The organism is Desulfonatronovibrio magnus, from assembly GCF_000934755.1.
GTDB lineage: Bacteria > Desulfobacterota > Desulfovibrionia > Desulfovibrionales > Desulfonatronovibrionaceae > Desulfonatronovibrio > Desulfonatronovibrio magnus.
Genome location: NZ_KN882178.1, coordinates 34,818 through 92,488, shown reverse-complemented (window position 1 = coordinate 92,488; position 57,671 = coordinate 34,818). Strand labels below are relative to the sequence as shown.

Below are 57,671 nucleotides of genomic sequence, written 5' to 3'. Positions count from 1 at the left end.
AATACCTCAGTGCAGCTTTTCAGTTGATGCAAAATAGATTTGGGACAGTACCGCAGCCCGGGACTGTCCCCAATTGTTAGAAAAAGGACAGCCCTTTAATGCAGAGGCGGATTCCGCCCCTTTTTTTAATATCCTTCATGATGCAGGCAGGGTCCACTTATCAAGACAGTTACTTGTCGGTTCGGTCCGGGTTTAGACGCTGATAACTGACTATTGCCTCCTGCACAGCCTGAGCAGCGAGAAAAGCGCAATGAATTTTGTCATCAGGCAGTCCACCCTCTAAAACTTCTACAATATCATCTCCTGCAAGTGACGCTGCTTCATCAATATTTTTACCTATGATCAATTCGCATGCCACAGAGCCACATACCATGCTTGGCCCACAGCCATCACTAAAAAACAGGGCTTCCTGCACTTTATCATTCTCAAATTTAAGAAAGATCTCCACACTGTCACCACAGCCACCTGTAACCCGAAACGTGGCGTGTGGATCATCCATCTTTCCCATATAGGCAGGTTCCTTCCAGCGCTTGAATACTTCAGGACCGTATTCTTCCAGGGTCTGCTCATAAATTTTATTCTGAATCTCATCCAAGGCAGCGTCTATACTTTGCAAAGAGTGACCATTCATATTTTTTCCTTATATATTAATTGAAAACAGTATTTGACTGTCCGGTGTATTGACTATTTGTATCTGTTTAGCGCTTTGGATGTGGCATGGGGACTGGCTCTTCCGGGACCCACTTGTCCCAAAAATAATTCATTTCGAGCACAAATTGATGCTCAAGTGGGTCCCGGAGTGCCTGTCCCCTGCATTCCTTAAAAGCGCTAAACAGATACGACTATTTCACAAAATCTTCCACACGCCGGTGCCCTTCTTAACTCTTGCCCACACCCTTCTCCAACTTCAGCCTTCCCCCTTCCCCCTTCAGCCTTCAGCCTTCAGCCTTCCCCAAGTGAAGCTTAGACTCCAGAAAGGGGTCAATATTCACAATTATTGTCCGAACATTTCCATCCATAAGCACCCTGCCCTGACCAAGACCTTTGACCTTTCTGACATCTTTAACACTGGCCAGGTATACTTCAGCCCGGTCATCATTTTTCCTGTAACTGGATAAAGCTGCCAGAGTGGCAGCCTCTTTTAGACATGATTCAGGGACTTCCTGCAGGCCATGATCCCTTTTAATAATGACATGGGCTCCAGGTCCGCCCTGAACATGCATCCATAAATCATGGGCAGCAGCTCCATAACTGAGAAGTTTATGTCCTGACTCACTGTTCTTTGCCCGAATGATTATAAAACCGTTTGTTGATCTGAACTTTTTTACTGCAATGCCGGTCAGTTTTTTGTCTAAGCGGGTCAAATGTTTAGATTTTGGACCTCTGGAAAAAACAGTTAAGTCAGGTAAGGGAGCAGATTGAAGGTTATCAAGTTGCTCACGAAGTTCTTTTTCTCTTTTGCTAACAAAGTCAAGTCCGCGTTTGCCCTTGGCCGCCCTTTTGAAATATTTTTCCATATTTTCTTTTATGGACAGGGCAGAATTCAGCATAATCTTTTCTTCATGACCCTGCCAGTCAGGCAAATCAATACTTTCTGTTTTCTGATGAGCATCCAGCCTGTAAAGATTATTTTTGATCAATTCACCCAGTCTTGCCTCATCCACCATATTCATGAGTCTCTGCCTGTCTTTTAAAACTTTGTTAAGATTTTTATCTAACCTCTTCTGCTGTCGAGATAAATCTTTACGTCTAACAGACACATTTCCAGTAAGCTCATATACCTTAGGCAGACAATAAAACTGAGCTGCTTCTATAGCGCTTCCAAAACTCTTATATTGTTTAGCACCAGGAGGCTTGAAACAGCTTAGATAATGACCCCCTGTTTCTTTATAAATGACATAAAATTCTCTAACTTGCCCCTGGGAAAGAGTATCCAAAAGGACCTGACCGTCATGCGCGTTCATCTGTTCAAGGGAATTGCGCAAAACAGGAGTAAGGTGGGGGTGCGTTTTCCAGATATCTTTATTGGACAGAATATCATCAAGGTCAGGCCATGGAGGATCATGCACAAGCGGTCCAAGATCAGAAACGATACTGACGCCTTTAATCGTATCCAGAACTAAGTGTTCCTGCATACCCGACATTGATATAGCCATTTTTCGAAGAGGCCATGCATTAATCAGGTCTAAAATCCTTCTGTTTTTCAAACGTTTGCGCAGCCACATTACTTCAGCAGAAGGATTGGAGGGGTTTGGAGGTTTGTCTTTGGAAAGAAAAAAGCCTCCCCCTTTGGGAAGGCAGTAAAATACTAAATTGCGCGCACTACCAAATGAAAAAGTCCATACACCCGGGCACGGAGAAAAGACCTTGTTCAGTGACAAGCCTTTAATTAGCTCAAAAAGTTCGGCTGCTGCATATCTGAAAAAATTAGCTTCCATATATAACTGTCCATCAGATTTGTTCAGATCAACACAAGGCAATTTGAGATCTGCAAGCGCATAGCAGTACAGATACACTGCCAGGTGAAGCGCATGATCGATGCTGATTACGTAGAAGCGCCTGACCTTAAGGACCCGAGACCGAACCTGCAAGTAACTTTACGAGTCTGTCACTTTTCTGGAAATTGGGACAGTCCCAGCGAGGTACTATACAAAAGATTGATACTTTACTGGTTCATGGAAGAACGCTCCTTATCCCCCAACTTCCAGCCTTCAGCCTCCAAACTCCAACCTTCAGCCTTCAGCCTCCAGCCTCCAGCCTTCAGCCTTCAGCCTTCAGCCTTCAGCCTCCAGCCTACAAACTCCAACCTTCAGCCTGAAAAATGTTGAATACACGAAGTGTCGGCGAAGCCATTCAACAGGGGTGAACGGGCGGTTAAATATCTTTTTTGGGGATGCGGGTAAAACCCGCATTAGACACTAACCCTTTAATCATTTTGCAGAGATTCCTGTTTTTCCTGTTTGCTTTTACATTTGATGCACAGGGTAGTCACAGGTCTGGCCTTTAACCGAGGAATGGAAATGTCTTCATCACATTCTTCACAAATGCCGAAGCGGCCATCTTCGATTCTGTCCAAAGCCTGTTCAATCTTTTGAATAAGTTTTCTATCTCTGTCTCTAAGTCGCAAAATAAAAGCCCTGTCTGACTCAGCAGAAGCTCTGTCTGCAGGATCAGCATGCATCTCCCTGTCTTCTGTCATGTCTTCTAATGTGCTTTCTCCTTTTTGCTGGATGTCTGCCAGCATCTGCCTGAGCAAATTTCTAAAATATTCAATATCAGAGTTTTCCATGTTGCTCCTCCTCAAGTACGTTCAAAGTTCATTGTACACAGCCGCAATTCTGCGACTTGCAACCAGGATGAGATCTCAAGTTCAACTGCTTCAATAAAATATTATACATTATAGCAAAACCGTGAATTTGTAAAGATATTCCGGTCAAGTTTTGCTTGTGCCAATTAATGCAAAATTGTAGGCTGTAATTTTGGCTGCAGACATATGGGCCTGTATTTAAAAACTGTCTTCAACTCACTTACAAGTAACTTCAAAAAAACTGGACCCCGGATCAAGTCCGGGGTGACGGTTAAAGCAAGCTATTACTCTTTATCGTCATTCCGGCGAAAGCCGGAATCCAGGCTTTTCCTTGTTCCCAGGCTCCAGCCTGGGAACACCTCTTTTTTTGTGGCTCCAGCCACATTTTAAGAAGCGGCTGGAGCCGCAAGAGAAAACGTCCCCAGGCCGGAGCCTGGAAACGAGGGGTATAAGTTACTCGCACGTTCGGTCCCGAGCCGCCCCGGTGAGATGCTTCTAAGCTTTATAAAGTATTTATGATCATTACTCAATCCAGAATAATCCAGACACTTATTGATGAAGGCTTGCGCTGCAATGATGCGCGCATACTCAACACTATATCAGGGTCACATATGGTGGCGATTACTTCTGAAAACGGAACAGGACTTTGTTCACTTTTACCTGAAAAAATTTCAGGAGACACTGCTCCCAGGCACAATGAGCATGGTTCGGTCCACACCATACTTCAGAACCTTAAGCGCCAAAACACCATAAGTGCTTCATGGGGTCTTGCAGCACTTAATAGTCTGCTGAATCCCAATGCCCCTGGCAAGGACATAAAAGCTCAGGAAGTCATCAAAGATATCGGCCGCAATAAAAATATTGCAATAATCGGCCATTTTCCATTTGTGGAAAAAATTGATAGTTGTTTCAACAATCTCTGGGTTCTGGAAAAATCTCCAAGGCCCATGGATTTTCATGAATACCGAAAGGCTGACCTTCTTCCCCTGGCAGATGTAATTGCCATCACTGCAACTACCCTGCTTAACGGCAGCCTGGGTGAAATTCTAAACCTGGCTCGCAAGGATTGCGTAAAAATTCTCCTTGGGCCAAGCACTCCTTTAAGCTCATGCTTGCTGGATATGGGAATTGACATTCTTGGTGGAGCAATTGTCCAGGATGACATGAATGTATACCGGGGCATTCAGCAAAATCTGCCATTTAGAAAGCTTCAGGGTGTTGGTTATAACCTGATGAGTCACAAGTTTTCTTTTTGAACTGAATTTTCTCCTTGACACTTCTGTTGGTCTGCCTTATCAAACCTTTTCTCTAAGCGCGGGAGTAACTCAGTGGTAGAGTGCAACCTTGCCAAGGTTGAAGTCGCGGGTTCAAATCCCGTCTCCCGCTCCAGAGATAAGGCGGCATAGCCAAGTGGTAAGGCAGCGGTCTGCAAAACCGCCATTCTCCGGTTCAAATCCGGATGCCGCCTCCAATTTCCTGCGGGAGTAACTCAGTGGTAGAGTGCAACCTTGCCAAGGTTGAAGTCGCGGGTTCAAATCCCGTCTCCCGCTCCAGACATCAAATCATGTACACCTCAATCCATCATACAGTAGCCCTTCAGGCAATCAGCCTGAATAAACTGCGTAAATCTGGTATTACTATATAAGCATAATAATTTACCATGGATTTTTGTTGTGCCTGTACCGTAAACTTTCTATGCAAGCAGCATAGAGCTCAATTCACCAGCACCAGTTTTTTTTCGCCGTTGCTTCCTTCTTAACGGCCAGGGTAGTTAACCAAAATTAAGGAGAAGCATAAATTGCAAGCCTCTGAAGTACTCGCTGAAAACAACCTCCAGGCCTTGCTTGATAAGGCCTCACAATTTTTTGAAGTTGATTTTGAAAATGTGCGAGTAGGTGAACATACCTTGCAGATTCTGCAAATCACTGACATTGAAAAATATGTGGATATGCTGGCGGAAGAGTCAAAAGAAAAAATAGAACTTCCTTTCTGGGCCAAAATCTGGCCGGCTTCCATTCTTTTAAGTTATTACATCACTTCATTAGATACTAATGAGGAAAAAAAAATTATTGAACTGGGCAGCGGCATTGGAATTGCTGGCCTTTTTGCTGCAGCTATGGGTTTTAAAGTTATTCTGTCTGATAATAACCCAATGGCACTTCTTTTCGCCAAAATAAACATCCTGAAGAATAACCTGTCATCCGCGGCTGAGGTAATGCCGGTGGACTTTACTGCTGATCGCCTCGGACAGACATTCGACTATATCATTGGTTCGGAAATTTTTTACAAAGAGAGTGCTTACAGAGGTCTGGTAAAATTTCTGCTGGCACATTTAGATAATAAACAAGACTCAGAAGTTGTCCTGGCTGCAGATTATCGCAGACAGGCTAAAAAATTTTTTCAGGTTGCTACAAAAGAATTTCATATTGATCAGAAAAATATTGGTTACAAAGGCACTGATCAAAATGCAGATAACGAAAAATTTCTTTGCGCCATATACCGTATGAAAGCCAGAAAAAAATGATTTCCATCGGAAAATCCCTAAAAAACTACACCCAGGACGCTGATAAGTCTGTCAGCCCACAACATACAGTGGATACAGCAACAAAAGCCTTTTCCAGGCATGGCGGCTCAATATTGTCGGAACTTCGCCGCATTGATACAGGCAGACTGGAAATTCCGGTTTACTTGAGTATATCCGGGGTAAAAGCCAGAGAAACTATGCCCACCCGCAAACAGATGGGCAAAGGATCAACTCCTGTTCAGGCCAAGGCTTCCGCCCTCATGGAACTTGCAGAACGCTTTTCTTATTTCAGCTTTGTCCAGAATCAGGCCAATTTTCATTCCATGCCCTGGAACCAGGCACAAAAAACCTTCAATGATTCATTGATTCCCTTAGATGAAATTATTAAGTCTACTGGAGATGACATCTCCACTGAACTTGCCTCAAAAGTGCTGTCCCTGGTGCAATGGCAATTCACTCCTGCTACCCTTATCCATAAAGAACAGGAAGTGCAGATACCTTTCAACTGGTTCAAAAAGTTAAATGAATTTAACGGATGCAGTGCCGGAAATACCCATGAAGAGTCCATTTTACAGGGAGCCTGTGAGCTTGTGGAAAGGCATTGTTGTGCTGTTATCGATTCAAGTCAAAAGATTACACCCACCATTGATCAGGATACAGTAAATGATCCGGTCCTGAGTGATCTCATTAACAGGTTTCGCGATAAAAAAATCAAATTGATCCTTAAGGACTTTACTCTTGATATGCCCGTCCCTACTGTTGCGGCATTGGCTTATGATCCTGCAACTTTTCCAGGTTTGAGTGAAATTGTTTTTACTGCAGGCACAGCCACCTCTCCAGAAAAAGCAGCCATCCGTGCACTGACTGAGGTAGCCCAGCTCGCAGGAGATTTTGAAAGCGCAGGCAATTATGAAGCTTCAGGGCTTTCCAAGTTCTCCAGCCTGGATCAGATTGCCTGGATTCAAGAGGGTCCCTTGAAAAGTATCTCATCTCTGCCCAATATCGCTAACCAGGATATGGGCCAGGAACTCAAGGATCTGTGCCAGGCCCTTGAGACCCTTGGATTCAATCTTTACTCACTATCCACTCACAATGACAAACTGAATATCCCTGCCCACTACAACTTTATTCCAGGCTTTAAGTTCAGGGAAAGAACCATTAATGCCGGTATAGGGCTCATAACCGGGCGGATACTTGCTGAAGAAACTGAGCCTGCAACAGCCATTTACGGGTTGGAGCAATTATCAGAACTTTTACCTGGAACTTTTTACCAGCCTTTTTTCCAGGGATTGCTGAACATCCGCCTTGGAGATCATGAACAGGCTGTGTCAAAGTTCACAGAAGCACTGCCCCTTCAGCCTGACAATGAATCAATAGCGTTATGCGCCTTTTATGCGGCTTACGCATTGACGCTCAGGCAAAAGTGGACAGACGCTTTTCCGTATCTTAATCAGGCAATAGCTTGTGACTCTTTGGTCAAGGAATACTTCAATCTCAGAGGAGTTGCTTTTTACAAGCAACAAAGATATGAAAACGCCATTAACGACTTCTTGAAAGCCATTGAACTTGACAGCGGCTCTGCCATGGATCTGGCCAACCTGGGCTTATGTTACTTAGAAACCGGAAAAAAACAAGCTGCTCGGGAGACTCTTTCCAAGGCTTTAGAGCTGGATCCTGATTTAAAATTCGCAAGAAAAAAGCTTGATGAAATGACTTTGTGAAGATAATATCATTTTTTGAACACAAAGGCATTGACAATTAAGTGTTATGAATTTTACATTAAATTTGTTTAGGTAAGTAGGTAGAATCTTAATCAAGATATCTTCATGATTCAAATGCAGTTTGCGTTTGACGCTGACATGGTCAGCGCTTTGTTTTGTTAAAAATCTATTAAGGAGGTAATTAGCATGGCAGTTGTGGAATTTCAGGGGAAACAATTTGAGGTAGATGAAGATGGTTTCCTGCAAAGGTTTGAGGACTGGAGCCCTGAGTGGGTGGACTATGTTAAAGAAAGTGAAGGAATCAAGGAACTGACCGATGAACATAACAAAGTAATCGAATTTCTGCAGGATTACTACAAAAAGAACGGTATTGCCCCTATGGTTCGCATCCTGTCCAAAGTAACCGGATTCAAGCTCAAACACATTTATGAGCTTTTTCCATCTGGTCCTGGTAAAGGAGCATGTAAGATGGCAGGGCTTCCCAAGCCTACCGGTTGTGTATAATCACAGTCAGGATTTTTTTAAAGCGGGCCCGCCAGGGTCCGCTTTTTTTTGTGAAGAATATCAGTTACCAAAACCTTTTTTGCGCAAATAAGCTGATTTCTTTTTTTCAAAACTTAAAACCGTCCTCACAGCAGCCCAGCCAAGAGAAAAAATGGATATTACGATCAAACCGATATTGAAAACATCTATTCTCTGACTGAAGAAAGTAAGGGCCCATTCAGATTCTGTCCGCATACCGAGATAAACCACTCCCGGTATTACCGCTGCAGAAATTAGAAGCACAATGACCAAGGTCCAGAGAAATGATCTGAACATCAACAATACAAAAAAAAGCCCGTCTCCCACTGTAGTAATGAATGCAATGCGTTTCTCCAGCACTGCCACATTCTCTGCACCAAGCTTAATATATTCCTGAATCTGCCTGAAACCACTGGCTTTGCCGGGGTCTGTCTTTCCTGCTTTCTTCAGATTGTTGGCACATGACGTGTAAACCCTGTTGAATTTTCCCATGAAAATCCTCATAAGAGGAAACCATGAAACCTTGTTTTTTATACGCTTCAATCTTTCCCAAAGAGCTTTGGTTTCTTTTTTGACCCTCAAAACCTCCTGTTCAATCATATGTGAAATGTCATTGGAAAGCTCGCGCACCCCTTTGATAATTTTTATTCTTGCAGCATAATTATCTATACCAGAAAATTGACGAAGAAATTCTAAACGTTGCAAAAATCTGCGCCCTGCGGGATGATCCGACCCGAACCAGTTGTTTATCTTGTTTTCCAGTTTGGGAAAAAAATCCTCAGCTTCCTGGCTTTCCTTAAGCGAAGACTGCCAGAAAGAGTGCAGCCCAGACATAAAGTGGGCATGTCCTTTAAACAGCTCAGGATCAATAATGACATGAGTAAAATAAACGGGATCATCTCTGATCAGCTTGCCCATATGAGCCAGTGCCTGATCTATATGACCAGCTTTGACCATGCACACTCCCTGACGATATCTGGCTTCATTCATCCCTGGGGCTGCCTTGAGAGCGTCCTGATAAAGACTTTGAGCCGCGCCAAGATCATTTTGAACCTCTTTCATCCTGGCCTTAAGATAAGTATGCCAGGCCTTTTGCAAAGGAGTATAGCTCAGGGCTATGGCCTCATCAAAATAAGTAACGGCCTCCTTCTCGTTTTCTTTTTCCAGCGCAATAAAGCCCAAAAGATTTTTGGGCTGAAAATCTCTTGAATACCTGACAAAAATCTTTTTGGCACTTGCCTCGGCTACACCAATCTGTCTCATTCTAAAATTTTCCAAAGCGCTCCAGACCGGGTTTTCTTCAAGGTTACTTAATTGACGCAGGGCTTCAGGCCAGTCCCTGCCCCTGCTTCGCCACACCATCCTGATGGTCCTGTGCTGAGCAGGATAATTAATTACCAGAATAGCCCTCATAATTAGTCCAACAGACGAGGTTTTGCGCAAAATTTCCTCCGGGTTCACACCGGATTCTATCTCCCTGCCCAGCTGCTCCAGAGCTTCTGAAAGATCTGCGAGGTTGAGCTTTGCCAATTGGTCCCAGACCTGATCCAAAGTAAACATGTTGCGCGAAGGACAAGTTTGCAGCTTATGCAGTCTCAGGCCACAATAAAAGCAGTGGTCATGATTTCCCTTTGTTAGAGATTCGGGCATGAAAACATCAATGCGTTGTTCGATATCACCGATAAGATTGATATCAATTTTTAGCCCTACAAAGGCATTGATGCTTTTTTCTCGCGATATGTTCTCATCAACGATTTCAAAACCATGACCAAGCTGAAATACATGCTTTAAAGGAATATACAATGTATCCGGACTGGCCTGCGCCCAGTCTAAACCAAGTTTATCCGGACTCCAGAAAGTTTTTTTGTTTTTTTTCAATTCAAGACATACAAGGTGACAGGCAATAATCTTACCTGGCTTTAACTCCTGAAATACTGACAAAACCAGAATCACCCAGCTTTTTAACTGCCTTATTCCCTCTATTTCAATACTTAAATACTCTCCCTTATCATCGACTGAAAATCCGTCTCTATGTGCATCACTGATAAGTTGCTTTTTCTGCTGTTCCCAGTTTTTTGTTGATCCAGCAACTGAAGAAGCGGCAGCAGGCTTGACAATAAAGAGCCAGTTAAGTTCAGTTGTAAAGGATGACGACTCTCCTACTTTTAAAATAAACCATTGGCCTGAGTAAGGCATAAATGATGAAGTTGGAGCCTCAAACTTGAGACCATAATAACCAAGCGCTGCCTCCTTCAGACGAACATGCATCCAAACTTCAAACTCTACAAGACGGCCGACGTTAATTTCATAAATCTTGTCATCCACAACCAGCGAATGCTCGAGTCCACTGGTAATAAATATCTTGACCGGGAATACCAGTAAGGATAATTTAATGCCTTCCTGACAGAACCACTTGTAAATCTGAGCACAGGCAAACAAAACTTCTCGGGAGTTAAAAACCCACAAAGCCTGTCTGCCTGACTGAGCTACCTGCCATCCGCCATAACTGCGCAATGTTTCTGGTATTGAGTCAGGCAGTTCATGCTCCCAGATTATCCATACTCCATAGCCCTGACTTATGAGCTGAGGATGTGGTATCTGAGGGAGCTGAGACAAAAGTGAAGAAAGTTTATACATTTTTTAAGGCAACCACATTAACAGGTTAAAGATAATTGGTAACAGTTTAGACCATTTTAAGGAAAGCATGGCACAGACAAAGGGCTTAGCTGTTACGATTTTTTTTTACCAGAGGATTTTACTTATGGATATTTCAAAAGCAATAAGTGAATTAAAAAAAGAGCCAGGGTTCACAGATAATGTCGGCATGCTTCTGGTGCACAACGGAGTAGTCAGGTCCTGGTCCAGAAAAGATCGTTCCAGCGTCTCTAAAATTGAAGTTATACCGAACTTTAACAAAATTGAGGAGATCAGACAACAATTTGAAAAAAGGACAGGAATTTTCCGAATCGTTGTTCATGCCAACCAGGGTGTTCTCAAGCCTGGAGATGACCTGCTGTTCATCATAGTTGCCGGAGACATCAGGGAAAATGTCAAACCGGTGCTCTCAGATATTCTGGATACCCTTAAAAAAGATGCCATAACCAAAAAGGAGATGCCCTGATCTCAAGGTCAATACTGAACATCCCTTGACCGGGCTCAATCTTACGCGTCTACCTGTCATTCATCTACAGGAAGCATGCGGATGGCCGCTACACTCAAACAGATGACAGCACCCAGCAGCATGAACCCGGTGCCGAACATATCTTTGTCTCCAAAATAGCCTAGTACAGTGGGAATAACTCCACCTCCCACAAGGACTGCTGTGGGAATAATAAGAGAAATGGCAATGGGACGCATGCCAGCTGAAAAGCTTTTGGACAGGGCCGCAAAACCGGCAGGAAAATAGCAACTGGCCATGGTTGGCTGGATAATTACTGCTGCTATTAACAGGCTGCCGCCCAGAACTCCCAGGCCCATGGTGCACAGACCGGTCAAGCCCATAAAAATAAACAAGGATCGCCGAACACCGAGTGTATCAACCATATATCCGGCCCAGAATACAAGAAATATTCCTGAAATTCTGGAAATGGACAGCAGATAGTTTACCCAGTCTGGATTGATACTGGTAGATGTTATCAGATACATGGGGGTCTGAGCAAAGACCCCCTGGGTAGAACCTACAGCAAGGCTGAAAAATACCAGCAAAGCCCAGAAAGCCGGTTTCCTTGCCACCTGTTTGTAAGTTGAGGGGTTGGGTTTTTCTGTCTTTTCTTCCCCGCAGCGGCATATCCTGACAAACATTACAAATGCCAGAAACGCATACAAACCCACCAGCACAAGCATCCAGCGCCACCCAAGCCCTGTCCTTATGAATAGCTCAGCGAGAAGTGGAGCAGTTACAAAGCTCAGATTGGGTGCTATCTCATGAATCGCAATGGCTTTACCCCAGTGAGCAGGCACTACCATGGAAGTCAGCAGAGCAAAGCCTGAAGGAAAATACAACCCTCCAAACAGACCAGTAACCAGCAGGCATGCTCTTAACTGAAGAATTGACACACTCAAGGCTGCTATGCATAAGGCTGCGCCAACGCCAAGAGCTGAAATAATAACTACTGTTCTGTGGTTTATTTGTGACGAAATAAAGGCTGAACCAAAAAGTCCAATGCTGTAGCCAAGGGAAAGCAGCAGAAATAGCTCACCGGACTGGGCAATGCTCAGATCAAAATCCTGCCTTATATATACGAGAAAAGGTGAAAGAATTATCCTGGTCAGAAAGTTCAGAAAAAAAAGACCAGTCAGGCTGAGCAGGGGTGGGATAAAAGTTTTGAAGTCCGAAGGTGCAGTCATATCCCAATGGCATCCAGCAAGAGGTTATCTCTGTGAATGGCTTCAGGATACAGGCATTCACCAGTTAAGTTTTTAATTTCACTGGATTTTTTACCTTTGATCAGCTGCAGATCGCTTGCCTTGTAATTGGTCAGCCCAACTGCTGATATTCTTATTTCCCCCTGTTCAACAATTTTTACCAGAGCGCCCTTGCCAAAATCTCCCTGGATATCTACAATTCCTGCAGGTAAAAGACTCTTGCCTTTCTCAAAAACCGCTCTGGCCGCCCCCTTGTCAATACTAATTGTACCTTCCGGCTCAAGGTTATAGGCAAACCAGAACTTGCGGCTGGAAATAACTTTATCACAAGGCATGATCCAGGTTCCGATATCTTGCCCGTCAAAAGCCTTTTCTAAGCAGAAACGATCCCTGCCTGCAAGAATCAGGGTGGGAACACCTATTTGTGCAGCCTTGCGGGCAGCAAGAAGCTTGCTGTACATTCCACCACTGCCTGAGCTTGACTTGCCCCGGCACATATTTTCTATAGGCAACCCCTTAATGTCTTCGATACAAGACAGTTTTTCTGCGTCTGGATTTTCAAGGGGATTGTCCATGAAGACTCCATCTGCCGAGGTGAGGTTAATAAACAGATCAGCCTCCACCAGATTAAGAATAAGCGCTGCCAGGGCATCGTTATCCCCAAATTTAAGCTCCTGTACCGCTACAGTATCATTTTCATTGATGATGGGGATAGCCCGCCAGCTCAAAAGCTGAAGCATTGTATTGCGGGCATTGATAAAGCGCTCTCTGCTGTTAAGGTCATCCCTCGTCAAAAGTATCTGGGCGGTAATTTTTTTATATCTCCCAAAAACCTCGTCATAGGCATGCATCAACCTGCTCTGACCTATAGCTGAAGTAGCCTGCTTGAATACAAGATCGCTTTTGGCCTTACAGGATGACAGCAGTTTGCGCCCAGCTGCAACCGCTCCTGATGAAACCAGAATGACATCAACTCCCCGGTCATGCAGCAGGGAAATTTGATCCGCCAGTCTGGTCACAACCCTCATATCTAAGCCATCCTCTGACGTAAGCACGGCACTGCCCACCTTTATGACCACGCGCCCTGCATTTTCCAATACCTTGGATCTGTTTTTGTTCATAAAATTGAAGTTACGTAAAATCTTGAGAGTTATAAAACTTAGCCCATATGACCTGCATTAACTCGTCTATCCCTGTGCCATTAAGGGCTGAAATAAAAAAGACACAATCACCATGAACTGAGATGCCGGACTTGATTATATCCATTTCCTGTTCATTAACAAGATCAATTTTATTTACGACCAGGATTTGTTCTTTACTGGCCAGTGCTGTAGAAAACCTTGCCAGCTCTCGGTTTATCAGGTCAAAACCTTCCATGGGAAACTCAGGGTTAAGATCATCTACGCTGAGCAGATGCACCAGAAACCTGGTTCTTTCCACATGCTTTAGAAACCTGTCTCCAAGCCCGTGACCTTCATGGGCTCCCTCAATCAACCCCGGAATATCAGCCATAACCATTCTTGTGCCTCGATCATCATCTAATACACCAAGGTTGGGGGTGAGGGTGGTGAATGGATATGCTCCGATTTTGGGTCTTGCTGCTGAAACCCGGGTCAGAAAAGTTGACTTGCCTGCATTGGGCAGACCTATAACCCCTGCATCGGCTATCACTTTTAATTCTAAACGAATTCTGAGTTCCCGGCCTTCCTGGCCTGGCTGCGCAAATCTTGGGGCACGCATTGTTGATGACTTGAAATGAGCATTACCCTTGCCGCCTGTTCCTCCCTGAGCAATGCAATATTGCTGACCATCCTGCACAAGATCTGCCAACAGCTCTTTGCGATCATCATGTATCTCATATACCTGAGTACCGGGCGGCACCTTGACTATAAGATCCTGGCCATGTCCTCCAAAACGTTGCCTGCCCATGCCGGGACGTCCATTCTGAGCCTCATAGACGCGCTTATGTTTAAAATCGTACAAAGTAAGCAACTTGTCATCAGCCTGGAAATAGACATCTCCGCCACGGCCTCCATCTCCACCGTCCGGCCCTCCCCTGGGAATAAACTTTTCCCTTCTAAAGGACACGCAACCATTACCACCCTTGCCTGAACGTACGGTTATTTCAGCCTCATCCACAAATCTCATACTGCACTCTAACCCTTTGCTAAAAAAAATAGCCGCCTGGCTGACCAGGCGGCTATTTAAAGAATTATAAAAAATATAAAAAACGGCTAAGCAGCAGGAATTATACTGACCCTGGTTTTAATCCGTTTCTTGCGGGTATACTTTTCATATTTGACATGTCCATCAATGAGGGCAAACAATGTATAATCCTTACCCATGCCCACATTCTCTCCTGGATGAACCTTAGTGCCAAGCTGTCTGATCAAGATATTTCCAGCTCTTACAGACTGACCACCGTATTTCTTAACGCCTCTTCTCTGCCCTTGACTGTCTCTTCCATTTCTGGAACTACCACCAGCTTTTTTATGAGCCATAACTTAAAACCTCCCCGGACTATGCCTCAATGGTCTTTACCCACAACCTGGTAAAGTCCTGACGATGTCCCTGTTTTTTGCTGTAACCTTTGCGTCTTTTCTTCTTGAAGACTATGATTTTCTTGTCTCTTTCATGACTTAGAACGTCACAAACAACTTTCGCACCCTCAATAAACGGCTGACCAAACTTGACCTCAGTCTGATCGCCCGCTGCCAGAATTCTGTCAATTATTACTTCAGATCCAGCTTCATCAGCCATTTTGGCTACCTTGAGCTGCTGTCCTTCCCTGACTCGAAATTGTTTCCCACCGCTTTCTATAATTGCAAACATTTTTTTACCTCCCAAAATGCAAAAGAAGATGCATACACTTCATCATGGACTTTCGTCAAGAACAAACCTTGCAAAATTTCCTGAAACTTGGTGCTTAGCACTTACCGTTTCAGGCCTGTAGAAAAAACAGGAAATTGTTATCAGTTAATTGTTGAAAAACAAAAGGCTGAATTCACTGCCTTACCCTGATAACAAATAACAAATAACTGATAACGCGCAGCCCGCTTCAGACCGCTCTGGCCAGAACAACTACTCTGACTTCAGCTGCTCCTGACCCTAACAAGGTTTTGCTGCATTCCTCCAGTGTTGATCCAGTAGTCATAATATCGTCCACCAGAAGGATTTTTTTTTCTTTAATTGTATCCGGGCAGGCATGGAAAACATTCTTAATGTTTTCCAGACGCTCTTTCCTGCTCATAAGGCTTTGAGCAGGTGTATGCCTGATTTTTATTAAAGCCTGCCTGCACACCGGCAGGTTGATTTTTTTTCCAAGAATTCGGCAAAGTTCAAAACTCTGGTTAAACCCTCTGTGTTTCAGCCTCAGATCATGCAGAGGTACAGGTATGATCAAATCCATGAATTCATAAGGATGTCGGGCCGCAGCTGCGGATAGAAGGTTGCCCAATACCTGCCCCAGACCAAGGTCAGCGCTGAATTTATATCTGAGTATGATATCCTTGAGCAGTCCCTGATACACAGAATAAAAAGAAAGGGCAGACCATGAAAATGGAGATGTTCTGCACCTTGTACACAGGTAGGTGGCATCATCTTCCAAAGCATAAACATTCCCGCACATGGCACAAAAACCACCAAGTCTCTGAGCAAGATTATTCTGGCAGCCATCGCATAAAATTATTCCTGGACCAAACTCCTCAAGTACTACAGAACAAATAGCACATCTTCGCCCAACAAGAGCTTCTGAAAACTTGAAAATTTTATGAAAATTAAACATTGGTGTAATACGAAATTTCAAAGGAATACAGTATATTACCTGGTATTATCCCCCTTCCATATACTGCCCGGCAAAACGGCTGATTTGTGTCCGACCCGCCTCATCCCTGACAAGGTCGTCCTTCAAGTCAATTCCACGCAGACAAAGATCATAAACCTCATAGTAAAAAGGCTCGAGAAAATACTTGAGTGTCAGCAGACTCCCTGAAAAAAGCAGATCCCCTTTTTTACGTCCGGCCAGCAGCACACACAAAGCTTTTCTGTCAAACCTTGATGATTTTGTTTTCATCCACCGCTCGTAATAACTCTGGGAGCGGTCTATAAGCGCTTTAAACCCGGCCGGGAGATGATAAAAGAATATGGGGGAACATAAACATAACAAACCGGCATGATCAATTTTGCGCAAAACTGTTCTGCAGTCATCAGAGGAATCCAGAATACAGGCAAAATCCTGTCTAAGGGCACATTGGTGACAGCCGATACATGGACGAACCTTGTAGTCACGCAAAAACAACAGCTCTGATTCCAGTTCCAGGTCTTCAGCCAGCTTATGCAGGATTCGGGCTGCATAATCGCTATTGCCATCTTTTCTAGGGCTGCAGCCAAGAACAAGGACATCAGTCTTTGACATAGATATTCTTCCTGCGAACAAAATCAGCCTCAAGGTGATCGTTTTTTTCAATAATACTTAGTTTCCATTCTGGATGAATATGCAAAACATTTTCTAATTGTTGCCGGGCATCCTTCAAAGCCAGAATTTTGATATTGTCACCTTTGGAAAAACGGAGGTGCCAACCTACCTCCAGCCCCAAACCTCAACATTTGCTGCGCAGATCAAGCCATACTGCTTCTTTGTTCATTTCTTCTCCATTGAGGGTCATTTTTAGTTAAAATATAAAAAAATAATCTCAAGCCTGCTCATATATCTTTGTATAATCTTCAACCATTCTTGATACATTAAAATTGTCAAGAGCAACCTGTCTTGCCCTGCGAGCCATGGCCTTTGCCTGAGCAGGATGCTTGAGCAGTTTTGCAGCCTGACTTGCTAATTCCTCATAGTCTCCCGGCCTGACAAGAATCCCAGTCTGATCATGCCTGATCTGTTCGCTAATGCCACCCACAGCAAATGCCACTACCGGCAACTTGCTCATCATTGCTTCCAGCACCACAAGGGGATGGTTGTCAGCCATAGATGGATAAACCAGAACATCTGCCTGCTGCATTATGCCACGAACAGCTTCATTGGGCAGGTAGGGAAGTTCTAAAACATCTCCGGACTTATTGGCTTGCCGGTTGCCGATAAAAAGAGCTCTGGCTTCTGGCACTTTCTTCTTAATCCTGCTCCAGATGCTCAACCACTTGTCACCACTTTTATAACCGGCGTCAGTACCGCCATGCGCCACAAAAAGAACAATTCGTCCACAAAAGTTATGCAGAACATTCATGGCCTGCTCTTCTGTAACATCCGGTTTAACGCCATTGGGAACAATATGAACAGTCTGCCCTGGAAAGGCCTGCCGGGCCATCTTTCCCAGCCATTCTGAAGGACTGATCAATACTGGATTAATAGTTGCCACTAAATGGCGAATATCCTCACATGTTCTGCTGGAACCATGGTAGCCTCTGTGACACTCCGGACAGCCATGTTTCCATTTTGTACATTCCAGGGGATAAGTACATCCACCCGTTAAAAGGGTGACATCATGCAGGGTAATGTACGGCCTGATATTATTTTTATGACATTTCTCAAGGGTTGCAGCCCAGCTCAAGGTCGAATGAATGTGGAGAAGGTCCGAATCTGTAAAAGTCGGACCTGTTTTTGCGCCGATCCTGGCATCTATTTCACCTTGAAGACGACTGTCCCAGCCTTTTTGTACCAGTCCCTGATTGATCAGTTCGGCAATCTTGGCTGTACCGCCCTGATTAATGAAAATAGTATGCTGCTGAACCCGTATGTCAGATAATTTTTGATTCATGAAAAAACGGGTTATGCAGCTTTTCATCCAGCACCCTGCTTTCAGGACCGTGTCCGGAATAAATTACTGTATTGTCGGGCAAAGTGAATATTTTGTTACTGGCTGATTCCTTCAGGGTCTGGGCATTACCACCAGGAAAATCAGTTCTCCCCACAGACCTGTAAAAAATCAGATCACCAACAAATACCGCGTCTACATCAGGAAAATAAAAAGACACACTGCCAGGTGTATGCCCTGGAGTCCACAAAATACGGCAATTCACGCCGAGAAATTCTTTATCACCCTCCTGCAGATCCTGAAAAGAAAATGACGGTGTTTTGGGGAAGCCCATAAAACCTCCTCCCCCAACTTCTGTATCAAGGAGATATCTGTCTTTTTCAGGCGCAGAGACTGGAGCATTTGTCTCAGAAACCAGGGCAGCATTGCCTTGAATATGATCAAAATGCAGATGAGTGTTAAGAATATGCACAAGCTTTAATCCATTCTCATGCAAGTAGGCAACAAGAGACAAGGGATCCCCCCCGGGATCTATGGCAATGGCTTCAGCTTTATTATGCAGCAGGTAACAGTTTGTTTCCAAAGCTCCTAAACAAAATTTTCTAATCTCAATCATAAATATTCCTTAAATTCCTATTTTTTTACATATCATTCTAAATGGGGATATCCAGTTATATGTCGGCTTGACTAAGTTCATCCAGGGTGAGATCCTCATCATACAAGGGGCTCAATCATCAGTTCAGACAACTCTTTTCTCCTGGAGGATCCCGGAGCAGCAGGATGACCCAAGGCCACAACCGCCATTAATTCAAGCTCTTCCGGGTCAGTACCCAATACTTTGTGCACCTGCGGCTCCTGATTAATAATCTCTCCCAGCCAGACACCTCCGAGACCCAGGGCATGAATGGCTAAGAGCATATTTTCTACACAGGCACCTGCACCCTGACAATCCTTTTCATGATGATACTTGGCATTTTTACTTAAAAACACCGCAATCAATACCTGACAGCCCCTAACAATATGTGCGTACTTGGTATATTTCTCCAACTCCGCCTTCCTCTTATCATCTGGCATGATTACCAGAAATCGCCAGGGTTGATTGTTTAAACCACTTGGCGCCCACCGGCCGGCCTCAAGAACCTTGACTATGTCTTCATGCGCAACTAACTGGTCAGTAAATTTCCTGACACTTCTTCTGCTGCGAATCAGATCAAGCATATCCATAATTCTCCTCCATTTTTATCATTGCTGAATACATGTCGCTGTAATGCTATGATAAACAGCTATTATTTTAAGTTTTCAGGAACGACCAACGCTTCCCATGCAAAAAACTGGACAGTCATTCAGGCTTTATATATAAATAACAGTTAAACCATTTTCAGTAACTTCATAGAAAATTCGTAATAGTTTAGCCTTTTTCTAAGGAAAGCAGGGGACAGGCACCCCAGCCCTTGTTTTTTGTTGATGTAAAACACAGACTTAATAAAACAAGGGCTGGGAGAGCAAGTCCCCCTCCGGGCTGTATGCCTCCGGGCAGGAAGCCGTGCCACATGCAAATGGCTAAACTGTTACGAAAATTCCCCTCTTATCCGTTTATTATATGTAACGGGAACCGGAATGAGGATGAAGCTAAAAATAGTCACATGTTATGAGCTAAACCTATATAGCTTAATAACCCAATTTTCAACAGCAAAGCAAGCATTTGACATTTTTTGAAAACATCTTTTTGTTGGATTTATTAAAACTGCTGTAACAGTTTAGACCTTCGCATGCGTTACGGGGTCTGGATCTTCAGATACCCACCTGTCTCATGAATGTGAGGTTTTCAAAAAATATTAAATTCTTCCGCAACAAACCAGTCACATAAAAGAGACTATCATCACTATGCAAACAGTTCTCGACAAAAGCGATCTCATCAGGTTTGAATCCACTCTAAAAAACTCCCTTTCACAGCTGTTTACTTTTTCAACCTACAGCCTGTATTTTCCCCGTGAAATACCCGAAGCCATGCAGAACGGTTCCGATACTGTGCCTGTCATTGAAAAAGACAGGATCCTCCTTCCTCTTGTCATGCATGGGGATGTGCTGGGTATTTTCCTTGCCAAGGGTACAAAAAACCAGGAATTAAAAGTGCTCAAACCTTATCTGTCCACCATTACCGGTATTACTCTTGAAAAACTTGTTCTGCGCAAGCAATGCGTCAATGACTCCTTGACCGGTCTCTACAATAATGACTACTTTTGCTCCCTTGTGGAAAAAGAAGTTCAGGCTGTATTGGCCAGCATTACCCCTGGACCGGGAGCATCCATGGATAATGGGCCAGACCGCCACAGTGCTTCTTTTTGTGTAATGATCTTTAATATTGACTACTTCAGACGCATCAACAGCACGTATGGCTTTGCCTTTGGTGATAAAATTCTGCAGAAGCTTGCCAAGAAAATATCAAGCTTAATACCCGAGCAAGCTATTTCAGCCAGACTTGGAAATGACACTTTTGCAGTTTTCTGGCCCCAGACTTCTCAAAAAAAATGTATTGATCTTACAGATACAATCCGCTGCAAGGTGGGAGAACTGATATTTGAATACGATGTTTCCGGAGAGAAGTTAAACATTTCCCTGAGTGCAGGTTCATCTTTTTTTCCTCAGGATATCAGAGGAGCTCAATTTAGAAAAAGCCCGTATGAACTGAGCAGGATAATTATTCACAAGGCCACTCAGGCCATGGAAATGGCTAAGGAAAATGGCAGAAACCGGGCTTATTCCTTTGGAAAACTGCTGTCCAATGGTGGCTCAGTTATCGAAAACCTCCCTTTAGACAGACTGGTTGTCAATCTGGGCAGACATGTAGATGCTGCAGAAGGTCAGAAATTCATGGTCTGGTCAGGGAAGTTCAATGGCCACTCCAAAGTCCAGCCTGAATCGGGCAAGTCATCCATGGGGCATTACCCGCCAATCCACAAGGGCGAAATAACCATTTTGGAAGTTCAGGACAGAATTTCCATAGCTGAATTGCTATACCTGAATGATCCTACCTGGAAAATTGAGCCTGGTGACAAGCTTAGTCTGCTGCAGGATAAAGACAGTCTCCTGGAAAAAGAAGGCATAAGCGGACACGATGACCCTCAAAAGGATATCCTTACCGGACTTTATTCATATAGAAACTTCATTTCCCTGTGGACCAGGCAACGTAACGATGCGGAACAGTTTTCCATGTTCATGCTTAAAATTCAGGACATGTACAATAATGAACCTGAAAATGGCATTGAAGGAGAAAAACTCATCCAGACCATTGTCTATTCCATGAAAAGTATCTTTTCCCAGGATCTGCTCGGAGGAAGGTACAGTGCAACATGCCTGATATTTTATCTGTCCCGTCATACCCCTGACCAGGCAAAAGATGCCTTGACAGAATTTTGCACTAAAATGCGTGATGAGCATGAAATTACACTGCAAGCAGGTATTTCTTTTTTTCCCTGCTTAAGCTATTCTAAAATGGATACACTGGAAAACTGCCGCAAAGCCCTGGCCCACGCCGCATTGACCCAGTTTCCCCATATTGCAGTTTTTAACAGCCTTACCCTCACAGTCAGTGCAGACCAGTTATTCACCCAGGGCGATAATTTCGCAGCCATGGAAGAGTATAAACTGGCCCTGAATGCCGACGAATCCAATATTCTGGCCCGCAACTCCCTTGCAATATGCTATGCAAGGCTGGGTAAAATGGATCTGGCCAGAAAACACTTTTTGGAGATAACAGCGCTTGACGACTCCAATCTCATGGCAATTTATAATTTCGCATGTGTGTGTCTTAAGCAGATGGATATAAAAGAAGCGCAAGCAGCCTTTGAAAAATGTCTGCTAATTGATGACGAGCACGCTTTCAGCCTGTTCAGGCTTGGCCAGATTGCTGAAAACTCTGGTCAGCTGGATGTAGCGGACGAGTTCTATAACAAGGCCAGAAACACCCCTGAAGGCGAACCCCTGGCCCCAAGACATCTGGCAAGGCTGGCCTGGAAAAAGGAAGACAAGGAAAAGGCAAGAGAATTATTGCATCAGGCTCTGATCAACAATCCAAGAGATGCTTTTTCTCTGAACCTTATGGCCAGAATCTACTTAGAAAGCGGAGACGATCCTCAAATTGCTGAATCCCTGACAAGACAGAGTGTTGTCTTAAGACCCGATGTATCTAATTTCTGGCTGGACCTTGCTGAAACCCTCAAGGCCCAGGATAAGCATGATCAGGCCGCCAGGGCCAAGGCCAGAGCATACGGTTGACCCTTTACGCATTAGAAAGTGAGGCAAATCTAAAGGTTGATGTAACACCGCTCTGGCATATTTAGAGCACAGCACGGTGTAATACCATCCCTCATTAAGGTATGGTTGGCGGATATTTTTTTTAGCATATCAGCATATCTTACGGGGGAGACCAGGTATCTCACCAATTTTATTAACTTTATTTATTTCAACCAGGAACCAGAAACTTTGAACTCTCAAGTAAAACTATATGCAAGAAGAAAAAACTCATCAGATTAAAATTCAAGTCCAGCCTTCAGACATCGATGAACTGGGGCATGTGAACAATATCATCTACCTGCGCTGGGTTCAGGACGTAGCCGTTGCCCACTGGCAAGCCCTGACTACACCTGAAGAACAGAAAAAAACAATGTGGGTGGTGTTAAGACATGAAATTGATTACAAATCACCTGCAATGCAGGATGAAGAAATTATTGTCAAAACCTGGATAGGAAAAGCTAAACGGCTGAGCTTTGAGCGTAATACAGAGATAATACGTGCTCACGATGAAAAATTACTGGCCAGAGCCAGAACATTGTGGTGTCCGGTCAACCCTGAAACAGGCAGACCACAAAGATTGGAACCAAAGATACGTGATCTTTTTTCTTCCTCACCAGATCAGGAGCATAGTTCCCATCATTGATGGAAGCGCTTCACCAGGCGACCCCGGGCCAAAACTTTGAGTAACTTATACCATCGTTCCAAGGCTCCCGCCTGAGAACAAAAAAAACTGGATTCCGGCTTTCGCCGGAATGACGATAAAGAGTAATAGTTTGCTTTAATCGTCACCCCGGACTCGATCGGCGGTCCATTTTTTTGTAGCTTTCAAGTAACTACAATCGTTTTGCTAATAAAATCAGAGTATTATGGTTTTACAGTACAGATTGCTTCGGTCGCTTAGGCTCACTTGTGGGTGACAGGTTTTGAGCAACTACATTCCTGACAGCTCAGGTGTCATTGCGAGCGAGTCTTTGAGCGCGGCAATCTCTAACGCGCTAAGACTGATTTTTATTTACTCACACGTTCGGTCCCGGTCCCCCCGGGTGAAGAGCTTACAAGCAACTACAATCGTTTTGCTAATAAAATCAGATGTTTACAGTTTTCACATTTTTACGTTTTTTGCTTATGATTGATGCACATTTGCCAGAAAAGTTCCGTCAAAGATGAGAGCTTTACGCCTGGCACAGCTTCCTGTCCGGAGGCTTACAGCCCGGAGGGGGACTGTCCCTCGCTGTGAAAATTCTATCATTAAAGCAAATTTCTGCCAGGAACCAATGGAGTATCAATGGAGTATCAATCTTTTTTATAGTACCTCGCGGGGACTGTCCCAATTTTCAAATATGGGACCGTTCTTCAAGGTGGAGGCGGCTTCCAGCCGCCTGGAATTAAATAGCCTGCAGGATGCAGGCTCCACTTTAAAGACAGTTACTCGCAGGTTCGGTCCCGGGCCGCCCCAGGGGAACAAATATGTGACAGTTCTTCAAGGTGGAGGCGGCTTCCAGCCGCCTGGAATTAAATAGCCTGCAGGATGCAGGCTCCACTTTAAAGACAGTTACCCGCAAGTTCGGTCTCGGCCCCACCGGGTGAAGAGCTACTAAGTAAGTCTAAGCTATTACTCATCTTTCAGGAAGATTGTTAAACCTGTCACCCGGACTGGCCACAACCTGTTCAAACCAGCCCTGATTAACTTCCACAGCAAAAGCAGCCATACCTTGAGAGTAGTGCAGTTCCCTGCTCATTGGTTCCATATCCTCTATATTAAGAATCACTCCGCTTTCATCAAGAAATGTCACAGACAGTGGAATATAGGTGTTATGCATCCACATGGCAGTAGTCCGAGGTGGCTCAAAAACAAAAAGCATGCCATGATTCCAGGGAAGTTCTGTGCGGTACATGAGCCCTTGTCCAGTGTAAGCCTGAGTGGCGACCTCTACGGTTAGATCATGCCCATTGATGCTGATGGTTGTCCTTGGCAGACAGTCTGGAGTAAAGAGCATGAAAGGCTTGTCCGCGTGAACAGGAAGCACAAAGACAGTCAGCCCCAGGAGCAAACAGGCAAAATAGAAAGTATATTTCAGTCTATAATGAATGCCCATTAAAGTCATCCTCGCAAAAATTCGGCATCAATCTCAGGCAAAGATGGATTAATACACATTCCTGATCCTATTTCAAACCCGGCCCTGGTAGTCAGCCTGGGTACAATACGCAGGTACCAGTGAAGTTGGGGTTCGTTATTTTTATACCGAGTGCATGAGTTGAGTGCAAAGTTATAATCTGGGTTATTAAGGCGATTACTCATCTTTTTCATGACAACTTCAAGACATTCAGCAAGACTTACTTTTTCCACTTCAGAAATATCATTGAAATCTGCACTGTGCTTTTTGGGAACGATCCACAGCTCGCAAGGCACTTCAGCTGCAAAAGGAACAAAAATTACAAAATTTTGATTTTGAAAGATCACCCTTTTAGCCTCGTTTATCTCAAACTCAATTATGTCACACATGGCGCAACGACCATACTCATCAAAATAACGCTGCTCCTCTCGCTCTCTTTCCCTGATAAATCTGGGAACAACAGCCGACGCAACTACCTGAGAGTGGGGGTGATACAGGGAAGCGCCTGCTGATTCGCCATAATTTTTAAAAAGCATGATAAGCATAATATTTGGATCCTGAGCCAACATGGAGTAGCAGTGGTGGTAACTTTCCACGACCACCACCAAGTCTTCCCGGTCCATAATGGATAACTGAAGATCATGTCTGGGAGATTCAAGTATGACCAGATGGGAACCATAGCCATTTCCGCTTAAGTATGGTCCGCTTAAGTTTCTACTGTGTCTGCCGTTAACGGTCAGGGCTGGATACTTATTGTACACAGCCCTGGTCGCCCAGGTTGCCTTGTCCTTACTCCTGACCTCATACGCAATCTTAGAGAGCTTTTGCTCATTTCCGGGACAAAAGGGGCACTCAGAGTCATACTCCTGCAAATTTGACGGCTTGAGATCACGTACAAAGTCCATTGGGCGTCTGCGCCTGGAAGGCGAAAAAATCACCCACTCTCCAGTCAGCCTGTTCTGTCTGAATTGACTATCCATATTTTCTTGCTTGAAAGTTCAATGTTTTTGGTTCTTCGTTCTTGGTTCGTCGTTCTTCGTTCTTCGTTCCTGGTTGTAAGCACCTCACCAGGGTGACCGGGTCCGAACCTGGGAGTAACTTTAAGAGTCTGCCACTTTTTTGGAAATTGGGACAGTCCCCGCGAGGTACTATAAAAAAGATTGATGCTGCATTGGTTCCTGGAAGAAATATGCTTCAGTGGAAAAATTTACACAGCGAGGGACAGCCTCCCTCCGGGCTGTAAGCCTCCGGGCAGGAAGCTGTGCCAGGCGCAAAATTCCCATCTTTGACGGAACTTTTCTGGCAATTGAGAATCAATCATATGTAAAAATGTGAAACCTGTAACCGGCTGATTTAATTTCCAAAAATCGCTACCAGGCTCCAGCATGGGAGCGATAAAAAATCCAATCCCTTCACCCTTCTCCTCCCCCCTTCAGCCTTCAGCCTTCAGCCTCCCCCCTTTAACCTTCAGCCTTCAGCCTTATATCTTCAGCCTTCAGTCTTCAGCCTCCCCCCTTCAGCCTCCCCCCTTCAGCCTTATACCTAATGCCTTTCATTGAGAAAGACTGCGCATCTTAAGTGAGTAAAACATTTCAAGATAACGTCTTGACTCTTCTCTTTCAAGGTTGGACACATATTTCCAGAATCCGTAAATTCTGGAAAAAGAAAGAAGTTTCTGAGCATAAAGTCTCCAATTATATTCTTCATCAACCCTTTTAATACCACTGCCGGAAATTTCCTCCCAGTATGACGTTTCCTGCCGGCACTTTTCGAAAAAGGCCACCAGCATTTCTGAAACTTTTTCCCCATGGGTTGGATCAATATGAAAACCTGAAACCTCATGCTCAATAATTTCTAATGGTCCGCCAAAAATAGTTGCAAATGTCGGCAGCCCTGAACTCATGGCCTCTACCACAGTCAGCCCGAAGGCTTCAAATAGAGCCGGCTGTACAAAAACTCCTCTGGAATCAGCCACATATCTGTAGAGCTCACCTGTGAGGTTCTTGTCTAACCTTGATCCGAGCCAGCGCACCTGACTTCCCAGCCCATATTCATCAAAAAGGCCATGCATTTCGTCAATGCAGGCACGCTCTTCTTCATCCTTGGATTCATCCTTGTTTATGTAGCCAGCCACCACCACTAAATTGGCCAGTTCCCGTAATTTCTCATTTTGAGCGTACCAGCGCACTAAGCTGGGCAGGTTCTTGATCTTGTCCAACCTGGCCATGGTAAAAATGACTGGTTTATCCCGATCCTTTAGACTTCCCCTGGCAAAATCGCTTTCAGAGCCGTAAATAAATTCTTCCAGCTCCTCGTGCAGTTCTGTCAGCCTCCTGTCTTTATCATAGTAAGGAAAATATACGTTTTCATCAGCGCCTGGAGAAACAACATTAAATTTGGGATCGAAAACATCAATCCCCTTGAGCACCCTGTAAAGTTCAGGCATGGTAAACGACTGATATGTTTCATACTGGCCAACACTTTCTTCAGTGCCTGCAATCTCCTGATATGTGCTGGTAATGATGAAATCCGCAGTATTCATGGAAATCAGATCTGCAGTGAATTGACTGGAAAATCTATACTGAGTTTCATTGTGCTTCCAGTACTGGGAAGAGAAAAGGTATTTGGATTTTTCTAATGCATGGGCAATATTGCACTGGGTAATCTTAAGCTTTTTGGACATGAGAGATGCCACAAGGTTGCCATCGGAATAATTGCCTATTATGAGATCCGGTCTGCCAGCCAGTTCTCCCTGGACCTCATTGGTGGCATCTAAGGCAAATCTCTCCAGAAATGGCCATACATGAAACCTGGAAATCCAGTGCTGGACAATTTCTCCGTTGGGATAGCGAAAAGGCACGCGCAGAATCTTGGCATTTCGAGTCCCCACAATATCTTCCAGACGCTGGTTACAGGTAGTTTCACCACTTTCAGGAATCAGCCTGGATAAAACAATAATTTGAGGTTCTATATCCAGTCCCTGCTCCTTAATTTGCACATACATCTCTTTTTCCAGAGCACGGACCTGATCAAGAATATAAACTATCTGTCCGCCGGTATCAGGCATGCCCAACACATTGGACTGTCCGAAATATCCGTGCGGAGAAACAATAACCAGCTTAAAAAGCATGGGAATCCTGCTTAAAAATTTTGCCAGGATTGTGGGGGTTGGAGCTTCCAGGATTTCCAACAGCAGCTCAAGATTTTCAATGATGATATCGTTCTTCCTTCCCCATCCTGGTTCAAATCCCAAAACTTTCAAATCTCTGGCAACATCATCCCAGGTGACATTCTTCCCCTTTTTCTTCAGAAATCTCACTGCCTTGCGCAGTGAGGTCCTGAGTTCTGCAGGTGAATCAATTCTATCGTTAAGCATCAGGGTACACCCCTCGCACTGATGCAGCCTTAAAAAATCATAAAGTCTCTCGTGACCCATTTTGTTGGGCTGAAAAAAACGCCCTGACAGATGCCTGTTTAAAAATTCCACGCCTTTTCCTATGTAGGAAGAGTCTTTGAGCCGAGGAAAATCGCGGTTAAATGGTTCAAGATCGATCTCCAGCAGAAAATCATCAGTAGACGCGCTGTTATTTACCTGCATTTCTTCGAAGCGCAGGTAGTCCTGAACCTCGATTTCATCAAAAAGAACATCATCTACATGAAAACGAAAATACTGCCATGTACCAACCTGGGGTCTGACAGAAAGATAGACCCAGGGGTTGGATATGCAGGCCACCTGAGTACTTCTGAAAATGTCAAAAACCAACTCTTCCTGACAGGCCTCGTTTTCATCATCCTTAAAAAAATCTTCAATGATATCTTGTAGTTCAGAACGAAGCAAAAATACCTTTTCTTTTTTTATCAGCTCACGCAAAAAAAGATAGGCTGCTTTCCTGATCTCAGGAGAATCCAAGTCCACCTGGCCACTTTTAATCAACATTATTTTCCTCCAAAAATCCGTAATAGTTCATGCCCTCAATAATTCCAGCTGCATATTTGTCTGTAGCAAAGTAAATGGTCGGGGTTTCAGGAAGATTCTTGAGCTCAGAGCTGTAGTTGCCCACAACAACACTCAAGGTGCTTCCAGAAAGCATTTCCCGATCATTACCGGAATCACCCGAAACCAGGACATTCTTAAAATCAACTCCCCATTTCATGCATATATACCTGATGGCCAGCCCCTTTGAAGCCCTGAGCGGCAGAAAGTCAAGAAATTTGCCGTGAGAATGGATTATCTTTGCATGCAGATCATTACGACGCATAAGTTTGCGAATCTGACGAATACCTGAAAACTCAGAAGGATCAAAATTATAGCTGAGCTTGAACTGACGCTGGTTTTCATCGGCCTGCAGCTCAACCCCGGATATTTCTTTCATCACTTCCCTGATTTTTTCAGGCCTCCAGCGATAATTTATGTGTTTACTCCATCCATGATCTCGCAGAATATTGGGACCGTAATATATCTCACTGCCCACTGCGCAAATGAGAATTTCCGGCAATGGGACCTTTTCCTGCTCAAGAATATTTATGGTGCTTTCTAATGTTCTGCCTGTAGCAACCCCGAACACAAGCTTCTCCCTATGCTTGTGCATATATTTTAAAAGTTTTTTTAGAGCTTTTCTGTCACCAAGCAGAGTATTGTCTATATCAGTGATAAAAACTTTTTCTGAAACCGGAAGCTTGCTCTTGATGATGGGCAGTCTGGGCTTGGGTTCAACCACTGGAGATATCATGCTGGATATTTCTCTAATATAGCGCACAGCATGGGTATCCCATGAATAATGAGACTTTACGCCTTTAATACCTGAAGTGGAAGCTGCCCTCCATTTCTGCTTGTCTTCAATAAATTGTTCTATGGCTTTACCCATTGCTTCAGCATCAACAGGGTCTATGAGAATGCCATTATGACAGTTGGCCACAATATCCCTTGGTCCGCCATCATCAGTAGCCACAAGAGGAAGACCGCTCGCCGCAGCCTCAATCAGGGTCAAACCAAAAGGCTCGGTCAGAGCTGGATTAACAAACACCCCCTTGGTCCTGGCAGCCAGACGATAAAGTTCAGGTACGTCATCAGCCATGTGAGTTTTGGGATAAGCTGCAATGCCATAGAGATCATACTTGTCGATATCAAGTAAAATATTAACCAGAACCTTTTTGGAGCCACTGTCCATTTTTCTGATATCATTCCTGTTACCTGCAATGATCACGAGGTTGGCTTCATCCCTGAGCTTCTGGCTTTGGGCAAAAGCATGGATTAGAGTGTTTATGTTTTTACGTTCATCTGGACGCGACAAAGCAAGAACCACAGGCTTATTGGGCTTTTCAAGAAACCTGTCCAGATCATGTGCAATGGCAGGCCTTTTTTGACCCCTTTTGTACGGAAAAAACCTGTCCAAATCCACTCCCGGAGGTATTACTCTCATCCTTTTGGGGTGGTAGTTGTCATACTCTTTATATTGATCCTCCCGCTCCTGATTAGTACTGGTCACTATAAGAGATGCATTGCCCAGGGCCATCTCTTCTGCTTCAATTCTCGCGGACATATTATATCTTGATTCAATAGACTCAGCAGAACGCCCTTTGTCTAAGAGTTTCTGTTTTTTGATCATGCCAAGAGAATGACCGGTAAAAACAAGAGGTACGCCGAGATGCTGGGCCAGTCTGGCTCCTGCCAGTCCGGCATCAGCATAGTGCCCATGAATAAGATCAGGAACCATTCTCACCCTTCTGAAATATTGCAGAACTCTGTCGGTAAATTCGTCAAGGTACGGCCACAAAACTTCTTTGCGCAAATACCTTTTTGGGCCAAAGGGAACCCTGATGATATTGGCTTTATCACTGATCTTTTCAATGGTTTTGCCATAACTCTCATCTACCTTGGGATCAATAATGCTTCTCGTAATAAGATCTACTCTCTTGATTTCAGGTCGTTTACCAAGTGCTCTGGCAAGTTCTACAACGTATTTTACCTGTCCTCCGGTATCTGAATCACGACCAAGCTCCATGTCCTGCCCGCGAACAAGGCCGTGAATGCTCAAGTGCACAAGATACAGGTCTTTCTTATTTTTTTTCTTCACCATTTTATAACCTCCAAATTTCCCTGACTTCTTCATACAACTCCCTGTCATTAGGCACAGCTCCAGCATTGGCGCACATCCTGGCTGCAAAATATACTGCCCTGTGCAGTATATCACTCCACTCCCAACCCTTAATGATGCCAAGCAGGGCAACTGAAGAAAAAGCATCACCTGCCCCTACACTGTCCTTGAAATCAGATACTTCAGGAGAAGGAGCAAACATCTGTTCAGAGTTATGAGGCAAAAGCATAGCACCGCGGGAACCCAATGTAACAATGAGACACTTAAAACCTCGCTTGCGACTGAGTTTCAGGGCCAGGTCTTCAAGGGGGAGTCCTTCATCAAACCCTTCTATATCGCACACCTTCTTGAGCTCATCTTCATTAACCTTGAGATACGAACACCAGTCAAGGATATCTCTGAGCAGATCATTATTCCACCATGGATCACGCAAATTGACATCGCAAAAAACAGCTGTATTTTCCATCCTGGCCAAGTCATACAGGGTGGAACGGGATACAGAATTACGCACTGCCAGGGTTCCATGATACAGAATCTTTCGGTTACTGCTGGAAATAAGACCATCCCCGAGAGGCTCAATAAAGTCGTAGGCAACATTGTTTTTTATTTCATACGAAGGTTCATGATTTTCAATGCTGACCTTGACCACACCGGTCATTCGCTGTTCATCACGCTGCAGACCGGATATAGACACTGATCGGTTATCCATCATACGGACAACCTCCCGGCCGGGATCATCATTTCCAATTTTTGATACAAAAAGAGGGTTCTGCCCAAACTCGCTCAAATGACAGGCTACATTGAATGGTGCCCCACCAATGACTCTTTTGTTACCAGGGAAAACATCAAAAAGAACCTCACCAAATACAATGGCTGAATCAAATTTTTTTATGCTCATAGTTATCTTCTTGCCAGTTCATTGTTCAAAATTCAGGTTGAAAAATTTACGTAGCAGTTTAGCCTGTTTTAAAGAAAGCACTTGGTAATCTGTGAAAAATATTATGGTGTCAACCGTCTGTCTTGTCCCGCTTTTAAATAATCATTTCATTATACTGTAAAATCTTTTTTTTTACAAGTTTACCCATTTAGTTATTCAGAAGCGCCTCATCCTGGCGGATGGGGACCGAACCTGTGAGTAACTTTCTTAAAGGGTGGAGCCTGCATCCTGCAGGCTATTAAATACCAGGCGGCTGGAAGCCGCCTCCACATTGAGGAACAGTCCCATATCTGGAAATTGGGACAGTCCCCGCGAGGTACTATAAAAAAGATTGATGCTGCATTGGTTCCTGGAAGTAATTTGCTTCAATGGAAAAATTTACACAGCGAGGGACAGTCCCTTTGCCTGGCGCAAAGCTCCCGTCTTTGACGGTACTTTGCTGGCAAATGTGCATCAATCAAAGCAAAAATCGTAAAAATGTGAAAACTGTACACATCCGATTTTATTAGCAAAACAATTGTAGTTACTTGTAAGCGCCTCATCCTGGCGGATGGGGACCGAACCTGTGAGTAACTTTCTTAAAGGGTGGAGCCTGCATCCTGCAGGCTATTAAATACCAGGCGGCTGGAAGCCGCCTCCACATTGAGGAACAGTCCCATATCTGGAAATTGGGACAGTCCCCGCGAGGTACTATAAAAAAGATTGATGCTGCATTGGTTCCTGGTAGAAATTTGCTTTAATGAAAAAATTTACACAGCGAGGGACAGTCCCCCTCCGGGCTGTAAGCCTCCGGGCAGGAAGCTGTGCCAGGCGCAAAGTTCCCATCTTTGACGGAACTTTTTCCTCTCGTTCCCAGGCTCCAGCCTGGGGACGTTTAGTTCTTGCGGCTCCGGCCGCTTCTTCAAAAAGTGGCTGGAGCCGCAAAAAAAGAGGTGTCCCCAGGCTGAAGCCTGAGAACAAGAGCAAATATACTGAAATTTTTAAGTATTTGATTTTATTATCAAAAAGATTCTAACTACTTGTAAACTGTCAATGCATAGCTAAATTGTTGACCAAGCAGTGTTGTCAAAGTATGTACAGACTTTCCAGGCAAATCATTAAAAGGTCAACACATGGCCATTTCTGCAACAAACGGCTATGGGCTGAATATTATAACATAATATCAATCATCAAGCTTTAATAACGAGATTTTCATGTACAACAATTTACGTTTTATTCCCGAATTTTCAATTGATGAGCTGGAGTCAATTCAGCTCAAAGGCCTCCAATGGACTCTCAACCATGCTTACAAGGGATGCATGGCATACAGAGATAAACTTGACCAGGCCGGTTTTTCACCTGGTGACTTCAAGACCCTGTCAGATATTGTAAAACTCCCCTTTACCGATGTTGAAGATTTGCGTTTAGGATATCCCTTGCCTCTTTTAAGCGTTCCACAAGAGGATATTGTAAGAATCCATGCATCTTCCGGAACAACCGGCAAGCGCAAAATTCTGGCATACACACAAAATGATATCAACACATGGAAAAACATGATGGCCAGATGCTTTGAACTGGCTGATCTGACTCCCATGGACCGAGTGCAGATAGCAGTAGGTTATGGTCTGTGGACTGCCGGAGCCGGATTCCAGCTTGGATGCGAACATTTCGGGGCAATGGCCCTGCCATTGGGACCCGGCAACCTTGATTTTCAGCTGCAATTTCTTACTGACCTCAAACCAACCTGCATTTGCTCTACTGCTTCCATGGCCCTGCTTCTCAGCGAGCAGGTTGTTAAGATGGGGCTTGAAGACCAGATTGCTTTGAAAAAGATTATTTTCGGGGCCGAACCACACACTCCCAAAATGCGCCAGACCATTGAGAAAACTCTCAACCTTGAGCACAGCTTTGATATCCCCGGCATGACTGAAGTATACGGACCCGGCACTGGCCTTGAATGTCTGAAGCATCAAGGCATGCATTACTGGGCTGATATCTTTATACTGGAAATCATTGATCCTTTGACACTTCAGCCGGTACCTGCCGGTGAAACTGGAGAAATGGTCATCACTACCCTGTGCAAGGAAGGAGTTCCATTGATCCGCTACAGAACCAGAGATCTTTGCAGGATCCTGACGGAATCCTGCCCATGCGGCATCAAAATGCCCCGGCATGATCGCATCCTGGGACGCTCCGACGACATGATAATTTTCCGCGGAGTTAATATCTATCCGGGACAAATAGCTGAAATTCTTGAAGAATTCAACGATATAAGTTCAGAGTATCAGATTAATCTGAACAGGCAGAAGGGGCTGGACTTCATGAAAATCAGTGTGGAAAGGAAGGTCAATGCTTCTTCAGATAATGATGAAAAATTAGCACAACGTATTTCTGCGAGGATCCGGTCAAAAATCATGGTTAGAACTGAGATCGTTCTTGCTGATCCAGGTAAGCTGCCCAGATCAATGGGCAAATCAAGACGGGTGATTGATGAAAGAAATAATACTTAAAGCTGGCATTTCCCACAACCCAACTGAAGCAAGTATTGTTAAGCTGGATATTTTCAGGCTGAAGACCAAAGGTTAGAAAGACAGAAGGATAAAGACGCATGATATTGGACGTGCTTGAAATGACGTTTTTTTCAAATATTAACTATTAACTATTAACTCTCAAATTTATCTTCACAGTAAAAATCCACTTCAATACGCCCAACAGGCGAGGAAAGGCTGACCCTGACCGGACTTTGCCATGTCTCTAACTCTTTGCTGTCACGTGCAAGACCGGTTTTTTGCACCTTGTAACCATTCAATTTCATCTGAGCAACAAGATACCTTTTGACAATAATAAAAAAAAGCCTGTTTTTTCCCTGGCAGCGAAGCCCGCATAAGGTATCATCAAGGTTAAGAGCCATCTGTCCTGCTATTCTCAAGGCATTGTTTTCCGAAAGAATAACCGATACATAGTATTTTCGCCCATCGCTAAGCAGGATATATATCAGAAAAGACCAGTTAGATTCCATTTCAGAAGGACTATCCAGCGTAATAACGCTTACCGGCTCACCAGCAAAACGTATAAAAGCCCTGTCTAAAGACTGAATACCCCAGCCCACAAAATCCGGCCACTTCACATGCTCCAGGGCATTTTTGATCTTCTGCATTCTTTCAGATTCGCGATTATTATACTCTCTCAAGTAGCAGCCAAGCTTTTCCGGATGAAGATACCCAAGCTCAACAAGCGCCTCTCCAACATGAGTGGTATTGATGACCTGGGAAAACAGAAGATCATCCACCTGATCCTCGTTCATGTAGCCCTTGCGCAAGGCTATAACTCCAAAGGGCAAATCTAAATTCTTCTGTTCAGACTTGGTCTTAACTATCTGCTCTTCTGTCATGTACCCTTTTTCCACGGCAAGGCAACCCAAAAGCTTGTTGTGTTCCTGCTGATGATGAATGGCATCTTCCAGTTGTTCCTGACTGATTATGCCGTGACTTAGTAAATACTGCCCAAAAAAAACAGTGGCCGGAGTCAGGTAAGAATTATCTTGAGCTCTGTTGTTCATACTAAACCTGCTTTATGCCTTAAGATTATGTTTAGGCATTTTTTTCAATAAAAATTTTTTGAAATCTAAGGCTTGCTCAAAATCAGAATTTATCTCCAGAGACTTTCTGATAAATTTAAGTGCCATGGAATTTCTTCCAAGCTCATAATAGGTCCTGGCCATATTAAAATAAAGGTTTTCATCCCTTTCACTGTATTGTGATGCTCTGGCATAATACTTAATGGCTTGATTAAAAAGTTTGTTTTTGCGTAAATGAATGCCAAACTCATTGAACATGTGCTTATGCTGCGGCTCAAACGCTCCTTTAAGTTTGACCAGGCGTTTGAATACAATCTCTCCTCTTTTGGCATCACCTCTTTGCAGATAAGAAAGACCCAGACCAAAAGTGGCCCGGATGTTTTCCTCATCCACACGCAGCGCATTCTTAAACTCCATTTCAGCACTGAAATTCTCTTTATTACGCAGATGTCTTTCCCCACGAGCCACAGTTCTGGAAATATTGCGCAGGATGGGGTAAACTTTATTCTGGTAAACATCTGGATCAGGCAGGTAATTGCTGAGTAAATTCTCTTTGCTGATAGTTTTAGCCGTGCCTATGGGGATATACTTATCATTCAGAGCCTTAATAACAACTTTATTATCTTCTATTTCCTTGGCATAGACCAGTACATCCTGTTTAACTTTTTTCTGAGTATGACCGAAACCTATGGTAGTTTTTTCAGTCGTTGAAAAAACACCTTCTATTCTGGGTTCTGAGCCTTGTTCCTGGTTTTGTGCTGAATTATGATCTGTATTTTCTGACATAAAACTGAAATATTAACTGATAGTAAAGTTAACGATGGTTTAACTAAGTGCATCAGGCATTATTGGTAATAGACTTTGAACTTTAACCTTTGGACCTTGGACCTTGTACCTTGGACTTTGGACCTTAGACTTTGGACCTTGGACCTTGGACCTTGGACCTTGGACTTCAGTAACTTACAGCCTCAATACTGTAGCAAAAAACAAGACACACTTGGAGTTTTAAGCAGCGTTAGGGCATCAAAGGAAGCTGCTCAAGCCCAAGTTCTTCATCAAAATTAAACATGAGATTAGCATTGGCTACTGCCTGACCCGATGCACCACGGCAAAGATTGTCTATGCAAGAAACGATTATCAGACGATCGGATCTTTTATCATGAACCATTCCGATATCACAATACATGGTTCCTCTGACCCAGCGGGTTTCAGGAAGCTTGCCCTCCGGCAGTATTCTAACGTGAGGTGAACCACGAAAAAAAGTTTTGTAAAACTGCAGAATTTCAGAAACAGGAGCAATGCGGCTTCTTTTAACATAACAGGTACTCAAAATACCTCTACTCATAGGTACAAGATGAGGACTGAAGGAAAAAACCACTTCCAGCCCATAAGCTTTGGCAAATTCCTGATCCATCTCGGGCGTGTGCCTGTGACATGCTAAACTGTAGGCCTTGAAACTGTCGGTTACCTCACAGTAAAGCGTTCCGGTTTTGGCTGCTCTTCCAGCTCCGCTTGTCCCTGACTTGCTGTCAATTATAATGTCAAACCGATCAATATACCCTTTCTTCAGCCCTGGACAAAGTGCCAGCAGTACAGATGTTGGATAGCAGCCGGGATTTGCTACAAGGTTTGCCCCATGGATCATAGGGCCGTACATCTCAGGCAGACCATAAGCGGCTTCGGGTAAGAGTTCAGGATATTTATGGGGTGTATTGTACCACTTGGAATAAGTTTCCGCATCCTTGATCCTGAAATCTGCACTCAAATCAACAACTTTCACACCCAGCTTGAGAAGTGAAGCTGCCAGATCCATGGCCTTGCCATGTGGTACAGCGAGAAATGCCAGTTGACAATCCCGTGCAATAAACTCAGGATCCGGAATGGTCACTGCCATAAGTCCAGCTGGTGTATTGTAAAGATGCGGGAATACATCCTGAAGGGCCATGCCCGCACTGGTTCTTGAGGTTACAGCGGAAAGTTCAAATTTTGGATGAGCGGAAAGAATTCTGACCAGCTCTATGCCTGTATATCCGGTTACTCCAACAACAGCAGCATTAATCTTATTCATTCAAATCCCTCCCACTTATATAATTTGTATTTTTTTGTTCAGAAAGCACCTTAAGCTGCATAGAACGTAAAATCAAGTACCGGGTTGCCTGCACTATAACTCCCGCCCAGCTCATGCTTAATAGTCTCATTGCATGGTGTTGAAATCTTCATTTGTCCATCTTTTTTAACTTGCGCTTAAGTGCAGCAAGCTCTGAAAGTGCTTCTTCCTTCTGACGTCTCTCTTCTTCTTCCCTTAGCAGCGCTTTTTCTTCCCGCACTTTAGCTTCTTCCTTTTGAAGTCTCTCCGCATCTGCCCTTTCTAACGCTTCCTCTTCTCTGACACGGGATTCTTCCAATTCCTTCCGGGCAGCCTTTAAGTTCTTGGCATAACTGCGTTCTTTGCGTTTCAAGAGCTCCAGAAATTCATCCTCAGCATCCATTTCATCACGAATGGCCTTGTCTAAGGCTGCTCGAGCCAGACGGTCCAATACAATTTGAAATTCCTCATCAAGAACGTCATGAAAAACTTTGAGATGCCCATTGGCCTTAAGATGCATCTGTTCAAAAAAAGACAATAACCGCTCAAGCTTATTACGCCGGCGCTGTTTCAGTTCGGATACCTGGATTACATAGCTGTCATGGGTCAAATGCTCGATAAAGGCATCTCGTTTAAGTATTTTCTCTCCAGAAGCTGCATCATAGTAATCACGACGAACAATAATTCCTGGATAGCCATGCAGACTGGATAGGGGAAAGCCAAGAATATAAATAGTCAGGATGGGAAGAAGCGGTGCGTTGGATCTGGTCGAAGCTTCAAGACAAGAAACTGGCCATTTTTCCTGTGCTTCCCGAAAAGCGTTTCCAGATTCTTTATCTGAAATTTCATCAAGGGTCCCATCTAATTCACTTGCCGGTCCAGGGCTGTCTTTATCATCCAGCATTTCAGAAACTGTCTTGGAAGACTTCACAGGCGGGGTATAATAATTTTCCGCAAGATAACGGCGAAAACGAGCAATGTCATCGGCATTGTCAGCTTTTTGGATTTCAATAAGTACGTTTTTTCGCTCTCCATCAGCGGTTTTGATCACAGCTGAAAAGTCCAGGCGAAAGATTGTCACTCCAAGAGAAGCCACCTGAGCAGAACGTTCCCGCTGTTTAAACTCAAGCTCTTCCACCTCCTGTCCGATAATGGTGGAAATGATCACCCTGGCCACAGGCAAATCGTCCATCAGATACTTAAACACAGCATCATATATCGGATTGGCGATTACTACCGGTGTATCCATTTTTACCTCCATGTGCTGATTGTGTATGCTGGATATAACCATTTTTAAAAAGAATCTGCATCACTTTGACCTTATAATTCCGGATCACTATTGAAGCACATGCCAAGTATAAGCCAATGTGACGGTACAGCTTAATTCCACCTTCAATAATGCCTTGACGAGTTTAAAAATCATGCGATAGAGTTTAAACCAATGATATCATCACAACAAGGAAGTCACCTTGAAAAGTACAACTATTCCTCAAAACTGTAAACCATAACGGGAGCATTGCGTGTTTCTGAAAACTTTATTGTGCCGGTTTGGCACGTGGAATGTCCCTGGCTACGGGATTGCCCCCTATTTACTTTACAGAAACAAGTAATGCTCCCGCCAGAACCATCACACGAATAATTGTACCCAAACCGTCCAAATCTCTTTTCATTGAGAACCGTACTTCTGGAGCAAGAAACATGTCAAAAGCGGATGAAAATCTTTATCAGGACCATATTTGTATTTTGGAGGAAGCTGAAAAAGGCTTTCAAATTGGAGTAATCGGATGCGGAGTCGGCTTTGGATCAATTATTGAGCTTATCAAAAAAACCGAGCTGGAAGAATTTTTTCCTCGCCTTCACCTTGTTGCTGTATCTCACTCCCAAAAAGATGAACCAAGGCTGGAGAGCGCTGTTGCCCTTGGTGCCAGACTGTATGACGACTACAATACAATGCTGCGCAATCATCCGGAAATCAATCTAGTAATAGAACTAAGCGACCAGCAGCATCTGATTCGTCAGTTACGTAATACTTTGCCAGCCAATATCTCTATCATCGACCACACCGGAGCGACTTTTCTGTGCGGTCTGCTCATAATGTCTGAAGTAAGCGACAAGTGCAGACTAAACCTTTTTCAGCAGCAAGCCATCTTGTCTGCTCTCTTTGATCAGATTCAAGATGACATACTGCTTCTGGATATTCGAGGCAGAATCCTTGATGTTAATCTCAGTGTCACTCAAAAAATGAACACAACCAAACAGGACATCCTTGGTAAATGCTGCTGGGAAATTTTTTCAGAACAGACAACCGACGGACAATGCAACCCTGAAAGTTCTGAGTGTCCATTCAGAAAGACGATCCTTACCGGTAAGCCGTCAGAAACATTGCAAACCAGGATAGACAGCCTTGGCAGAGCAAACTATTATCGGATATATGCCTATCCTGTATTTAACGAAACTGGAACTTTGGTCAAGGTAGTTGAAATGCGCAGAGATATCACCCACAGAACTGAAATGGAAAAACGTCTCCAGCAGTCTGAAAAACTGGCGGCCATTGGAGAACTGTCTACATATATCGCACATGAAATTCGTAATCCTTTGTTTGCAATTGGTGGCTTTGCCAACTCTTTGTTGCGTAATACCGACATGGATGAAGGCTCCCAGGAAAAAGTCAAGATTATCCTGCAGGAATCCAAAAGGCTGGACAACATTCTGAAAAATATCATTAACTTTGCCCGACCTACCGTCTCCCAGGATGGAGAAGTTAACGTAAACAGGATAATAATGGATATCCTGCAACTCTTTCGCCTGAGTTGTGAAGAACAGGGCATAACTTCTGAAACAGAGATTACACATGGACTGGCTCTGGCTACAGCAGATCCTGAACTTATCAAGCAATGTCTCATCAACCTGATAAAAAACTCTATAGAAGCCATGCCTGATGGAGGCACCCTGACACTTTCAACTTCCATGAAGGAAAAATTCATTGCCATAAAGGTTCAAGATACAGGTGTGGGTATTCCCAAAGATATACGTGAAAAGGTATTCAATCCTTTTTTTTCTACCAAACAAGGGGCAGGAGCAGGTCTTGGCCTGGCCATGACCAAAAAAATTGTAGAGGATATGGGAGGCAAACTGGATCTTTTCAGCCAGGAAAACAAAGGCACAACAGTAATAATATATCTCCCTCCTTCTCTCGCAGTAGAAGAAACATAACAGTTTAGACCTGTGGATGGGACACAGGTACTGACAACCCGCATCAAGTGCAAAACACCCACAGATACTAAGTTTTACTGTAGCGATAAGTTGTTGGATAAAGAATTCATTGTTTTTTTTGTAATTATCGTTTATATTTTTTTCAGTTGATTGAAAACGTCCAACAGGGCGAACCCCAAACCAAACCCACAAGTAACCGCCTTTATTAAGTGGCGTTTGCATCCAGCAGGCTATTCAAAACAGGCGGCTGGATGCCGCGTCTACCTTGAAGTTACTTGTAATCTCTAAACTGATAACTGTAATAAAAATTAAAGGAGGACAAGATGTCAGTTAACAAAGACGAACTTAAGACAAAGATTGAGGGGCTTTTTCCGGAAATTCAAAAATACGGTCTGACTTTTGATTTAGAACAAGATGCCGCCACTCAGTCCTGGCTGGCCAAATTCAAAAAAAATGAACATGAACTGGCTACGCACCTTGAAGAAAAAGACATTGAGGAGTGCCAGGCAGGGATTAAATGCTTCAACCTGGGTATTCAATTAGGCCAGTTCATTCGCAACTATTGTGAAGACGGCAAGGACTGCAAGTTGGGACTATAAACTTCCAAAATATCAAAAAAAAGACCAGCCTTTTGGCTGGTCTTTTAGCTTACAAAGCTACAGGGGAGTGTTGTTTTCGATTCCCCTCAATTTAAACAGACTCAATTCAGCCCGTTCTATACAATTTTGTTTATTAACTCCCCCTGGCCACTTGCCCCGCGTGCAGGGGCATTATCAGAGGCCTGAGCCTGCGCATTCTGCGCTACCTGTGCTCCTTGCTGAGCATTCTGGTTATTCACTGTCTGATTTATGAGCTGAGCGCCCATACCTTGACTTTCAAGGGCATTCATCATACCGGCCATTCCGAGTCCTGCCTGTATTTCCATGCTAAACCTCCTATACAGTCTCGGGAACCGAAAACAACTACCTGTTAATATTGTTCGGTCATTGCCGCATAAGACTTTAGGGGGATAAATAGAATTTATTCAAATTATTTCAAGTTGACTTCTGAACATACTTCATTCTGACCTCAAACAGGAAATCTTTAAGCATTTTTTCTTCTTCTGCAGACAGATTGCCTTTGGTCTTTTCTTCAATCATGGCCAGAATGTCTATTGTGTGTTTGGCCATGGGCAGATTCACTTTAACCTCTCCTCCTGCCTGCTCAGGTATTTCACCGAGATGCATCAGGGCCGATGAACTCAGGGAAAGCACAAAGGTAAAAAAATCCACCTGGGGCATTGGAGTCTCATCCCCGGCTGAAGCCTTGTCGTAGTCCTCAGCCACTTTTTTGCGCTCCATTTTTTTTGCATGGCTTTCCCGGGCTTCATTCTCAGCCTCAGGTTCACGGGAGTCCTGCTCAGTAGTCTCCTCGTCAAACTTTATTCTGCGATCTGTTACTTTAATTTCTTCTTGTTCCTGGCTCATTATTACCTCCTGACAAAAAAATAATTTATCTAATAATCGTTTAGACCTTTGGATGCGACATGGGGCTGGCTTTTCCGAGGGCCTGTCTTCAGCTTTACTTATAAAGATATAGTGCGGGCTGTGCCCACAACCCTGTTATCTGTTATTTGTTATCTGTTATCAGGGTAAGGCAGTGAATTCAGCCTTTTGTTCTTCAACAATTAACTATTAACTGATAACAATTTCTTTTTTTCTACAGGATTGAACGGTAAGTTACTAAACAGTTTCATTACCTGTTATATCCTTCATGGCCTGTTCATAAGCTGCCATGGCCTTTTCCAGATAATCTCGGGATGCACTGTAGCCTCCCTGTCTGATTATAACGCTTCTCAAGGCGTGCAGTCCGGCAAGCAGATCTGGCCAGTCAACATAGCCCATGTGCCCCATACGGACAATTTTGCCTTTAAGATGGTTCTGACCACCGGCCATGATAACATTATATTCACTGGCAACAGTGTCAAGAAGCTTTACTCCATCTAATCCAGGAGGCAATTTGACGGAAGTAAGGCCCCATGTATAGTTTTCCCTGACCAGCAATTCAAGACCAAGACTGTCAATGCCTGCTCTGACCATACACGTCATGGCCCATTGTCTTTTGTAAATTTTTTCAAGGCCGTGTCCTTGGAAATATTTCAGACATTCCTCCAAAGCCACAATCAGGTTAATAGCCGGAGTAAAAAGTGTTTGTCCGGACAGACATTTTTCTCTTTCACTCAAAAGATTAAAATAAAAATTTTGTGACTTGACTGCCTCCGCCTTTTTCAATGCAGCCTCACTAAGGGCAATGAAAGCAAGTCCTGGAGGCAGCATCATCCCCTTTTGGGAGCCTGTAATCAGACAGTCGATATTCCATTCATCCATGGGACAGGGAGAAACGCCTACTGCAGATATTCCATCTACGACCGTCAGTATACCCTTCCTGGAGCACAGTCTGGCAATATCCTGCACGGGATGCAGCACCCCGGTGGAAGTTTCTGAAGCTTGAATCAGCACGCCGCTGATATCACTCCACCTGGAAAGTGCGTTTTCCACTTCCTTCGGCTTAACTGCACTGCCCCATTCCAGTGGCAGGGCAACAACCTCAAGTTTATGCGCCTGAGCAATATCAGACCAGCGTTGACCGAACTTTCCTGCTTCCACTACCAGCACAGTTTCTCCTGGAGAAAACAAACCGGTCACAGCAGCGTTCATTGCTCCGGTCCCGGATGATGTCAGGGTCATTATCGGCTGATTTGTGCCGAATAGATATTGCAATCCCTTCTGGACCCTGAACATTATATCCTTGAAACCCTGCTTGCGGTGATGTATCATATCCTTTGCCAGGGTTAGACGCACCTCTTCCGGCAAGGGAGTCGGACCCGGCGTTAAAAGTCTTAGTTTATCCACTGACCATGTCTCCTTATTCATGGGCTTCAGCCCAGTTTTTACCAATGCCCCAGTCTACTTCCAAAGGTACATCAAATTTTTCAACACTACTCATGACATAAGCCAGTCTTGCTCCAGCCTCTTCAGCATATTGCTGGTCAACTTCCATGAGCAGTTCATCATGTATCTGCAAAATCAGAACAGCTCCCATTCTTCTTAGCTCAGGATCTCTGTCCACAGCAAGCATGGCCTTTTTAATAACGTCTGCGGCAGATCCCTGTACCACAGTGTTGATGGCCATTCTTCCGGCCTGCTGAGCAAGGTTGGAGTTCCTGGAATTTATATCCGGCAAAAGTCTTCTTCTGCCAGCGATAGTGGTAACATATCCCTTGCTGGAAGCCGTCTTTTCTATATCATCATAAAATTTTCGAACCTTCTCAAGCTTGCTGAAGTAGATCTTGATAAATTTCTTGGCTTCATCCAGTGAAATCAAAAGTTCCCGACTCATTTTTTGAGGCCCCATACCGTAAAGCAGTCCAAAATTTATGGTCTTGGCCTTACGACGTTCATCTGAATTTACATCGGCAATATCCTTTTCAAACAAAAGACCTGCAGTACGGGTATGAATATCCTCTTTTCGGGCAAAGGACTGCAGCAGATTGGGATCTTGAGACATGTGGGCCAGGATACGCAACTCTATCTGGGAGTAGTCAGCTGAAACAAGCATTTGTCCAGCCCTGGCTACAAAACATGATCTTGTTTTAGGACCAAACTCACCTCGAATGGGGATATTCTGCAGGTTGGGATTACTGCTGGAAAGCCTGCCGGTAGCTGTGGCTAACTGATTAAAAGTTGTATGCAGACGCCCGTCTTTGCCCACCTTGCCGGGCAGGGGTTCAAGATATGTGGAGCGAAGTTTCTCAAAAGTTCTGTACTGCAAAATAAGCTCGATAATGGGATGGTCTCCCTTCATGGCCTCCAGCACTACATTGGATGTGGAATATGCCCCGCCTGGTGTTTTGCGTCTTGGTTTAAGAGCAAGATCTTCAAAAAGCACAGTGGCAGTCTGCTGGGTTGACCTTATATTGAACATTTTTCCAGCCTGGGCAAAAATATCCCTTGTCAGTTTATCAAGTTTCTCCTTCACCATTTCAAGGAATTCCGAGAACTCTTTAAGATCGATACCAATCCCTGCCCTTTCCATCTTCAAGAGCACAGGAATTAATGGCATTTCCAGTTTTTCCAGCAAAGGCAGAAGATCTGCATCTGCAATTCTTTTTTGCAGCAGCAGCCCGAGCTGCAGTGCCGCCTGTGCCTTGTTATCCTTATGTACGCTTATTTCCTGTGAATATGCTCTGTAAATATGTTTGTAATCATATTCTCTAGCCTCAGTGTTCAAAAGATAGGCTGCGAGAGAGATATCAAAGAACTCTGAAACAGGGGATTCAAGCCACTCTGAATCAATTCTTGCCAGCTCTTTCAAGGAAAAAACATATTTCTTGATTCCTGAAAAATCAGACTGGTCCCTGGAGTTAAGTTCCCATTCCTCGGAATCAACGCCCACCAGCAGCAATTTACCTTCTGGAACAATCCCCGCACACTGCACTGAATTAAGGTCTGGCAGTCCACTTTTTCTGGTAACAAAAGGCTGTCCCTCAGCGAGCATGGAACTCTTTTTTTCCACTTTTCTGCCTGCAAGACTGCCAGCTTCCCTTAAAAGGGTTCTGAATTCAAACTTTTCCAGAAAAGCAGTTAAAGACGCATTGTCTAACGGTTGAACCCTTATTTCATGAGCTTTTATCTCAGGCTGTGAGTCTTTTTTGAGCCTTGTAAGTTCCCGGTATATAAATATTTTTTCCAGATGATCTTTGAGCTTTTTCTGGAAGTTGGCTGGAATATTTTCAAAATCGTCTCTGATGGTTTCCAGACTTGGGAAGTCCGCAAGCAGGGCTGATGCCGACTTGGGACCAATGCCCGGAACTCCGGGAATATTATCTGACTTGTCTCCCACCAGAGCCTGATAGTCCGGCCATTGATCAGGGGTTAGACCGGTCTGTTTTTTAAAATCAGACACAGTCATAATGACCTCCTTCTTACCTCCCGGGTCCCACATAACCACCTGGTCATCCAGCAGTTGCCTGAGATCCTTGTCTGAAGCCACTATGACCACAGGATGGTCCTTTTTCAAGGTTTCCGTCTGTCCTGCAATAAGGTCATCTGCTTCAACTCCATTGGAAACATATGTCTTAAATCCCAGGTATCCGACAGCATCCAGAAGGGGTTCAATCTGAACACTAAGATCTTCAGGCATTTTGGGACGCTGTGCCTTGTAGTCCTGAAATATTTCATTTCTGAAGGTGGGACCTTTGCCGTCCATAAAAAGGGCCGCATAACCTGGTTTCTCCTCACGCATCAACCGCAGCAGTATGCGCAGCACAATATATATGGCATTGGTGGGAAAACCATCTGATCTCTTAAGGTCAGGAAAGGCATAAAAAGCTCTGTACAGAAAAGAACTGCCATCAATCAGATATACCGGGGCACCTTTTAAAGACAACTTTTCTCTAAGCACTTTCCTGATCTCCCAGGGCAGATACCCCATTAGCTGAGTTTTGCTTGCCCTTTGCTTTTCTTTTATGGTTATAATCAGCAAGACGACTGAGAATAAACTGATGGGCATGAGTCTTGTCAATTTTTTCAATGGGTATCTCTGCCCGGGCCATCTGTTTATGACCGCCGGCCGGCCCTAAATCACTGAACATCTGGGACGCCATTTTACCCATATCCTTTCTAAGCCCGTCCCCCCTGAAAATTACCACAAGAGAATCATCGTGAAGCCCACTGACCATATCCCAGGAAATATTGTGAATGCGCAGAAAAAAATCAGCCAGGATTACCAGAATGTCTGGAGATTCTACTTTACCCATGAATACACTGGAGCCCTGCCCCAGGAGCTTGATCTTGCGAAAGGCCAGAGAAAAGTATTTCAGCCATTCCTTATGGAATTCAGAACGGACAATTTTCTGCAAGAGTAAGGGATTATAAAATTTGGTCAGATACCTGAAAGCCCGGATATCAACATCGTGAAACTTTCTTTCAAAGCTCTGGGTATCAGTTTTGATGCCATAAAGAAGCGCTGTGGCCAGCAGTTTCCCAGGCCTGATATTGAGATTATAGAGGTACTCTGTCAGCAGGGAACTGTTGGAGCCATAGTCAGGGTTGATTTCCTTGTAATCAGCCTCCACCGGCTTATCCTTATTAAGAGGATGGTGGTCCAGAACAATGGAAAATTTAAGTTTCTCAAAGTCAGGATGATGATGCGGCTGGGAATCCACCAGAGCAAACTTGTCATACTGAGCGATCAGAGGAGGTGTCAGCTTCAGGGTAGGTATGCGCAACAACTTAATCATGGCCAGATTATCAGGCCTTGAAATATCGTTGACATGAGCAATAGCCACTGACTGCACTTTGCGGTACAGTATCCTCTTCAAAGCCATGGCTGAAGCCAGTGCATCCGGGTCGGCATTAATCAGGATAAGCAGTCTCTCATCTTTTTTCTTGAAGAGATCCGTCATATCTTTAAGCTTGGTGTCAAGATTTCTAAAGTAACCCATAAATCCTCATGTTCTCAGGTTAATTAAGCATGGTCTATCAACATATGAGCGCCGATCAGTGACTTATCGCTTAAACTTCTAACACTACAGCGACACTTTTTTTAATCTGGAAGGTGACTGGCTCTTTTGCCGCCTGATAGCCTGCCTGTTTTACGGTTTGAGGTCGGCAAAAGTGCCTGTTTCCGGTGGCCGAGGCGATAATTTGCGCAAAGTGTCGCTGTAGTGGTAGAAAAACTACTTTATTTTTAAAGGCTGACCAGCGACTACAAGAAATAATTCCTGACTAATGGCTGCCAGACGCTGATTTATCATGCCCAGTTTCCTGGCAAAGTTGCGCACCATGGAAGAAGCAGGCAAAGGCCCAAGACTGATTTCTGCGGATACAAAGATTATTCTTTTCTTTTCAAGGTCTTTCAAAACATTAAAAAAATATGCATAATGTTTGTCCTGATGCTCTGAAAAAATAGAGAAAACCCAGAAATCAATACTGTCTATCAGTATGGGGCCTGAAAAGTCTGACAGGGACTCTAAGACCCCACCCAGGTCCATGTCGGATTCAATAACTGGAACGGCTGGATCACGGTTAATTTTGTGATGCCTGATCTGATCATTGAAATCCAGATCATCCGCCTTTCCAGTGACAATAATGGTTCCAGTACTTTTGCCCCCTCGCATAAGCTCAAGAGCAAAATCACTTTTACCTGATTTATTTCCTCCAAGTACAAGACTAAACAAACTCCAAACCCCAAGAGTCTGCCATTTCTAATAAAATGCGCTTAGAGTCAAGGAAATCTTCCAAATGAAAAACCTCGATCAAAACACTGGAACCTGAAGGTATTTCACTCAATATCCGGTGCAGCATGAGCTTACCCGAGTCTGTTATCAATCTTAACGGCGCATGTCCTGAATCATCTTCACGACCATAAACATGAATCAGGGAGGTCCTGTCCATAATGTCTTCCTTTTCCAGAAGATTGTACTGATCATATGCCATTACATGACCAATATCTAAACAGATGCCGAGATTAAAATCCTGAATTACGCCCCACACCTCGGTTAAATCGCTGGTCCTGACGTTCTCCAGCAACAGAGTTTCAGGGGCATATCCGCAGTCCATCCATAACCCTGCAAATTTTTCCATAAGTTCGGCACTATCAGGAGGGTGAAGGACATATTTGCTTGGCGCAAGATAACTTGTTTTCCGGTTTAAAGCATGCACAACGTCCAGAACATGTTGAGCGCCCTTATTCCATTCAAGGTCAAGGGGCAAATGCACATGATAAGACAACCCGTTGTCGGCAAGTTCATCCGGCAGATCTTTACTGGTGTATTCAAGACACTCTCCTGAATGGAATAAAGTCAGACCAACCTCGCTCACATGGTCCTTTAGAGCCAGTACATTTTCTGGAATCCGGCCCGGCAAAACGAAAGATGGCCCTGCCAGGACAAAAGATTTAGTAGGCATATTTATACATCCTTTTAAGTAAATTCAATCGTATATGCAATAAATTCAGAGCATTATGGTTTTACCATAAAGATTGCTTCGGTTGCTTAGGCTCCCTCGTGGGTGACAGGTTTTGCGCAACTACATTCCTGACAACTCAGGTGTCATTGCGAGCGAGTCTTCGAGCGCGGCAATCTCTAACGTGTTAAGGCTGATTTTTTAGTTACTCACACTTTCGGTCCCGGTCCACCCGGGTGAGGAGCTTACAAGTAACTATAATCGTTTTGATAATAAAATCAAATGGTTATAATTTTCATATTTTTACGATTTTTGCTCATGATTGATGCACATTTGCCAGAATAGTTCCGTCAAAGATGGGAGCTTTGCGCCTGGCACAGGGACTGTCCCTCGCTGTGTAAATTTTATCATTAAATCAAGTTTCTGCAAGGAACCAATGCAGCATCAGTCTTGTTTGTAGCACCTCGCGGGGACTGTCCCAATTTCCAGAAAAGTGACAGAGTCTTAAAGTTACTCACAGGTTCGGTCCCGGGCCGCCCTGGTGAGGAGCTTTTACAAGAAAAACTCAAGACAATTAAAACATATCATGAGGTAAACATCCGCTTACCATGATTGCTGCAATGTTCAATAGTTTTTTTCACCATTAGTTGAATATTTTTTTTAACTGAATAATCAGTGCCTTATATTAATAATTATCTCAAGAACACAGAATTCTTTTCAGCTAAGCATACTGACACAAAAAAAGACAGTTGCAATTCGAATGAAGGAGGAGTAAATCTATGGTATCCGCTTAAGGGGAGAAGAGCAAACAGCTTTTTGATTCCTGACAACTCAATTGAATTACGAGGCGGGCATACACTGGATCAGAGGAATATTTCTTGCATTAATTTCCATTACTATGAAAAAGTTTAAATGTTTCTGTCAACATCATCTTAACCCACTGCACATCTATTGCAGATTAAGGGGAGCAGGCCTTAAGCCCATCATGGCCCAGAAGATGTGTACATTTTACGAACGCTTCTTCTACAATCTTATCCTGAAATAACCCCCCACTTTTAAATCACATCCGGGGCCTGACAGGGAATCACCTTCACCACGCAGGCTTTTTCTCTCTGATTGTTTTTCTTATTTTACCTCTCGTTACCCGCACCCTGTCCAAGGGCAGCATGCTTAAAAACCTTGACCTTTTTAAATTTACCTTTTTGCCGTATATCTTCCTTGAGTTTGACAGGCTTAAGTAAAGTTTTTGCCTGGCCCTGGTCAGAGCAACATACAAAAGCCTTTTTTCCTGCTCAGGATCCATTTTTCTTTCATCTTCACCGATTTGCCCCAGTAAAAAGTCTGCTCCGGCAAAGGGCATAATACCATCTTCGAGACAAGGAAGAAATACAGCTTCAAACTCAAGTCCCTTGGCAGCATGCATGGTCATGACCATGACTTTCTGGGCCTGAGCCTCAATCCTGCCAAGCTCAGACTCGAGAGTTATGTCGTTAATTACTCCTGTCCATCCACCAAGCCTTTGATACTCGCTTTCAAGGGTCTTAAATGCCTTCCCTTTCCAGAAAATTCTGTCAAAAGGAGGAACATCTTCAAGATATGCTGCAAGCACGTTGGGGCCACCTGCCAAAACTTTTTCCGGACAGTCAAAAACTTTTTTTTCCCCAGCAACTCCAAGAACTCTTGATACAGCCTTAAGGATCAACTCTATCCTGGGATCCTTGAAATAAGGCATGCTTTCAGGCACGCTTACCGGTATTCCTCTGCGCTGCAATTCCTTTTCAATGGGCGGAATAAGCCCCTTAAACCTTACCAGCACTGCAATATCTGAAGGAGAATAGAAGACTTCATCACGGGTATTATCACTTTCCCAATGAGCTGTTCCCCCCAGTAATGCCTTGATCTTTTCCCCCACCCAGAATCCTTCCTGAGAGGCTTTGGCAGCCTGAAAGAAAAATATTTTGCCTGGAATATTTTGTTGAGCCTTGAGAGGCAAATCATCAGGAAAAAGTGATTGCGCAAAATCAAGAATAACCTGGGATGAACGATAATTTTCAGCAAGCTGAAAAAGTTTCAGATCCGGCCATAATTTTGACATGCTGCTGGTAATATTTTCTAAGGCCCCGCGAAATCCATAAATAGACTGCCGGGGATCACCAATGCCGAAAAAACCAGTCCCTGCCTCAGGCAGAAGACTGGCAACAAGAGATAATTGCAGCCTGGAAAGATCCTGTACTTCATCTACAAGAATATGAGTGAATGGTCTGACAAAGGAACCACTGTGAATTTCCTCCAGCCAGAATTCAAGAAGATCATTATAATCCACCAGGTTCCAGTCATGCTTTTGGCGGGCATATCGAAGCCCGTTTTCAGAAATTGGCTCCTGATTTTCCCTGGACAGGTTGAAATTCTTCCATTCATCCTTGAGGGCCGCTCCCTTAAGATCCTCATTCGCCATGCTGAACACTCTTAATGCCTCTTCCTCACCAAGTATGAGCGGTTCTTCACCGTGAATACTCTGCCAGTATTCAAAGGCCATGGCATGAATAGTTTCTGCTCTGGGCAGAGCCTGATCATTGCCATGTATTCGGGCAAGTCGTTCCTGGATCTCACCTGCAGCCCTGCGTGTAAAAGTGACTATCAGTATATGTCTTGGATTGACTTCCTGATTCAGTAATTCGCTGACTTTGCCCATAAGGGTCTGAGTTTTGCCTGTTCCAGGACCGGCCATGACCAGCACCGGACCCTGGTCATATTTGACCGCCTCCTGTTGACTGCTGTTCAGCTTTATAGAGTCCGGCATAGCCTGCTGTTCCGGCCGGCCTGACATTTCCCCGGGAGTCACCCGCTTATAATTCTCCGAATTCATTTCAACAGGAACGTACATCAGGCCTTTGCCTTTTTTGAATTCCAGACGTTCTTTGGGAGAAAAAACGCTGATCCTTCCAAACTGACCATCAAAGCCAGGATCCTTGAACACTTCCCCTGCCCTCATGCGCTGAATGGCCGCTGCGAGAACCGGAGAGTGCTTTTTTAGATCTTCCACCGGAACGTTCTGCAGAACATTGATTTCTGAACCAAAACTGCCAATGACTTCTGTATAGTAATTATGCACCTTCTTGGATTTGGGTCCGACGCTCAGAAACTCGGAAATAATCTCTTTCAGGGGAATGACTGAAAAAAAATCCGGCTGAAATTCAGGTTTTTGGGATGTATCCCGGTCAGCCAGACTGAGAACCCTGTTCAACACCCCCACTGTAATATTTTTACCGCACACAGGACATTTACCCTTATTGGCGATAGTCTGTGCAGGATCAAAAACAACATTGCATTTTCGGTGTCCATCAAGATGATACTTTCCTTCTTCAGGATAAAACTCCAGAGTACCGAGAAACCGATGCCCAAGCCCTTCTCTTCGAAGAGCCCGGTAAATGCCCTCATAACTCATGTCGCCCTGAAACATATTCACTTCTCTCCCCAGATTCTCAGCTGAATGAGCATCCGAATTGGATACTAAGGAATAACGATCCAGCTTGCTCCACATCCAGTTCATTTCAGGATCAGAAGAAAGCCCTGTCTCAAGAGCAAAGATATGTGAGGACAGATCTCCAAAACATTCTTCCAAAGTATCAAATCCGGATTTTGATCCGAACAGGGAAAACCAGGGTGTCCAGATATGGGCGGGTATTACGTAAGCCAGGGAGTCTGTTTCCAGAACCATTTCCAGCAGGTTTCGGGAGTCGAGGCCAAGAATTGGTCTGCCGTCAGACTTGAGATTGCCGATTCGATCTAACTTTTCATTGAACTTTTTCGCCTGACTCAGGCCAGGCATAAAGACTAAATTATGAATCTTTCTGACCTTGCCCCCTTTTTTGTAGATGGAGCTGATCTCAGCGGAAAGAAGAAAACGGGTGCGCGGTTTAATCTCAGAACCAAATCCAGGGACAATAGAACTAAGGTCTTTGTCATCTTTCAAGTGCAGCAAACCATCTTCACCCTGGCTCAAGTGCTGTTCAAGCAACTCCATCCAGCCTGGATGAGTAAAATCCCCGGTCCCAACAATGCTGATGCCTTTTAACTGCGCCCAGGCAGCAAGATTAAGAGGATCAAGACTTTTACTTGTGGCACGGGAAAATCTGGAGTGAATATGCAGGTCTGCAAGAAATATATCCATAAAAATAAGCCCTCACTGGCACAGGTTTATATTACCATCCGTAAGGGATCAGCTCCTTAGTTACTTACTCTTGAAACCCTGTATAAAAAACAAGAAATTGTTGTCAGTTAATAGTTAATTGTTGAAGAACAAAAGCCTGAATTTACCGCCTTACCCTGATAACAAATAACAATTAACAATTAACAGATAACAGATAACAATTAACAGATAACCGGGTTGCGAGCATGGCCCGCGTTGGTTATATTTTCTGTGAATGTACAGTCATAAAATTAAGGAGCAGATAAAGCAGGCTGAAAAGGATGTTGTTTGATAGCGCAGGTATAAATCAGGCCGCGCATTCGGACTGGTCTCCCTGCAACTTTTTCAAGGCATGTTCAACTGCAGGCAATACGGCTTCAAGATTTTCCTTTACCCCTTTGGGGCTGCCTGGAAGGTTGATAATAAGTGAAAGCCCCAGAGTGCCTGCTGCAGCCCTGGAAATAACTGCATGGCAGGTCTTATTTAAAGAGGCATTAAGCATAGCCTGTTCAAAGCCTTTGAGCCTTTTGTCCAGTACGGCATTAGTTGCCTCGGGTGTAACGTCCCGTGGACCTAAGCCTGTTCCACCTGTAGTAATCACCAGGTCAAAACCAGCTTCAAGACAAAGGTGCATCAGAAGGGATCGGAGGGTATTATAGTCATCAGGAATTATGTAACCCACACTAAGGCTAAGGCCTAAAGAAGACCTGACCATATCAGCTATCAAAGGTCCGCTTTGGTCTATTCTATCGCCTTTTGCGCCTTTATCACTCAGGGTAATCCAGGCCAGAGAAAAGCCTTTGCGGTATTTTTCCAGACTGCATTGCCCACTGATGTTACAATCTTTATCAGCCTTAAGCTTTAGAAAAATTGCCCCACGACCATCATGATCCGGCATCCAGAACTTATCCATAAGCTGGAAACATATTTCTCCGGACTTAAGAAAATCCCCGGCCCTGAGCTTTCCAAGCTCCTCCAGGCTTGCCTCATAGCCTGAGACACAGTCTCTAAGGCACGCAGGGCCTAGCAAACAGCTTTGACCTTTAACAAATTTGTCACTACCTGTTATTAGAATCAAAATTATCAACCCTTTAGTAACTTACTCTTGAAACCCTGTCATAAAAAACAAGAAAATTTGAACCGCAAAGGCGCAAAGGACTCAAAGTTAAAGACAATAAAGAAAATATTTTCTTTGAAAACCGGTCATCGATTTTCAAAAAGGCTGCCTTTTCATTTGCCGTTCCCCGGCAAATGAAAAAACTTCTTTCTTCCTTTGCGCCCTTTGCGTCTTAAGTGAGTCTTCGAACGGGCGGTTAAAATATCTTTTTTTGGGTTGCGGGTACAGCCCGCCTTAGTTTCTTCAAACTCTTCTACCCACCAAGGTAGGCCTTACGAACCTCAGGGTTTTTCAGAAGCTTGTCAGAGGAATCTTCAAGAACAATTTTCCCGATTTCCATTACATACCCGCGGTGAGCCAGCTTCAGGGCCGCCCTGGCATTTTGTTCCACCAAAAGGACAGTCAGTCCTCCCTTGTTGATTTCTTTTATGGTCTCAAAAATTGATTTTACAAGTATGGGAGCCAGGCCGAGGCTGGGCTCGTCCAGAAGAAGCAGTTTGGGATCTGCCATCAGCCCTCTTGCAATGGCCAGCATCTGCTGTTCACCCCCGGACAATGTTCCGGCCAGTTGTTCTCTGCGCTCTTTAAGACGTGGGAAGAGTTCAAAAATCCATTCCAGATTTTTGTTTATCTTATCCTTGTCAGAAACAGTAAATGAACCAAGATTGAGATTTTCCTGTACCGTAAGAGTAGAAAAAACCCTTCTGCCTTCCGGAACCTGTGCAATCCCATGCTTTACTACTTCGTGCCCCTGAAGTTTACTAATTTCAACATCCTTATAGAGTATATTGCCTTTTCTCGGGCTGACCAGACCGCTTATGGTCATCAAGGTTGTGGATTTTCCTGCTCCATTAGCCCCGAGTATGGTGACAATCTCGCCCTCATCCACCTTAATATTGATGCCGTGCAAGGCTTCTACATTGCCATAGTTAACATACAGATCATTGACCTTTAAGAGCATTGCTATTCCTCTTCTTCCTCGTCTTCATCGTCAATTCCAAGATAAGCTTCTATAACCCGCTGATCCTGTGTAACCTCCTCAGGAGTACCCTGGGCGATCTTAGCCCCATGCTCCAGAACAACTATATCCTCACAAATGCGCATAACCAGATTCATATCATGCTCTATGAGCAGGACCGTCAGGCCCCGTTCCTGCATTTTTTCAATAAGCCCCACCAGAACGTTGGTTTCATAATCATTCATGCCTCCAGCAGGTTCGTCAAGAACAATAAGCTTCGGATTGCTGGCAAGAGCTCTGGCAATTTCCAAAAGACGCTGGTTGCCATATGAAAGGTTCATGGCCTTCGAATCCATATGCTCTTTAAGTCCCACAAACTCCAGCTCCTTCAAGGCCCTGCCCAGTGCCATTTTTTCTTCTCGGCGCTGTGACGGCAAACGTAGCATGGAAGAAAAAATCCCGGAGCGCATGCGACAGTGGCAACCAGCCAGCACATTTTCCAGAGCAGATAAATTCTTAAACAATCGTATGGTCTGAAAAGTTCTGGCTATGCCAAGGGATACAATTTTATTGGTCTTGAGGCCAATAAGGTTCTGACCATTAAACATGACCTGCCCTTCATCAGGAATATAATTTCCGGTGATGAGGTTAAAAACCGTAGTCTTGCCTGCTCCGTTAGGTCCGATAAGCCCCATTATTGTTCCCTGGTCCAGGTCAAAGCTGACATCGTTTACCGCCATCAGCCCGCCGAATCTTTTGGTCAGGTTCTTGATGCTCAGAAGCGTCATAATGTCTTATCTCCTGGTTTTATTTTATGAACAGGGTACTTTCTTTGCAGAGGCGGCAGGAAGCCCTGGGGCCTGAAAACCATCATTGCCACCATGGCAGCGCCAAAAATAAGCATTCTGGCTCCGGCAAACTGTCTGAAGATTTCCGGCAGCCCGACTATAAGAAAAGCGCCAAGAATAACCCCCCGAATACTGCCTGAACCGCCAAGAATGACAATGACAAAAAGAATTACCGACTCCCAGAAATTAAAGGACTCAGGTGAAATCAAAGTCATCTTGGAAGCAAATATATTGCCCACCATGCCGGCCCAGAAGGCACCCAGCACAAATGCAATAAGTTTATAGTACGCGATATCAATTCCGCTTCCCTCAGCAGCAACCTCGTCATTTTTAATATAGTTCAAGGCTCTGACAAAGCGCGATTTCTCAAGTTGATGAAACAAAAAAACACTTAGAGCCAGAAATGCCCAGATATAGTAGAAAAATTCATGCGGCCGCCTGATGGTGAATCCGAAAATTTCTGGCCTGGAAATTCCAAATATACCGTTGGACCCACCGGTCAGCCCGAACACATTATTTACCAGGGCAATGCGCACCACCTCAACAATGGCAATGGTTACAATAAGCAGATAATCCCCGCGCAAATGAATAATGGGCCTGGCCACGAGATAGGCGAAAAGAGCTGCAGCAGCACCGCTCACGGGCAGCAGCAGCATAATGGGCACGCTGAATGATGTATTTATGATGGCTGCAGTATATGCACCAACAGCAAAAAAAGCTGCATGGCCCATATGAAACAGGCCGGTATAGCCTACTATAAAATTAAGACTCAGGGCCAGTATAGCGTAAAGGCCGATATTGTTTATAACGTCTATCCAGTACGCATTGAGAAAAAATGGACAGGCAAAGATGGCCGCAGAAAATGCCAGAACCATAATGTTATTTTTATGTTTGAGCATGCTGATAAGCCTTACAAATCGTTTGCTGTTTCAAAAAGACAGAAGCACAGGCTGCATTATCCAGTCCGAACCCGTAAACCCTGTGACATGGAAATAAAGAAGTGGCTCAAACCTTGTCAGCCACTCGTTCTCCCAGGATTCCAGTAGGCCGGAAAATCAATATGAGGATCAGGACTATAAAGGCTATGCCGTCTTTCCAGGCTGTGGAAATAAATGCCGCTCCCATGGCCTCAATGACTCCCAGCAGCAGCCCGCCTATCATAGCCCCCGGAATGTTTCCAATTCCTCCGAGCACCGCCGCAATAAATGCCTTAAGCCCGAATGCCCAGCCCATGGTAAAGTTGACCTGACCATAATAAAGTCCCACCATCACCCCTGCAGCACCACCAAGAGCAGGGCCAATGAGAAAAACCAGGGAAATGATCCGGTTAACGTTGATACCCATGAGCTTAGAAGCACCATGGTCAATGGCAACTGCTCTGATAGCCGTGCCGGTTTTGGTTTTCTGGACAAAAAAGTATAGAATGCCCATTAAAGCCAGCGATGCTGCAAGCACCAGAATTCTGAGCAGGGGAACATCAAGCCCTAAAATATTTAACGTAATCCTGGGCAGGATGTCATCCGGATATACTCTGAATCTTGGTCCCCAGATAAGCATGACCAGGTTGGAAAAAAATATTGACGCTCCAAGTGCTGAGACTACTGCAGACAACCGATCAGCCTGTCGAACAGGACGGTAGGCCACTCGCTCTAAGATTACCCCGATTATGCCCACAAGACACATGATCATGGCAATCAGCACCAGTACTCCCGCGAAAGGGCCAAGATAGGCTGTCACTCCATAGGCGGTGAGTATGGTCAGCCCAAGATAGGAACCTATGGTAAAAAGATCACCGTGGGCAAAGTTTATCAGCCGCATCACTCCATAAACCATGGTGTATCCCAGGGCTATGAGAGCATAGATACCACCTACAGCAAGACCATTGATGAGTTGTTCAAAGAAAAATTCCATTTCTTTTATCCAGGATTATATTTAGTAAGTTACTAAGGTCTAAGTCTGAAGTCCAAAGTCTAAAGTCCAAGGTCCAGGGTCTAAGGCCCAAGTTCCAAAGCCTAAAGGTCTTCAACCTTCAGCCTTCAGTCTTCTTCCTTCCCCCTCCAGCCTTCTTCCTTCAGCCTTCCCGCCTTCAGCCTTCAGCCTTCTTCCTTCCCGCCTTCAGCCTTC

The 57,671-nt window shown here is 44.2% G+C and carries 47 protein-coding genes and 3 tRNA genes; 13 read left to right on the top strand and 37 right to left on the bottom strand.

The annotated features are described in order from the left end of the window. Positions 1-169: 169 nt before the first annotated feature. The 3 genes from LZ23_RS17320 to dksA all read right to left on the bottom strand — a co-directional run bounded on the left by LZ23_RS17320 (position 170) and on the right by dksA (position 3,289). On the bottom strand, positions 170-631 hold the full coding sequence (locus tag LZ23_RS17320; protein WP_045216235.1) for an iron-sulfur cluster assembly scaffold protein: 462 nt from the start codon (positions 629-631) through the stop codon (positions 170-172). 304 nt (positions 632-935) lie between these two features. After that, the gene (locus LZ23_RS17315; RefSeq protein WP_157493307.1) at positions 936-2,438 is read right to left on the bottom strand and encodes an NFACT RNA binding domain-containing protein; all 1,503 of its coding nucleotides are present in this window, start codon (positions 2,436-2,438) and stop codon (positions 936-938) included. Positions 2,439-2,926: 488 nt separating this feature from the next. After that, positions 2,927-3,289, bottom strand: a complete 363-nt coding sequence (gene dksA, locus LZ23_RS17305) for an RNA polymerase-binding protein DksA (protein ID WP_045216230.1) — start codon at positions 3,287-3,289, stop codon at positions 2,927-2,929. 533 nt (positions 3,290-3,822) lie between these two features. On the opposite strand from dksA, the gene LZ23_RS17295 reads away from it, so the two are divergent. From LZ23_RS17295 to LZ23_RS17265, 7 genes are all read left to right on the top strand, one after another. Continuing rightward, positions 3,823-4,563, top strand: coding sequence for a Rossmann-like domain-containing protein (locus tag LZ23_RS17295; RefSeq protein WP_045216227.1), 741 nt, complete (start codon positions 3,823-3,825; stop codon positions 4,561-4,563). A gap of 58 nt (positions 4,564-4,621) precedes the next feature. Further along, positions 4,622-4,696: transfer RNA gene (locus tag LZ23_RS17290), tRNA-Gly, on the top strand. Positions 4,697-4,703: 7 nt separating this feature from the next. After that, positions 4,704-4,778, top strand: a tRNA-Cys gene (locus LZ23_RS17285). A 7-nt stretch (positions 4,779-4,785) separates the two neighbouring features. Further along, positions 4,786-4,860: transfer RNA gene (locus LZ23_RS17280), tRNA-Gly, on the top strand. Positions 4,861-5,105: 245 nt separating this feature from the next. Then, complete coding sequence (locus LZ23_RS17275; protein WP_232300535.1) at positions 5,106-5,831, top strand: class I SAM-dependent methyltransferase; 726 nt, start codon at positions 5,106-5,108, stop codon at positions 5,829-5,831. Next, a complete protein-coding gene (locus LZ23_RS17270) occupies positions 5,828-7,552 on the top strand; it encodes a YcaO-like family protein (protein WP_045216223.1) in 1,725 nt (574 codons plus the stop codon). The genes LZ23_RS17275 and LZ23_RS17270 overlap by 4 nt, the downstream gene beginning before the upstream one ends. Positions 7,553-7,738: 186 nt before the next feature. Continuing rightward, entirely contained in the window at positions 7,739-8,056 is a 318-nt protein-coding gene (locus LZ23_RS17265) for a TusE/DsrC/DsvC family sulfur relay protein (RefSeq protein WP_045216221.1), read from the top strand. Positions 8,057-8,116: 60 nt separating this feature from the next. On the opposite strand, the gene LZ23_RS17260 is transcribed toward LZ23_RS17265, so the two are convergent. Then, entirely contained in the window at positions 8,117-10,711 is a 2,595-nt protein-coding gene (locus tag LZ23_RS17260; RefSeq protein ID WP_045216219.1) for a tetratricopeptide repeat protein, read from the bottom strand. 124 nt (positions 10,712-10,835) lie between these two features. Between LZ23_RS17260 and LZ23_RS17255 the strand changes: the two genes are divergently transcribed. After that, a complete protein-coding gene (locus LZ23_RS17255; protein ID WP_045216328.1) occupies positions 10,836-11,195 on the top strand; it encodes a molybdenum cofactor biosynthesis protein MoaE in 360 nt (119 codons plus the stop codon). Positions 11,196-11,251: 56 nt separating this feature from the next. Here the strand turns inward: LZ23_RS17255 and LZ23_RS17250 are convergent, their stop codons facing one another. The 11 genes from LZ23_RS17250 to LZ23_RS17200 all read right to left on the bottom strand — a co-directional run bounded on the left by LZ23_RS17250 (position 11,252) and on the right by LZ23_RS17200 (position 19,419). After that, complete coding sequence (locus LZ23_RS17250; protein ID WP_045216217.1) at positions 11,252-12,421, bottom strand: MFS transporter; 1,170 nt, start codon at positions 12,419-12,421, stop codon at positions 11,252-11,254. After that, a complete protein-coding gene (proB, locus tag LZ23_RS17245; protein WP_045216215.1) occupies positions 12,418-13,560 on the bottom strand; it encodes a glutamate 5-kinase in 1,143 nt (380 codons plus the stop codon). Before proB ends, LZ23_RS17250 begins: the two co-directional genes overlap by 4 nt. Positions 13,561-13,570: 10 nt before the next feature. Beyond that, positions 13,571-14,587, bottom strand: a complete 1,017-nt coding sequence (obgE, locus tag LZ23_RS17240) for a GTPase ObgE (protein WP_045216213.1) — start codon at positions 14,585-14,587, stop codon at positions 13,571-13,573. Positions 14,588-14,673: 86 nt separating this feature from the next. Next, positions 14,674-14,940, bottom strand: a complete 267-nt coding sequence (rpmA, locus tag LZ23_RS17235) for a 50S ribosomal protein L27 (RefSeq protein WP_045216211.1) — start codon at positions 14,938-14,940, stop codon at positions 14,674-14,676. Between the two features lie 19 nt (positions 14,941-14,959). Continuing rightward, positions 14,960-15,271: a 50S ribosomal protein L21 gene (gene rplU / locus LZ23_RS17230; protein ID WP_045216209.1), complete on the bottom strand. Its 312-nt coding sequence runs from the start codon at positions 15,269-15,271 to the stop codon at positions 14,960-14,962. 226 nt (positions 15,272-15,497) lie between these two features. Further along, positions 15,498-16,223, bottom strand: a complete 726-nt coding sequence (locus LZ23_RS17225) for a ComF family protein (protein ID WP_045216326.1) — start codon at positions 16,221-16,223, stop codon at positions 15,498-15,500. 45 nt (positions 16,224-16,268) lie between these two features. Further along, the gene (locus LZ23_RS17220; RefSeq protein ID WP_052507482.1) at positions 16,269-16,853 is read right to left on the bottom strand and encodes a flavodoxin family protein; all 585 of its coding nucleotides are present in this window, start codon (positions 16,851-16,853) and stop codon (positions 16,269-16,271) included. Continuing rightward, positions 16,840-17,034 (bottom strand): hypothetical protein, encoded by a 195-nt coding sequence (locus LZ23_RS17215; RefSeq protein WP_045216207.1) that lies wholly within the window; start codon positions 17,032-17,034, stop codon positions 16,840-16,842. The genes LZ23_RS17220 and LZ23_RS17215 overlap by 14 nt, the downstream gene beginning before the upstream one ends. Before the next feature lie 96 nt (positions 17,035-17,130). After that, a complete protein-coding gene (locus tag LZ23_RS17210) occupies positions 17,131-18,225 on the bottom strand; it encodes a glycosyltransferase (RefSeq protein ID WP_052507481.1) in 1,095 nt (364 codons plus the stop codon). After that, positions 18,179-18,811 carry an MBL fold metallo-hydrolase gene (locus tag LZ23_RS17205; protein ID WP_198146036.1) on the bottom strand — a complete coding sequence of 211 codons (633 nt, stop codon included), beginning with the start codon at positions 18,809-18,811 and terminating at the stop codon, positions 18,179-18,181. The genes LZ23_RS17210 and LZ23_RS17205 overlap by 47 nt, the downstream gene beginning before the upstream one ends. 98 nt (positions 18,812-18,909) lie before the next feature. Further along, positions 18,910-19,419 carry a nitroreductase family protein gene (locus tag LZ23_RS17200; RefSeq protein ID WP_045216206.1) on the bottom strand — a complete coding sequence of 170 codons (510 nt, stop codon included), beginning with the start codon at positions 19,417-19,419 and terminating at the stop codon, positions 18,910-18,912. Positions 19,420-20,079: 660 nt separating this feature from the next. Between LZ23_RS17200 and LZ23_RS17195 the strand changes: the two genes are divergently transcribed. Together LZ23_RS17195 and LZ23_RS17190 are read left to right on the top strand one after the other, a co-directional pair. Beyond that, entirely contained in the window at positions 20,080-22,470 is a 2,391-nt protein-coding gene (locus LZ23_RS17195) for a GGDEF domain-containing protein (protein ID WP_052507480.1), read from the top strand. A 229-nt stretch (positions 22,471-22,699) separates the two neighbouring features. Next, positions 22,700-23,131, top strand: coding sequence for an acyl-CoA thioesterase (locus LZ23_RS17190; RefSeq protein WP_045216202.1), 432 nt, complete (start codon positions 22,700-22,702; stop codon positions 23,129-23,131). Positions 23,132-24,104: 973 nt separating this feature from the next. On the opposite strand, the gene LZ23_RS17180 is transcribed toward LZ23_RS17190, so the two are convergent. The 5 genes from LZ23_RS17180 to LZ23_RS17155 form a co-directional block, all read right to left on the bottom strand. Next, positions 24,105-24,584, bottom strand: coding sequence for a DUF192 domain-containing protein (locus tag LZ23_RS17180; protein ID WP_052507479.1), 480 nt, complete (start codon positions 24,582-24,584; stop codon positions 24,105-24,107). Between the two features lie 5 nt (positions 24,585-24,589). Next, positions 24,590-25,582: a galactose-1-phosphate uridylyltransferase gene (galT, locus tag LZ23_RS17175; protein ID WP_045216198.1), complete on the bottom strand. Its 993-nt coding sequence runs from the start codon at positions 25,580-25,582 to the stop codon at positions 24,590-24,592. 572 nt (positions 25,583-26,154) lie between these two features. Beyond that, positions 26,155-28,539, bottom strand: a complete 2,385-nt coding sequence (locus tag LZ23_RS17165) for a sucrose synthase (RefSeq protein WP_045216195.1) — start codon at positions 28,537-28,539, stop codon at positions 26,155-26,157. Then, complete coding sequence (locus LZ23_RS17160; protein WP_157493306.1) at positions 28,529-30,679, bottom strand: HAD-IIB family hydrolase; 2,151 nt, start codon at positions 30,677-30,679, stop codon at positions 28,529-28,531. Before LZ23_RS17160 ends, LZ23_RS17165 begins: the two co-directional genes overlap by 11 nt. Position 30,680: 1 nt before the next feature. Next, the gene (locus LZ23_RS17155) at positions 30,681-31,595 is read right to left on the bottom strand and encodes a carbohydrate kinase family protein (protein ID WP_045216191.1); all 915 of its coding nucleotides are present in this window, start codon (positions 31,593-31,595) and stop codon (positions 30,681-30,683) included. Positions 31,596-32,827: 1,232 nt separating this feature from the next. On the opposite strand from LZ23_RS17155, the gene LZ23_RS17145 reads away from it, so the two are divergent. Then, complete coding sequence (locus LZ23_RS17145) at positions 32,828-34,123, top strand: phenylacetate--CoA ligase family protein (protein ID WP_045216188.1); 1,296 nt, start codon at positions 32,828-32,830, stop codon at positions 34,121-34,123. 152 nt (positions 34,124-34,275) lie between these two features. Here LZ23_RS17145 and LZ23_RS17140 read toward each other — a convergent pair whose 3' ends face one another. The 4 genes from LZ23_RS17140 to LZ23_RS17125 form a co-directional block, all read right to left on the bottom strand. Beyond that, positions 34,276-35,172 (bottom strand): cyclic di-GMP-binding domain-containing protein, MshE-related, encoded by an 897-nt coding sequence (locus LZ23_RS17140; protein ID WP_045216187.1) that lies wholly within the window; start codon positions 35,170-35,172, stop codon positions 34,276-34,278. A 12-nt stretch (positions 35,173-35,184) separates the two neighbouring features. After that, complete coding sequence (locus LZ23_RS17135; RefSeq protein WP_052507478.1) at positions 35,185-35,976, bottom strand: tetratricopeptide repeat protein; 792 nt, start codon at positions 35,974-35,976, stop codon at positions 35,185-35,187. Between the two features lie 229 nt (positions 35,977-36,205). Continuing rightward, positions 36,206-37,258, bottom strand: coding sequence for an N-acetyl-gamma-glutamyl-phosphate reductase (argC, locus tag LZ23_RS17130; RefSeq protein WP_045216185.1), 1,053 nt, complete (start codon positions 37,256-37,258; stop codon positions 36,206-36,208). Between the two features lie 148 nt (positions 37,259-37,406). Continuing rightward, on the bottom strand, positions 37,407-38,525 hold the full coding sequence (locus tag LZ23_RS17125; protein ID WP_045216184.1) for a hypothetical protein: 1,119 nt from the start codon (positions 38,523-38,525) through the stop codon (positions 37,407-37,409). Between the two features lie 449 nt (positions 38,526-38,974). On the opposite strand from LZ23_RS17125, the gene LZ23_RS17120 reads away from it, so the two are divergent. Together LZ23_RS17120 and LZ23_RS17115 are read left to right on the top strand one after the other, a co-directional pair. Then, entirely contained in the window at positions 38,975-40,489 is a 1,515-nt protein-coding gene (locus LZ23_RS17120) for an ATP-binding protein (protein ID WP_045216182.1), read from the top strand. Between the two features lie 323 nt (positions 40,490-40,812). Then, entirely contained in the window at positions 40,813-41,088 is a 276-nt protein-coding gene (locus tag LZ23_RS17115) for a hypothetical protein (protein ID WP_045216180.1), read from the top strand. Between the two features lie 116 nt (positions 41,089-41,204). Here the strand turns inward: LZ23_RS17115 and LZ23_RS17110 are convergent, their stop codons facing one another. The 13 genes from LZ23_RS17110 to LZ23_RS17050 all read right to left on the bottom strand — a co-directional run bounded on the left by LZ23_RS17110 (position 41,205) and on the right by LZ23_RS17050 (position 57,458). Further along, the gene (locus LZ23_RS17110) at positions 41,205-41,414 is read right to left on the bottom strand and encodes a hypothetical protein (RefSeq protein ID WP_045216179.1); all 210 of its coding nucleotides are present in this window, start codon (positions 41,412-41,414) and stop codon (positions 41,205-41,207) included. Positions 41,415-41,523: 109 nt separating this feature from the next. Continuing rightward, positions 41,524-41,955, bottom strand: coding sequence for a DUF1844 domain-containing protein (locus LZ23_RS17105; RefSeq protein ID WP_084591122.1), 432 nt, complete (start codon positions 41,953-41,955; stop codon positions 41,524-41,526). Positions 41,956-42,210: 255 nt separating this feature from the next. Then, a complete protein-coding gene (locus tag LZ23_RS17100) occupies positions 42,211-43,380 on the bottom strand; it encodes a pyridoxal-phosphate-dependent aminotransferase family protein (protein ID WP_232300534.1) in 1,170 nt (389 codons plus the stop codon). A gap of 13 nt (positions 43,381-43,393) precedes the next feature. Then, positions 43,394-45,961 (bottom strand): DNA polymerase I, encoded by a 2,568-nt coding sequence (gene polA, locus LZ23_RS17095; RefSeq protein WP_045216175.1) that lies wholly within the window; start codon positions 45,959-45,961, stop codon positions 43,394-43,396. Further along, positions 45,924-46,973 (bottom strand): DHH family phosphoesterase, encoded by a 1,050-nt coding sequence (locus tag LZ23_RS17090; protein WP_045216174.1) that lies wholly within the window; start codon positions 46,971-46,973, stop codon positions 45,924-45,926. The genes polA and LZ23_RS17090 overlap by 38 nt, the downstream gene beginning before the upstream one ends. A 234-nt stretch (positions 46,974-47,207) precedes the next feature. Further along, positions 47,208-47,708: a bifunctional adenosylcobinamide kinase/adenosylcobinamide-phosphate guanylyltransferase gene (locus tag LZ23_RS17085; protein ID WP_045216172.1), complete on the bottom strand. Its 501-nt coding sequence runs from the start codon at positions 47,706-47,708 to the stop codon at positions 47,208-47,210. Further along, on the bottom strand, positions 47,701-48,438 hold the full coding sequence (gene cbiR, locus LZ23_RS17080; RefSeq protein ID WP_052507477.1) for a cobamide remodeling phosphodiesterase CbiR: 738 nt from the start codon (positions 48,436-48,438) through the stop codon (positions 47,701-47,703). The genes LZ23_RS17085 and cbiR overlap by 8 nt, the downstream gene beginning before the upstream one ends. Positions 48,439-49,525: 1,087 nt before the next feature. Beyond that, positions 49,526-52,606 (bottom strand): UvrD-helicase domain-containing protein, encoded by a 3,081-nt coding sequence (locus LZ23_RS17075; protein WP_045216170.1) that lies wholly within the window; start codon positions 52,604-52,606, stop codon positions 49,526-49,528. A 325-nt stretch (positions 52,607-52,931) separates the two neighbouring features. After that, positions 52,932-53,654 carry a MogA/MoaB family molybdenum cofactor biosynthesis protein gene (locus tag LZ23_RS17070; RefSeq protein ID WP_045216315.1) on the bottom strand — a complete coding sequence of 241 codons (723 nt, stop codon included), beginning with the start codon at positions 53,652-53,654 and terminating at the stop codon, positions 52,932-52,934. Between the two features lie 340 nt (positions 53,655-53,994). Then, positions 53,995-54,702: an ABC transporter ATP-binding protein gene (locus LZ23_RS17065; RefSeq protein ID WP_045216168.1), complete on the bottom strand. Its 708-nt coding sequence runs from the start codon at positions 54,700-54,702 to the stop codon at positions 53,995-53,997. Between the two features lie 2 nt (positions 54,703-54,704). Then, a complete protein-coding gene (locus LZ23_RS17060; RefSeq protein WP_045216167.1) occupies positions 54,705-55,487 on the bottom strand; it encodes an ABC transporter ATP-binding protein in 783 nt (260 codons plus the stop codon). After that, entirely contained in the window at positions 55,484-56,446 is a 963-nt protein-coding gene (locus LZ23_RS17055) for a branched-chain amino acid ABC transporter permease (RefSeq protein WP_045216165.1), read from the bottom strand. Before LZ23_RS17055 ends, LZ23_RS17060 begins: the two co-directional genes overlap by 4 nt. Positions 56,447-56,552: 106 nt before the next feature. Beyond that, positions 56,553-57,458, bottom strand: coding sequence for a branched-chain amino acid ABC transporter permease (locus tag LZ23_RS17050; RefSeq protein ID WP_045216164.1), 906 nt, complete (start codon positions 57,456-57,458; stop codon positions 56,553-56,555). Positions 57,459-57,671 lie beyond the last annotated feature (213 nt).

What these genes read in the sequence shown, in the direction of transcription:
- LZ23_RS17220 (WP_052507482.1), bottom strand. Translation starts at nt 16,853, where the DNA reads ATGTCAAAGACTGATGTCCTTGTTCTTGGCTGCAGCCCTAGAAAAGAT.
- LZ23_RS17250 (WP_045216217.1), bottom strand. Translation starts at nt 12,421, where the DNA reads ATGACTGCACCTTCGGACTTCAAAACTTTTATCCCACCCCTGCTCAGC.
- LZ23_RS17260 (WP_045216219.1), bottom strand. Translation starts at nt 10,711, where the DNA reads ATGTATAAACTTTCTTCACTTTTGTCTCAGCTCCCTCAGATACCACAT.
- LZ23_RS17115 (WP_045216180.1), top strand. Translation starts at nt 40,813, where the DNA reads ATGTCAGTTAACAAAGACGAACTTAAGACAAAGATTGAGGGGCTTTTT.
- LZ23_RS17200 (WP_045216206.1), bottom strand. Translation starts at nt 19,419, where the DNA reads ATGGATATGCTTGATCTGATTCGCAGCAGAAGAAGTGTCAGGAAATTT.
- LZ23_RS17050 (WP_045216164.1), bottom strand. Translation starts at nt 57,458, where the DNA reads ATGGAATTTTTCTTTGAACAACTCATCAATGGTCTTGCTGTAGGTGGT.
- cbiR (WP_052507477.1), bottom strand. Translation starts at nt 48,438, where the DNA reads ATGCCTACTAAATCTTTTGTCCTGGCAGGGCCATCTTTCGTTTTGCCG.
- LZ23_RS17120 (WP_045216182.1), top strand. Translation starts at nt 38,975, where the DNA reads ATGTCAAAAGCGGATGAAAATCTTTATCAGGACCATATTTGTATTTTG.
- LZ23_RS17205 (WP_198146036.1), bottom strand. Translation starts at nt 18,811, where the DNA reads ATGATTGAGATTAGAAAATTTTGTTTAGGAGCTTTGGAAACAAACTGT.
- rplU (WP_045216209.1), bottom strand. Translation starts at nt 15,271, where the DNA reads ATGTTTGCAATTATAGAAAGCGGTGGGAAACAATTTCGAGTCAGGGAA.
- galT (WP_045216198.1), bottom strand. Translation starts at nt 25,582, where the DNA reads ATGGATAGTCAATTCAGACAGAACAGGCTGACTGGAGAGTGGGTGATT.
- LZ23_RS17295 (WP_045216227.1), top strand. Translation starts at nt 3,823, where the DNA reads ATGATCATTACTCAATCCAGAATAATCCAGACACTTATTGATGAAGGC.
- LZ23_RS17255 (WP_045216328.1), top strand. Translation starts at nt 10,836, where the DNA reads ATGGATATTTCAAAAGCAATAAGTGAATTAAAAAAAGAGCCAGGGTTC.
- LZ23_RS17270 (WP_045216223.1), top strand. Translation starts at nt 5,828, where the DNA reads ATGATTTCCATCGGAAAATCCCTAAAAAACTACACCCAGGACGCTGAT.
- LZ23_RS17180 (WP_052507479.1), bottom strand. Translation starts at nt 24,584, where the DNA reads ATGGGCATTCATTATAGACTGAAATATACTTTCTATTTTGCCTGTTTG.
- LZ23_RS17145 (WP_045216188.1), top strand. Translation starts at nt 32,828, where the DNA reads ATGTACAACAATTTACGTTTTATTCCCGAATTTTCAATTGATGAGCTG.
- polA (WP_045216175.1), bottom strand. Translation starts at nt 45,961, where the DNA reads ATGGGGTATCTGCCCTGGGAGATCAGGAAAGTGCTTAGAGAAAAGTTG.
- proB (WP_045216215.1), bottom strand. Translation starts at nt 13,560, where the DNA reads ATGAACAAAAACAGATCCAAGGTATTGGAAAATGCAGGGCGCGTGGTC.
- LZ23_RS17160 (WP_157493306.1), bottom strand. Translation starts at nt 30,679, where the DNA reads ATGGTGAAGAAAAAAAATAAGAAAGACCTGTATCTTGTGCACTTGAGC.
- LZ23_RS17105 (WP_084591122.1), bottom strand. Translation starts at nt 41,955, where the DNA reads ATGAGCCAGGAACAAGAAGAAATTAAAGTAACAGATCGCAGAATAAAG.
- obgE (WP_045216213.1), bottom strand. Translation starts at nt 14,587, where the DNA reads ATGAGATTTGTGGATGAGGCTGAAATAACCGTACGTTCAGGCAAGGGT.
- LZ23_RS17165 (WP_045216195.1), bottom strand. Translation starts at nt 28,539, where the DNA reads ATGTTGATTAAAAGTGGCCAGGTGGACTTGGATTCTCCTGAGATCAGG.
- LZ23_RS17065 (WP_045216168.1), bottom strand. Translation starts at nt 54,702, where the DNA reads ATGCTCTTAAAGGTCAATGATCTGTATGTTAACTATGGCAATGTAGAA.
- dksA (WP_045216230.1), bottom strand. Translation starts at nt 3,289, where the DNA reads ATGGAAAACTCTGATATTGAATATTTTAGAAATTTGCTCAGGCAGATG.
- LZ23_RS17265 (WP_045216221.1), top strand. Translation starts at nt 7,739, where the DNA reads ATGGCAGTTGTGGAATTTCAGGGGAAACAATTTGAGGTAGATGAAGAT.
- LZ23_RS17075 (WP_045216170.1), bottom strand. Translation starts at nt 52,606, where the DNA reads ATGGATATATTTCTTGCAGACCTGCATATTCACTCCAGATTTTCCCGT.
- argC (WP_045216185.1), bottom strand. Translation starts at nt 37,258, where the DNA reads ATGAATAAGATTAATGCTGCTGTTGTTGGAGTAACCGGATATACAGGC.
- LZ23_RS17140 (WP_045216187.1), bottom strand. Translation starts at nt 35,172, where the DNA reads ATGAACAACAGAGCTCAAGATAATTCTTACCTGACTCCGGCCACTGTT.
- LZ23_RS17060 (WP_045216167.1), bottom strand. Translation starts at nt 55,487, where the DNA reads ATGACGCTTCTGAGCATCAAGAACCTGACCAAAAGATTCGGCGGGCTG.
- LZ23_RS17210 (WP_052507481.1), bottom strand. Translation starts at nt 18,225, where the DNA reads ATGAAAAGCTGCATAACCCGTTTTTTCATGAATCAAAAATTATCTGAC.
- LZ23_RS17195 (WP_052507480.1), top strand. Translation starts at nt 20,080, where the DNA reads ATGCAAACAGTTCTCGACAAAAGCGATCTCATCAGGTTTGAATCCACT.
- LZ23_RS17155 (WP_045216191.1), bottom strand. Translation starts at nt 31,595, where the DNA reads ATGAGCATAAAAAAATTTGATTCAGCCATTGTATTTGGTGAGGTTCTT.
- LZ23_RS17125 (WP_045216184.1), bottom strand. Translation starts at nt 38,525, where the DNA reads ATGGATACACCGGTAGTAATCGCCAATCCGATATATGATGCTGTGTTT.
- rpmA (WP_045216211.1), bottom strand. Translation starts at nt 14,940, where the DNA reads ATGGCTCATAAAAAAGCTGGTGGTAGTTCCAGAAATGGAAGAGACAGT.
- LZ23_RS17135 (WP_052507478.1), bottom strand. Translation starts at nt 35,976, where the DNA reads ATGTCAGAAAATACAGATCATAATTCAGCACAAAACCAGGAACAAGGC.
- LZ23_RS17190 (WP_045216202.1), top strand. Translation starts at nt 22,700, where the DNA reads ATGCAAGAAGAAAAAACTCATCAGATTAAAATTCAAGTCCAGCCTTCA.
- LZ23_RS17225 (WP_045216326.1), bottom strand. Translation starts at nt 16,223, where the DNA reads ATGTTTAATTTTCATAAAATTTTCAAGTTTTCAGAAGCTCTTGTTGGG.
- LZ23_RS17320 (WP_045216235.1), bottom strand. Translation starts at nt 631, where the DNA reads ATGAATGGTCACTCTTTGCAAAGTATAGACGCTGCCTTGGATGAGATT.
- LZ23_RS17090 (WP_045216174.1), bottom strand. Translation starts at nt 46,973, where the DNA reads ATGGGTTACTTTAGAAATCTTGACACCAAGCTTAAAGATATGACGGAT.
- LZ23_RS17055 (WP_045216165.1), bottom strand. Translation starts at nt 56,446, where the DNA reads ATGCTCAAACATAAAAATAACATTATGGTTCTGGCATTTTCTGCGGCC.
- LZ23_RS17110 (WP_045216179.1), bottom strand. Translation starts at nt 41,414, where the DNA reads ATGGAAATACAGGCAGGACTCGGAATGGCCGGTATGATGAATGCCCTT.
- LZ23_RS17315 (WP_157493307.1), bottom strand. Translation starts at nt 2,438, where the DNA reads ATGGAAGCTAATTTTTTCAGATATGCAGCAGCCGAACTTTTTGAGCTA.